The sequence below is a fragment of the Brevibacterium salitolerans genome (assembly GCF_039531405.1).
GTDB classification, from domain to species: Bacteria; Actinomycetota; Actinomycetes; order Actinomycetales; family Brevibacteriaceae; genus Brevibacterium; species Brevibacterium salitolerans.
Map to the genome: position 1 here is coordinate 118,897 of NZ_BAAAPZ010000007.1, position 55,977 is coordinate 174,873.

Sequence of the window (55,977 nt, forward strand, 5' to 3'; positions counted from 1 at the left end):
AGTACCAGATACTGCGGAACGAGATGGCGAACGTGGGCGTGGAGCACGTGGGCGAGCGCGCCGGCCAGCTCCTCGACCTCGACCGGCCCACCCTGGACTGGGTGTCCGTGGCCCGCGGGTTCGGAGTGCCGGCGGAGCGGGCGGAGACCGTGGAGGAGCTCAGCGCAGCCTTCGCCCGGGCGCTCGCCGCACAGGGCCCGGCGCTCGTCGAGGTGGTGCTGTGAGCACCTGCCGCCGCACGCCCGGAGGGGATGGCCGGCTCCTCGCAGGTCGCCGCGTCCTGCCTGCCTTCCCCGGTGGGAACCCGGGCTGAGGGGGCGGCCGCCTCAGCTGCGGAGAGACCCGATGGTGAAGCCCTCCGGCTTCACCCCGGCCCATGCCGGCGGCACGTCCGTGCCCGCCGCCTCGTCCGCCTCCGCCTGCGCCGCCGTGTCCTGCACGATGCCCGCGGCGTGGTGCACGGGGGCATAGATGGAGTAGAGCTTCAGCGGTTCGTCGCCGGTGTTGATGACGTCGTGCCAGGTGCCGGCGGGAACCTGGATGGACCAGCCGTCACTCACCTCCTGCTCGAAGGTGATCTCCTCGGCCGTCGGCCCCATGATGCACCGGCCGGTGCCGCCTTCCACCCGGAGGAACTGGTCCGTGTCCGGGTGCACCTCGAAGCCCACCGTCTCCCCGACCGGGATCGACATGAGGGTGACCTGCAGGAAGCGGCCGGTCCAGGCGACGGTCCGGTAGGCCCCGTTCTCCAGGGTGGCCTGCTCGATGTCGAATGCCTGCGGTGCGGGTCCGATGTCCTCGAATGCCATTGCGCTCCGTCCTTCAGCTTCCACGGCATGCCCCGTGCACGCCGGCTCCCTCCCGAGCCTAGAGGCGCAGCGCCGCGCGCGCCACGGTGCTCCGCCTCGCCTCAGTGAGCACAGGCTGTGCGCAGTGCGGACAGCCTCGGCGCACCGCCCGGAACTCTCAGAGGCGGGGAGAACGGGCTCCCGCGGCCGCCCCGGGGAAGCCGCAGCCCGCCAGGGGCCGCCCTGAGGAAGCTGCAGCCCGACAGGGCCTTGGGAGACTCCGCTCAGTGGAAGACTCCGGTGAAGGAGCCGAACGCCCGCGCCCGCCGGTCCACGAGGTGCTTGTCGTAGGCCGCCACGGTGAAGCTCTCCGGCAGCTCCTCACCCATCGAACCGGAGCGGAACACGTCCGCGGACTCCGTGAAGTGGTCCACGGGACTGCGCTCCGTGATGGCGAGTTCCTCCGCGATCCACCGGTCCACCAGCAGACCGGTGAGCACACGGCCGTTGTCCAGCTGCACGCCCCGCCGGATCCACTGCCAGATCTGGGCACGGGAGATCTCCACACTGGAGACGTCCTCGACGAGGTGGTCCACTTTGAGGGCTCCCTGCCCGGACAGCCAGGCATTGAGGTACGCGAGGCCGGCCCGGATGTTGGTGCGCACACCCTCCTCGCTCACCCGCTTGCTGAGGTCCTCCGTCGTGGGCAGCCCCTCACGGGAGAGGAGGTCCTCCGCCGTGATGGCGCCGTTCTCGCCGGAGCCCGAGGTGGGAGGCACCCAGTCGATCTGGTTGTCGTCGTCGCCGAGGACCTCCTCGAAGGCCTCCCGCGCGACCGGGATGAGGGAGGGGTGCGCCACCCACGTGCCGTCGAATCCCTGCGCGGCCTCGTGCTGCTTGTCCTCGCGGACCCGCCGCTGGGCCTCGGCCGTCTTCTCCGGGTCCTCGCGGTCCGGGAACGCCGTCGCCATGCCGCCGAGCGCGTGGATCCCCCGGCGGTGGCAGACGTCGACGATCCGGGAGGTGTAGGCCTGCAGGAAGGGCAGGTCCATCGTGAGGACCTTGCGGTCGGGCAGGAGGAAGGTGGGGTCGTGGCGGAACGCCTTGATCATGGAGAAGATGTAGTCCCAGCGTCCGGCGTGCAGGCCCACGCAGTGATCGCGCAGCTCCCAGACGATCTCCTCCATCTCGATCGCCGCGCCCAGGGTCTCGATGAGCGCCGTGGTGCGGATGGAGCCGACCGGCAGCCCCTTGAGGCTCTGGCTGAGGAGGAACATGCGGTTCCACCAGCGGGCCTCGGCCGCGCTCTCCATCTTGGGGATGCAGAAGTACGCGCCGCGACCGCTCTCCGCGAGGGCCTCCGCGTTGTGGAAGAAGTACAGGCCGAAGTCCACGATGGACGCCGAGGCCTGGGTCTCCGCGCCCTGTGCGTCCACGTAGCGGAGGTGGGCCTCCGGCAGGTGGAGGCCGCGGGGCCGGACCACGAGGGTGGGCGGGGTGGGATTGCGCTGCTCGTAGAGCTTGCCCACCCGGGTCACGTGGCGCAGGCGGCCGCGCACGGCGTCGATGAGGTTGAGCTGACCCGTGACCACGTTGGACCAGGTGGGCGACATCGCGTCCTCGAAGTCCGCGAGCCACGAGTCCGCATCCGAATTCAGCGCGTTCGCCGCGGTGCGGCCGTCCGGGGCGCCGGTGATCTCGACGCGGCGGCGGGAGAGGCCCTTGGCCCCGCGGCCGCCGATCGCGTGCCAGGAGGCGTCCTCGCGGATCTCCCGGGTGGCCTCCGGGTAGGAGGGGAACTCCCCGCGGAGGAACGCGGCGGAGCGGAACTCGCGCTCGGTCAGCAGCGTGCGGCGCTCGTCGAGGAGCGCTGCGTGCAGCGCGGCGAGGAAGTCCAGGGCCTCCGGGCTGAGGACGGTCTCGTAGCCGCTCTCCATGGGACCGGCGACGAGCATCCGCCCTGCGGCCGGTGCGGTCTGCTGCTGCATGGGGGTCTCCTGGCCGGGGCGAGTCTCCTGCTGCGGTGAAGGGGACTGGGTCGTGAGGGTCATGGCGGGCTCCTGGTGGTGCGGGAAGCGGGCGAGAGGCGGCGAGCGGTGGTGTGTGGCGGGGCCGTGGTGTCCTGCATCGGCAGGCGCAGGTGGAGCAGTGCGGGACGACCGCGCCGGACAGGGAAACCCCAGAAAACCCTGTGCCGGAGCGGCCGCCCCGCGTGCCCGCCGGACCTCGCCCTCTCATGAGGGCGCCGCCGGCGGGACGAGGTCCGGCGGGATGCCGGATCCTCAGTCGGTGGTGCGGCCCGGGGACGCATGGCCCGTGGAGCCGCACTGCGCGTGCAGCCCGCGGGCAGCGGAAGCCGGAACCCGGACCGCGGTCCAGGCAGCGGCCCCCGATGCGCCGCAGGGCCCGCGCAGGCTCAGTTGAACTGAGCGGCCTCGGTGGAGTCCTTCAGCGCGGTGGTGGAGGACTCCGGGTTGATGGCGGTCGAGACGAGGTCGAAGTAGCCGGTGCCCACCTCACGCTGGTGCCTGGTGGCCGTGTAGCCCCGCGACTCGTCGTCGAACTCGCGCTGCTGCAGCTCGACGTACGCCTTCATCTGCTCGCGGGCGTAGCCGTGGGCGAGGTCGAACATCGAGTGGTTGAGCGCGTGGAAGCCGGCCAGGGTGATGAACTGGAACTTGTAGCCCATCGCGCCCAGCTCCCGCTGGAACTTGGCGATCGTCGCGTCGTCCAGGTGCTTCTTCCAGTTGAAGGACGGGGAGCAGTTGTAGGCGAGCAGCTGATCCGGGAACTCCGCGTGGACGGCGTCCGCGAACTGCTTCGCGACCTCGAGATCCGGGGTGGAGGTCTCCATCCAGATGAGATCCGAGTACGGGGCGAACGCCTTGGCACGGGCGATGCAGGGCTCGATCCCGCCGGTGACCTTGTAGAAGCCCTCTGCGGTGCGCTCGCCCGTGATGTAGGGCTGATCGCGCTCGTCGATGTCCGAGGTGATCATGTTCGCGGACTCGGCGTCCGTGCGGGCCACCACGAGCGTGGGGACGTCCTCGACGTCGGCCGCCAGGCGCGCCGCGTTGAGCGTGCGGACGTGCTGCGAGGTGGGCACGAGGACCTTGCCGCCCAGGTGACCGCACTTCTTCTCCGAGCCCAGCTGATCCTCGAAGTGGACGCCGGCGGCGCCCGCGCTGATCATGCCGCGCATGAGCTCGTAGACGTTGATGGAGCCGCCGAACCCGGCCTCCGCGTCGGCCACGATGGGAGCCAGCCAGTCGTCGACCGTGAGGCTGCCCTCGCTGCGCTCGATCTGATCGGCGCGCATGAGCGCGTTGTTGATGCGGCGGACGACCGCCGGCACCGAGTTCGCCGGGTAGATCGACTGGTCCGGGTAGGTCTGCCCGGCGAGGTTGGCATCGGCGGCGACCTGCCAGCCGGAGAGGTAGATGGCCTTGAGCCCGGCGCGCACCTGCTGCACCGCCTGATTGCCGGTGAGCGCACCCAGCGAGTTGACGAAGTCCTCGGTGTGGATGAGATCCCAGAGGCGCTCAGCGCCGCGGCGGGCGAGGGTGTGCTCCTCGATGACGGAACCGCGCAGCCGGACGACGTCAGCAGCGGTGTAGTCACGGGCGATGCCGGCCCAGCGCGGGTTGGTCGCCCAGTCGCTCTGGATCTGCTGTTCGTTGTGGATGTCCTTCTGCGTCATCGTGCTCTCCTCCGAGTCGGTGTCTGCGATGTGACTCAAGTCTTTCGCCTGGTCCACCCTGATTTCACCCCAGATCGCAATGAAGATTCACCGTTCTTCTCCACATGTGAAGAAGTGACATATTTCCGAAAAGAGGGTGCGCTGTGTCATAGTGGGAAGCATGAGCCGTCAGCATGCCGCAGACACCGCGCCGCCGGGCGCGCACCGCACCTCCGGAGCCGCAGGCACCACGCGCACCACGGAGGCCTCCCGCGCCACCGGCGTCCAGGAGGCGGACGCCCTGAGCATCGGCCGCCGCATCCGCCACTTCCGCACGCAGGCCGGACTCACCCTCGGGCAGCTGGGCGAGAAGGTGGGACGCGCACCCTCCCAGATCTCCGTCATGGAGAACGGCAAACGGGAGCCCGGCCTCGGGCAGCTCCGCGCACTGGCAGAGGCGCTGGGCGTCACCGCGGACGACCTCCTCGACCCGGAGCCCGTGGACGCCCGGCAGGCGCTCGAACTGGAGGTGGAGCGCAACCAGCGCTCTCCGCTCTACACCTCGCTGCACCTGCCGCGGGTGAGGGCGAAGTCGCTGCCGCAGGACGCCCTGGCCGCCATCGCGGGGCTCCAGCGGCAGCTCGCGGACGCCATGCGGCGCAGGGCGGCCACCCCCGAGGAGGCGCGCAGGGTCAACCGCAACCTCCGCGAGCGCATGCGCCGGCAGGGCAACCACTTCCCGGAGCTGGAGAAGGTGGCCGGCGAGGTGCTGGCACGGATCGGCTACACCGGCGGGCCCCTCTCCCAGCGGCAGACCGCCGCGGTCGCGGACGACCTCGGGTACTCGCTGCACTACGTCTCGGACCTCCCGGCCAGCACCCGCGCCGTGGCGGACACCGCGCACCGGCGCCTCTACCTCTCCCACGAGGACGTCACCGGGCACGACCCGCGCTCGCACGTGCTGACCGCGCTCGCCTCGCACATCCTGGGGCACGAGACGCCCGCGGACTACGAGGAGTTCCTCACGCAGCGGGTGGAGGCGAACTACCTCGCCGCGGCGCTGCTCATGCCGGAGTCCGCCGCCGTGCCGATGCTGCAGGCGGCGAAGAAGAATCGCTCGATTTCCATCGAGGAGCTCCGAGACCTCTTCGGAGTCTCCTACGAGACCTCCGCGCACCGGTTCACGAACCTCGCCACAGCACATCTGGGGCTGCCCGTCCACTTCATGAAAGTGCATTCTTCCGGAACCATCCACAAGGCCTACTCCAACGACGGCCTGCCGTTCCCCACGGATCCGATGGGCGCGGTGGAGGGGCAGTTCGCCTGCAAGCGCTTCACCTCCCGCACCGTGCACAGGGTGGCGGACAGATTCAGCCCCTACTTCCAGTACACGGACACGCCCAACGGCACGTACTGGTGCACCGCGCGCGTGCTCCCCGGCGGGGAGTTCTCCATCAGCGTGGGCGTCCCCTTCGCCCACGTGGGCTGGTTCGAAGGACGCGAGACCGCGAAGCGCTCACGTTCGGAGTGCCCGGACCCGGACTGCTGCCGCAGGCCGCCCGCCGAGCTCGCGGAGAGATGGGAGGACAGCAGCTGGCCGTCCGCACGCACGCACGCGTCGCTGCTCGCCGCCGTGCCGCCCGGAGTCTTCCCCGGCGTCGACACCACGGAGGTCTACGCCTTCCTCGACCGCCACGCCCCGGAGTGAGCACGCAGGGCCGCCGTCCCCACGAGCGCTCAGAGCCAGTTGGCCTCACCGGCGTCCAGCCAGCTGATCGGATTGACGTTGCGGCCGTTGGACATGGCGACGGAGATGACGTTGGCGAGGTAGCGGTCCTCGGAGACCTCGAGCGGCCGGCCGCTCGCGTCGCGCCCCACACGCATGTGCCGGAGCAGCGGGCGCCCGCGCGAGACGCCCAGGAGCGTCGCGTCCTGATGCCCGCACACGGTGGCGGAGAAGAGGTGGTCCGCACCGGCGAAGACGATGCCGTACTCGTCGGCCAGGAAGCGACTCACCGATTCGAGATCCGGCGGCAGACCCTCGACGATCTCTCCGATGCGCTCCGGGTACCGGGTCCGCTCCACCATCACCCGCTCGCCGTCGAGGGTCCGCACGCGCAGCACCCAGAGGACGCGACTGCGCGGATCCACCTTGAGAGTCCGCGCGGCCTCCTCACCGGCGATCTGCCAGGACTGCTCCACGACCTGCCCGCCGGGCCTGCGCCCGCGCACCAGGGCCCACTGAGCGAAGCTGCGGAACTCCTCCTGCGTGGCGGCCGGCCGCGGTTTGCGCAGCACCGACTTGCGCGCCCCGCGGCGCCCGCTCAGCGTGCCTTCCGCGACCAGCAGGCGCAGAGCTTCGCGCACCGTGCCGGGCGCCACCTCGAACTCCGCGGCGAGCGCCGCCTCGGACCCGAGGCTCTCCCCCACCGCGAGCTCGCCGGACCTGATCGACTCGCGGATCTGCTCGGCGATCCGCTCGTAGCGGGCGGTGCCCACCGCGCCCACCGCGCGCCGCCCCTGAGCGTCCTGCCGGGACTCCATCGCCATCCCACCGCCTGTTCACCAGTGCCCCCGACCGCATCCCTCGCGGCGGCGGGCGTCGAAAGCCTGCTCCTGCGGCGGACATCGCACGGCAGGACCTCTGTTCGCACAGGGTCCCGGCAGCGCGGACACCGCAGTCGGAACTAAACTACCCGGTTCGCCTCCCGCCCACTCGCAGCGCCCGCCGGAAGCGGTCACCACGATCGCTGCCCGCCGACCGCGGCAGGCAGCCCGCGCGCGGCGGGAGCACGCTCCCAGAGTTCACCCCGAGGACCCGCCCCATCCACCTCTGAGTCAATCCTCACTGGTGAACTTTCCCTACTTCCACACACTTCACTAGTAACGAACCTTGGCAATCCGCTCAGACTTCTCTAAGGTGGAAGTGACTCGAGCCACGCACACGACCCTCAGGGCGTCCCCTGGACGCGCACATACGAAAGGCGAGTACGACCATGCTCAAGCACATCCGACTGCTCACTGCGGCGGTCTCCCTGGGCGCCCTCACGGCGCTCTCGGCCTGCGGCTCCGGCGGCGAATCCGAGGAATCCGCCACCTGGCGGGCGGCGACCTCCGTGGAGGACGGCGGGGGCATGGACGCCCTCATCGAGGCAGCGCAGGCAGAGGGCACGCTCAACACCATGGGCCTCTTCGAGGACTGGGCGAACTACGGCGGGCTCCTGGACGCGTTCTCCGAGAAGTACGGCATCGAGATCGAGAACGACACGTCCACCGGTGCCAGCCAGGACCTCATCAATGCGGTGAAGAACCGCCAGGGCCAGGACACCTCGCTGGACTACCTGGACACCGGCGAGTCCTTCGCCGTGGACGCCGCCGCAGAGGGACTGCTCGCCGAGTACCACCCCCAGACCGCCGACGACCTCCCGGACAACATGAAGTCCCCGGACGGCACCTGGTACAACCACCTCGGCGGCACCATGGCGATCGGCTGCGACACGGACGCCGTCGAGACCTGCCCGACCAGCTTCGAGGACCTCCTCGATCCTCAGTACCAGGGCAAGATCGCCATCCGCGGCAACCCGACCACGGGTGAGGCCGGCTTCATGGCCGTCGCCGCGGCCTCGCTGGCCAACGGCGGCAGCCTGGACGACATCCAGCCCGGCATCGACTTCTTCGCCGAACTCTCCGACTCCGGCAACCTGGTCCCGACGGAGGCCGAGGCCGGCACGATCGAGACCGGTGAGACTCCCGTCGTCGTCAACTGGGACTACCTGCTCCTCCAGTGGGCGGACGACCTCTCCGGCGGCGGCACGGACATGGAGATCGTGATCCCCTCCGACGGCACCGTCGCCTCCTACTACGCGGCCTCCATCAACGACGACGCGCCGCACCCCGCGGTCGCGCGCCTGTGGCAGGAGTTCGTCTTCAGCGACGAGGGCCAGAACCTCCTCCTCAAGGGGTACGTCCTCCCCGGTCGCATGGATGCCATGGTCGAGGCCGGCACCGCGGACGAGGACGCACTGGCCGCGCTCCTGCCCGAGGCCGTGGAGCAGACCGCACCGCAGCCCACCCAGGAGCAGCGTGAGTCCCAGCAGGCCGTCCTCGCGGAGAACTGGGCGAAGGCGGTCGGATGACGTCCGCTCCTCCCTCCCCCGCCAGGAGCACCGGTGAGGACCCCCGTGCCGAGGCGGCCCCCGCCCCGGCACGGGCGGGGCGCGGGCTGCGGCCCACTCCCGCCTGGGCCGCGCTCGCGCCCCTGGCGATCGTCCTGCTCCTCTTCTTCGCCGTGCCGCTCGTGGGCATGGTGGTCACCTCCCTCGTACTCCCCGGCGGGCGGGGCGAGGCCGGCACCCTGAGCCTGGACAACTTCGCTGCGCTGGGCTCCGGCTCCCGGTCCATGGCCCTGCGGAACAGCCTCGTCCTCTCCGCGGCGGCGGCGACGATCGCCGCCGTGCTCGGCGGGATCTGCGCGTGGGCCATCTCCACGGTGAAGTCCCGGGTCGTCGACTCGCTCACGGCCGTCGTCTCCAGCGTCCTGGCCAACGACGGCGGCGTGCCGCTGGCCTTCTCCTTCATCGTCGCAGTGGGCAACACCGGCTACTTCGTCGCCCTGCTCACCGCAGTGGACCCCTCCTTCACGCTCTACAGCGTGCAGGGCCTCGTTCTCATGTACCAGTACTTCCTCATCCCCACGATGATCCTGCTGACGCTGCCCAGCTTCACCGCGCTGCGACAGCAGTGGCGGGAGGCCAACACCTCCCTGGGAGGCACGAGCCTCACCTTCTGGCGCCGCGTCGGGATACCCGTCATCACACCGGCTCTCCTGGGCGCCTGGCTGCTGATGTTCGGCTCCGCGTTCGGCACCCACGCCTCGGCCGCGGTGCTGATCGGCACGGGAGGGTTCCCGCTCATCCCGCTGGAGATCGCCGGGCAGCTGGCCGGCTCCGCCGCCACGGGCGGCGAGGGCGTCGCCATGGCGCTCGGCGTGACCACGGGCGTCATCGCCGTGCTGGTCCTCCTCGCCTTCAACGCACTCATGAGAAGGAGCGCCAAGTGGCTGAACACGTGACTCCCGCGGTGCCGTCGTCTCCTCCGGGGCAGATCGCGCCCGAGGCCCGCACCGGCCCCGCACGCTCCGGGCGTCCCGGCCCGCCGCGTTCCGGCCGCACCACGAAGACGCTCGCCTGGCTGCCCCTGATCGCACTGGCGATCTTCATCCTCACACCGCAGCTGAGCTCGCTCACCTACTCCTTCTTCCGCGGCGACGGCAGCTTCACGACCGAGGGCCTCACGGGGCTGGCCGACTCCGGGGCCATCGTCGCCCCGCTCCTCCGCAGCCTCGTGATCGCCTCCCTCACGGTGGTCGTCCTCATCGCGACACTCGTGCCCGCCGTGGTGGCCGTCCACCTGTGGACACCGCGTCTGCGTCCGCTGCTGAGCATCCTCTGCACACTGCCGCTGGTGGTGCCCGCCATCGCGATCGTCGCAGGGCTGACCACGGTGCTGCGCGGCCTCGCCTCGCAGGGCAGGGGCAGCCTCGGCATGCAGGTGAACACGCTCCTGCAGTCGCAGGACCTCCCGCTGGTGCTCGTGGGCACCTATGTGGTCTTGTGCCTGCCGTTCACCTACCGCTCCATCGACGCCGCCCTGTCCACGCTGCCGCTGCGCACGCTCTACGAGTCCTCCTCCGTGCTGGGTGCGGGGATGCGCACCACGCTGTGGCGCGTGGTCGTGCCCAACATCCGCGGCTCCGTGATGTTCTCCGCGTTCTTCACGTTCGCACTGTCCATCGCGGAGTACACCGTGGCCGCGACCCTGTCGATCAACACCCTGCCGGTGTACCTCAACACCCTCTCCAGCACGAACTTCCGCGGCTCCATCACCCTGTCCGTGCTGCTCAACCTCACCACCTGGCTGCTGCTGGCGGCCGCGACGCTGAGCGCCTCCCGGTTCGGGCAGAGGGCGGAGGCGGCACCCGAGGCCGAACCCGGCGCGGACTCCGCCCCCTCGGCCGGCCCGCCCGCAGGCCCCGCCCCCGCAGCCGCGGCGGCCGCTCGGGAGGCGTCTCCCGCCTCGGCGCCGATCGCAGCCCCAGACTCTCCCCGGAAGGAAGCCCAGACACCATGAGCACCACCGCACAGACGAGTGCGCACGCACCGCGCGGCGACCGGGCACCCGCCTCGGACCGCGAGCCCATGTCCGTCCGGTTCCAGGACGTGCGCAAGTCCTACGGCAGCACGGAGGTGCTGAGGGACTTCAGCATCGACATCGAGGCCGGCTCCATGGTGAGCTTCCTGGGCCCCTCCGGCTGCGGCAAGACGACGACGCTGCGGATCCTCGCGGGGTTCGAGGAGGTGAACGGCGGGGACGTCCTGGTGGGCGGCCGGTCCGTCCTCTCCCTGCCGCCGCACCGCCGGGACATGGGCATGGTGTTCCAGAGCTACAGCCTCTTCCCCAACCTCAGCGTCGCGGACAACATCGAGTACGGCCTCCGGATCCGCAAGGTGGACGCCGGTGCCCGCCGCCGTCGCACGGAGGAGCTGCTGGAAGTGTGCGGACTGGCCGGGATGGGCCCGCGCTACCCGCATCAGCTCTCCGGCGGTCAGCAGCAGCGTGTGGCGCTGGCCCGCGCGCTTGCCACGCAGCCCACGGTGCTCCTGCTCGACGAGCCCCTCTCCGCCCTGGACGCCGCGGTCCGTTCCTCACTGCGCGACGAGATCCGACGAGTGCAGCAGGCGCTGGGCACCACCACCGTGTTCATCACCCACGACCAGGGCGAGGCCCTGGCGATCGCGGATCGCGTGGCCGTCATGAACGGCGGCCGGATCGAGCAGCATTCCGCCCCGCACGAGGTCTACTCCCGCCCGCAGACGCCGTTCGTGGCCCGGTTCGTGGGATCGATCAACGAGTTCGCCGTTCCTTCCGGATGGCACCCGGGGTCCCCTCTGCCCTCGGACAGCACCGGGGCGGAGATCGTCTTCGTCCGCCCGGAGGATCTGGCCGTGTCGCCGGAGCCCGAGGGCCTGCTGGAGGTGAAGAGCCAGGTCTACACCGGTGAGCGCACCATGGTGCGGCTGGGGGCGCCGGGCCGGGAGGAGGCGCGCTGGTCCGCCTCCCTGGCCTCGGCCGAGGCAGGTGCGGTGCCGCCGGGCGCCCGCGTGCGCGCCACCGTCACCGCCGAACCGGCCATGCGCCTGCCCCGCGCGCAGGCGGGAGGGGCGTGGACGTGAGCGCCCGGATCGCCGCGACGCCGGGGACGGGTGCCGCAGAGGCGGTCCAGGAGGTCGCCGGCGTCGTCTTCGACTGCGACGGCGTGCTCGTGGACTCGGAGCAGCCGTGGCTGGACATCATGGCCGCACAGCTGCGGCGGCTGGGACTGGCGGACACGAGCCCGGAGACGCTGCGGGGCATGACCGCCGCCGAGGCCGTCGCCGCGCTCGGCTCCCTCCACGCCGAGGCCGTGACGACCGGCGGGGGCAGCGCCGATGTGCGCCCCCCGCACGCACGGGACATCGACCTCGCCTACAGCGCCGCGCTGACGGACCTGTCCGCGCCCATGCCCGGCGCGCCGGAGCTCGTCCGGGCGCTGTCCGGCAGCGTGCCGGTCGCGGTGGCGAGCAACGGCCGGGAGGAGGACGTCCGCGGCCTGCTGGAGCGCGCGGACATGCTGCACCTGTTCGACGTCGTCGTGACGATCGACGACGTGGACCGCGGCAAACCGGCGCCGGACCCCTACCTGCTGGCGGCGGCCCGTCTGGGCGTGGATCCGCGCGCGGCGGTGGCCTTCGAGGACTCGGTGCTGGGTTCGCAGGCCGCGCACACCGCAGGGCTCACGGTGGTGGGGGTGAATGAGGACCTCTCGGTGCCTCTCACAGCGGACCTCCGCCTGCGGAGTCTGCGCGAAATCCGATTCGACCCGCACACCCGCACACTGCGGACATGAGACGGCATCCCGCACTCTGACGAACGGAGAGACAGTGACACGACAGCATCCGCCGCAGGCGGCACGCTCCTTCACCCTGCAGACGTGGAACGTCTGGTACGGCGGCCGCGAAGTGGACTACGGCCAGGAGAAGCAGTACGCGATCTGCGCGCAGTTCCCCGCCGAGGTCCTCGCACTCCAGGAATGCTGGGGCACCGCTGCGGAGAATCTGGCGCCCAAGCTGGGCGCCTCACTCGCGCAGCGCGGCTGGGACACCGCTGTGCTCAGCACGGGCCCGCTCCGGCCCGTGGAGACCTCGACCCTGCCCTATGCACAGGCCGCACTCGTCACCCCGTGCGAGGGCGGGCCCACCGTCCTCGTCTGGTCGGTGCACCTGGCTCCGTACCCCTACGCCGTGTACCGCGCCCTGGCCGGCGACGGGCAGGAGGTCGCGGATGCGGAGGAGGCGCCTCGGCTCGAGCAGATCGAGGAGGTGCTCGCAGAGACCTCGCGCATCTGTGCCGAGGAGGGCGAACCGGACATGCCCGTCGTGGTGTGCGGCGACTTCAACACCCCCGCCACGGGCGACTGGGCCGCACGCCCGGACCGGCCCCCGCTGCGCTGGCGGTCACCGGACGCGCTGCTGGAGGCCGGCTTCGTCGACGCCTTCCGCGCCGTCCACCCGGATCCCGCAGCGGTGCCGGCGGACTCCTGGTCGCCCATCGAACCGCTCGGCCGTGCCGGCCACGCGGAGAAGCCGGAACCGGGCAGGACCGACGGAGCGGAGCCGCGCGACCGCATCGACTTCGTCTTCGCCCGGGGCCTCGACGTGGTGGACGCCGTGATGCGCGGCTGCACGGCGGAGGGTCTCGTGGAGGACGGCTTCGAGGACGTGGGCGGGCTCTGCGCGCACATCCCGCATCAGCGGCAGAACCGCTTCCCGTCCGATCACCAGCTGGTGGAGGCCCGCTTGGCATTCAGGAGCTGAGCTCTCCTCTCCCGGTGTGCCGGAAACCACAGGAGTCGCGCGCAACTGCGTGCGGCTCCTGCCGTTCTGTGCGGCTCCTGCGGTTCTGTGCAGGCGGGCCGTGCGCTCCTCAGCGGACGATCGTGAGGTCGATGCCCCTGCGCTCCGGCAGCCTGTAGGCGGCCCACAGCGCCAGCGCGGCGGCGAAGACGATGAACAGGTTCGAGGCCCACGGCGTCTCCAGGTAGACCGCCAGCTGGTTGACGTACGGCGTGGTCCCCCCGAAGACCGCCGTCGCCAGTGAGTACGCCAGGCCGATGTTGGCGGTGCGGGCGGCGGTGGGGAACGTCTCCGCCATGACGGAGGCGAGCAGGCCCGCGCCGGCGGACAGCACGATGAGAGCCACCGAGGTCGCGGCGAAGAGCGTCCACGGCCGGTCGTCGATGAAGGCCATGAGCGGGAACTGCGTGAGGATCACCCCGCCGGCGAAGACGAAGAGCACCGGCCGGCGCCCCACCCTGTCGGACACCGCGCCCCAGAACGGCAGTGCGGCAAGGCCGATGACGAGGGCCGCCACCAGCGCCCAATAGGCGCCCGAGGCGTCCATCCCCTCCTGGGTGACGGCGTACGTCGAGACGTAGGAGGTCCACGTGTAGTTGCTCGCCGCCACTCCGGAGACCAGGAAGAAGATCAGCACGATGGAGAGCGGGGTGCTCAGCGGTGCGAGGGTGCGAGCGCTGAAGGACGCAGCCCTCAGCCCCGCGTGCGCGGCACTGCCGGGACCCGCAGGCTCACCCGCGCCGGCCTCGGGCACGGCGGCGCCGGCCGGGCCGGAAGCCGCGCCTGCGCCGCCTTCCCCAGCACCCGCACGCGCCCCCGCCGCATTCCCGTCCTCCTGGAAGACCTGCGACTCGACCATGCCCACGCGCAGCCACAGCGCCACCAGGGCGAGCACCGCGCCCAGCAGGAACGCGATGCGCCAGCCCCACGCCTGGACGTCCGCCTCGGAGAGGGTCTCCGTGATGGCTCCGCCCAGCACGAACGCGAGGAAGGCACCGCCGAAGATCGTCATGAAGACGGTGGAGCCCCACAGGCCGCGGCGGCGGGCCGGAGCGATCTCCGCGATGTAGGAGTTCGCCGTGGCGGACTCGCCGCCGTGTGCGAATCCCTGCACCACCCGGGCCAGCAGGAGCAGCACCGAGGCGAAGATGCCGAACGTCTCGAACGTGGGCAGGAGCCCGATGAGCACGGAGGCGCCGGCCATCATGAGCATCGTCGTCACGAGGACGAAGCGCCTGCCGCGCCGGTCCGCGATCCGTCCGAAGACGATCCCGCCCAGCGGACGGAACAGGAAGCCGATCGCGAAGACGCCGAACGTCGACAGCAGCGCGGAGACCTGGTTCTCCGGGTTGAAGAGCGCACCGGCGATGAAGGGGGCGAAGACGGCGTAGGCGCTCCACTCGTACCACTCGAGCAGCTGGCCGGTCACGCTTGCCAGCATGGAGCGGCGGCGGACGGCCGCGCTGGGCGCGGCAGGCGCGGCCCCTCCCTGTGCGGCGACGGAGACCTGACCGGCGGCGGAGGCCTGTGCAGGCGCGGACGTCTGTGCAGGCGCGGAGGCCTCGGGAACGGGGTTCATAGCACGAGGATCCAGGCGGACGCGCTGCAGGTGCGGCGATTGCGTCGCCGGACGCCACAAAGCGTCACAGAACGTCACGGGCGGGAACTCGACAGGGTGCGGGCCGGCAACGGCGCGCGGCGGCGGAACCACCTGGCCGTCACCGGTTTCCGCCACACGTCCGGGGATCAGCCCACGAGGGCCTTCTCCTTCACCCACTCCCCTGCTACGACCTCTGCGGTGGCCTGCTCCTCGACGCTGCGGGTGTTGAGGGCGAGCAGATCCTCCTGCGTGAGCGCACCGGAGACCTCCTCCAGCAGACCGCGAGCGTCCGCGCCCACAGCCTCGGAGACCACCGGCACCACGTTCTCCGGGGGCACCAGCGCCTCAGGGTCCGCGAGCACCACGAAGTCGTTCGCGGCGATGGCGGGGCTGGCGCTGAAGATGTTGGCCGCCGCGTCGATGTCCCCGTCCTCGAGCGCACCCACCGTGAGCGGACCGCCGGAGTCGTCGATCGTCTGCAGCTCCACCTCGACCCCGTAGACGTCCGCGAGCCCCTTCGGGCCGTAGGGACGCGTCTCGAACTCGGGAGTCGCGCCCACGACCAGGTCGTCGATGCCGGCGAGGTCGCCGATCGACTCCAGCCCGTGCTCCTCTGCGAACTCAGCCGTCACCACCATCGCGTTCTGATCCGTGGCGGGAGACTCCTGCAACGCGGTGAGCCCCTCGGGCAGAGCCCCGTCGAGCCCGGTGCGGATCTCCTCGGCGGTGCGGGCCTCGGTCTCCGGATCGAAGTACTGGAGAAGGCTGCCGGCGTACTCCGGGAACACGTCGATGCCGCCGTTCTCCAGCTCCGCCGCGTAGACCTCGCGCTGGCCGATCTCGAACTCGCGCCGGACGTCCAGCCCCGCGTCCTCGAGCACCTGGGCGTAGATCTCCGCGATGATCGTGTTCGAGTAGTACTGCTGCGAACCGATGACCAGCGTGCCGCCGTCTTCGCCGCCGCTCTCGAAGGGATCGGAGCCGGCGCCGCAGCCGGAGACGGTCAGGACGGCCGCGGCCGCGGCTGCGAAGAGGGGCAGGGCTCTGGTTCTCACGATGGGAGTCCTCTCGGAGTGGGACGGGTCCGGTGTGCTGACGTCTCAGGTTCCGCAGGCACCTCAGGTGCCTCCTCGCAGGCCCGGCAGCCGGCGGAGGAGCCGCTGCGCCGTGCCGAACGCCAGATCGAGCACGAGCGCGAGGACGATGACCACGGCGGAGGCCGCGAGCAGCAGCGGATAGTCGTACGTGCGCAGGCCGAGGAAGAGGGGGGCTCCCAGCCCGCCTGCACCCACGTAGGCGGCGAGGATCGCCGTGCCCACGACCTGCAGCGAGGCGAGGCGGATCCCGCCGAGGATGAGGGGCAGCCCGAGCGGGATCTGCACGGTCACGAGCACCTGCCACCGGCTCATCCCCTGCGCACGGGCGGCATCGACGACGTTCTCGTCGACGGATTCCACCCCCGAGTAGGCACCTGCCAGCACGGAAGGCACCGCCAGAACCACGAGGGCGACCATGGGAGCCAGCAGACCGAGGCCGGTGAACAGCGCCACGAGCGTGAGCAGACCCAGCGTGGGCAGCGCCCGCACGGTTCCCGAGGCCGCCACGACGAGGTTCCGGCCTCGGCGGAAGTGACCCACGGCGAAGCCGATGGGCAGCGCGACGCACGCGGCGAGAAGGACCGCGAGGAGCGAGTACTGAAGGTGTTCGAGGACGCGCGCGCCCAGGCCGGCCGGGCCGGACCAGGTGGCCGGATCGAGCAGGAGGTGCAGTGCGGCGGCCGGCTGGTTCACGAGGCGCTCCCCCTTCCGGTGCGCTGCCAGGGCATGAGCGCCCGTCCGAGCGCCATGAGGAGCAGATCGGCCGCGAGTGCAAGGGCGGCCGTGATCACCACACCGCTGACGATCGAGGGGATGATCCCGCGCTGGAACCCGTCCGTGAACAGCGATCCCAGCGACTGCACGCCCAGGACGGCGCTCACGGTCACCAGACTGATCGTGCTCACGCTCACGACGCGCAGGCCCGCCAGGAGCGCCGGACCCGCAAGCGGGAGGTCGACGGTCCAGAAGCGCCCCCAGGCGGAGTGGCCCTGGGCCGTTGCCGCGAGCCGGACCTCGGCAGGCACGGAGTCCAGGGCGTCTGCGACCGAACGCACCATGAGCGCCATGCCGAAGAGGACGAGGGCGACGACCACGTTGACGGCGTCCCGCACGCCGGTGCCCAGGAGGACGGGAAGCACGATGAAGAGGGGAAGGGAGGGCACCGCGTAGAGAAGACCGGTGCCGGAGACGATCACTCCGCGCAGCGGGCGCAGACGATTGGCGAGGACCGCGACGGGCACGGACAGCACGAGCACCGCGGCGATCGCCGGGAGGCTCAGTCCCAGGTGCGAGACGGTGAGGGTGAGGAGGTGCGCACGGTTCTCCAGGATCCAGTCCACGCTCACGCCCCCGGTTCGTCGCCGGACGGCCGGCGCTGGCCGGGTGACCGGCCGTGGCCCGGCTGATTGCTGCCGGGCGGTGCCGCCTCGTGTGCGGGCGGCACCGTGCCCGGGGCCGAGGTCGCGCCCGAGGACAGCGCACCCGCCTCCACGACGCCCAGGGGACGGCCGTTCGGATCCTCGATGGCCCAGCCGCCTGTGGCACGGCGGTGGGCGCTGAGGCTGCGCTCCCCCGTGCCGATGCCGAGGAACCGTGCGACGAAAGCATCGGCGGGCTCCTCGACGAGCTCACGCGGCGTGCCCGTCTGAGCCACCTCACCGCCTTCGCGCAGCACCACGACCTGATCACCCAGGGTGAGCGCCTCCTCCACATCGTGGGTGACGAAGACGACCGTCTTCTCCAACTCTGTGCGGATCCGCATGATCTCCGTCTGGAGCTCGCGCCGGACGAGCGGATCGACCGCGCCGAAGGGCTCGTCCATGAGGAGGATGTGGGGATCGCCGGCGAGCGCCCGGGCCACGCCCACGCGCTGCTGCTGGCCGCCTGAGAGCTGATCCGGATAGCGCCGGCCCAGGGAGGCGTCGAGGCCCACGATCTCGAGCATCTCCTGCGCCCGGGACCGGGCCTCCCGCCGGTCCGCGCCGTTGAGACGGGGGACAGTGGCGACATTGTCGATGACCCGTCGGTGCGGCAGGAGCCCCGCGCTCTGCATGACGTAGCCGATCCGCCGGCGCAGGCCGACGGGCGCGGCCTGCGCGACGTCCTCTCCGTCCACCAGCACTGCGCCCTCGGTGGGGTCCACCATCCGGTTGACCATGCGCAGGAGGGTCGTCTTCCCACAGCCGGACGACCCCAGGAGGACGGCCGTGCTGCGGGAGGGGACGTCGAGGGAGAAGTCGCGGACGGCCGTGGTGCCGTCCGGATAGGTCTTGCCGACGTTCCGGAACTCTATGCCCATGCCGCAGGGCTCCCTCCGTTCGGCTCGGGCCCCGGTGTGCGCCGCAGCGCTGCCGGGTGCAGGACACCAGCCTATACACATCGACAGGGCCCTGAGCAGGCGATTTTGCCCGCGGGACGCACCGGTCGAGCAGCGGGGCGGGGCCCGGAGCCCCCTGGCGCGCACCCGCGACGGGTGGGAGGATCGCAGAGGGAGCGGACGGCCGCGCAGATCGCCCCTCGCGGACACCGCGGCCGCCGGCCCACGCAACCGCGGTCCGCGGTCCCGCCCCGCACGCACCTGGCTCAAGGAGGCACGCACATGGACGCACGCGAGGTGCTCATCGAATTCGCCGGCCGGCCCCTGGCCGCCGCACAGACCCTGCACGGACTCCCCGCGGAGGCCCTCAACCGCCATCCGGCCGGCCACCCCAACTCACCGGCATGGCTGCTGTGGCACGCAGGGAGGGAGATCGACCTCCAGCTCGCGGACCTCTCCGGCGGCGAGCAGGTATGGACGCACGGCGGGTTCGCCCGTCGCTCCGGCCTCGGTGCCGCAGGAGACGACCTCGGCCTGGGGCACACCCCGGAACAGGCGCGTGCGATCGAGGTGGAGGACGCGGGGCCCCTGCTCGAATACCTCGCGGAGGTCACCGACGCTCTGCGCTCCTATGTCCGCTCACTCGCCGAGGAGGACCTGGACGTAGTCGTCGACGACAGCTGGGATCCGCCGACGACCCGCGGTGTGCGCCTCGTGAGCATGATCGACGACGCCGCGCAGCATCTGGGCCAGGCCGCATATGCGGTGGGAGCTCCGGACGCCTCGTAGGAGCGCCGCGCGGCCCACACGCCGGTGCAGCGACGGTCCGGGCTGTGTTCCCGGTCTGCCACACGCGCTCCGATCTGCGCACACGCACGTGCGGCGCGACGCTGAGGACGGTGTGAGGCTGGGACCTGTCAGCTCAGCCCACCTGCCGGGAGAACCCCATGCGCACCCTCCGCACCGCCAAAACCCTGTCCGTCCTGGGCGGCCTCGCCGCCGCGCTCTCGCTCTCCGCCTGCGGGATGACCGTCTCCTTCGACGAGCCGGCCCCGGAGGAGACGGCGGCTCCCAGCGAGGACGGCGCCGCCGACGGCACCACTGACCGGAGCGTTCCCGCGGCGGATCAGCCGACGACAGAATCCGAGGAGGGAGACGGCTCAGGCACGGGCGCGGGCACCGATGACGCGGGAGGATCCGGCGGCGCAGGGTTCTCGCTCGACGAGGACGGCACCGGCGTCATCCCGGCGGACATCCTCGAGGAGGACATCCGTGAGGCGTACGCGAATCAGGGGACCACGATCGAGGCCGTCGAGTGCTCGAACGACATGCACGTCTGGAACGAGACGGGCTCCTCCTCCTGCACCGTGACGGCCGGAGGCGAGGAGCACTACGGGGTCGCGAAGGTGGTCTCCGTCAGCGGCCAGCAGGTCGAGTACGAACTCGAGTTCGCCGGCGTCGACTTCTGAGCGACGGCGCAGCTCCGCGTGCGCCGCACCCTGCACGGGCTCGGCGCCTGCGGAGTCTGTCTCCGCACAGGCCGAACGTCTCCGAGTCCGGCCTCGTGGCCGGTCCGGCCTCACAGCCCGTGCGAGTCAGACCGGCCACGGGGCCCGCACGGCTCAGTCCGCGAGCTTCAGCCGGCGATAGCGCCCCACTGCGGCGAGAAGCTCGTGCCGCCGCGGGCGCGCCAGGCGACCGGGATGCCCGCGGTGGGGCGAGAGCCAGTCCAGGCCCTCGGCGTCGAAGCGCCGTTCGAGGGCGTCGAGGGCCTCGGCGAGGCTCGTCTCCCCGTCGAGCTCGCGGCTGAGCACGTCGAGGGCGCGGGCGATCGCCTCGGTCTGCGAGGGATCGACCAGCTGCACCACGGCCCCCAGCTCGATCGTCTCCGTACCGTACTGGATCTGCCCCAGTCCCCGGGCACGGGCAGGCTTGGGGCCCTTCCCCCGGCCGCTGCCGCCTGCGCCCCGGCCTGCCGGGCCTCTGCCGCCGCGGTGCTGCGCACCCCGGCCGGCCGCGTCCGGCCCCTGCTCCTCACCTCTACCGAGGCCTCCGCGGGCGGGCACGCGCGAGACGGCCGCGGCGAACACAGGACCACCGGCCGCAGCGGCCCCGGCATCGTCCGCCGCCAGCGCCCGCGCCTGTGCGGTGACGTCACGCGGAACGTACTCGTCGAGGGCGATGACGTGGTCGGCGACGTCGAAGAAGGCGCCGGAGCCGCCGGCCACCAGCACGGTGGACACACCGCGCTCCTCGTACAGCGGCCGGATGCGGTCCACGAACGGCGTGATGGGCTCACGGTTCGCGGGGATGAGGCGGCGCATGCGCTCGTCGCGGATCATGAAGTTGGTCGCCGAGGTGTCCTCGTCGATGAGCAGGGCACTCGCGCCGGCTTCCACCGCCTCGACGAGATTGGCCGCCTGCGAGGTGGAGCCGCTGGCGTTCGTGGTCGAGAAGGCTCGTGTGTCCGTGCCGGTGGGCAGATTGGTGATGAAGGGCGAGATGTCCACGCCCGTCACCGCGCGGCCGTCCTCCGCCCGGATGGAGACCGCATCCGGCCGCGTGAGGACCCACTCGCGGCCGTCGCCGGCGATGTGCGGATACACCCCGCGCTCCACGGCGCGCAGCAGAGTGGACTTGCCGTGGTACCCGCCGCCCACGATCACGGTGACGCCCTCGGGGATCCCCATGCCCGTGACGGTCCGCCCGCTGGGCAGCGCGAACTCCGCACGCAGCGACTCCGGGACGGCGAAGGGCACGGCGCCGAGGCGGGTCTCCAGCGGCAGGTCCGAGTCGCCGGAGCGCCGCGGCAGGATCGCGCCCTCGCCCACGAAGGCGATGAGCCCGCGCTCCCGCAGGGAGGCGCGCAGGTGCTCCTGGTCGCGGAGGAGGACGACGTGGGCGCGCAGGGCGTCACGGGTGGGCGCGTCGAACTCCCCGTGGAAGAGCGCGGCGCGTGCGACCTCGGGCAGCAGCTCCGTGAGGATCCGCGCGGCCGCGCGGCCCTTGATGCGGCGGCCGGCGGCGGGCAGCGCCACCTCGAAGCGGACCTCCACGCGGTCGGGTGCGAGGAGGACGCTGCTGCGTGCGAGCACCTGCTGGCCCGGTTCGTCGATGCGGATGTCCCTGTCCGCTCCCGCCGCACGCAGCTGCGCGGCGAACCGGCGCGTGAGGAAATCGCCCACCGCGATCCTGTCGTCAGCTGTCTCGAGGAGATCCTGCGGCAGCGCGGCGTCCTCTGCGTCCACGAGCACGCACACGCGCGAGGGCGGGGCGTAGGGATCGGACTGCACATGGTCGATCGCCACCGCGAGGTCGCCCAGCTCGTGCGTGCCGTGGAGCTGCTTGTAGGACGGGTAGCTGCGCCCGTCCATGCCGATGAGCCTCCGCGCGAGGTCCTGGGCTCGCCTGCCGTTCTGGGGCGGCTTGTGGCTCTGTCCCTGCCTGTCCGATCCGTGCCTGTCCTGCATGGGCCCAGTCAATCAGACGGCACGGACACCGGTGTGGGAGGCCGGCCTCCGAGTCGCAGAGCCTGTACCGCTCCGCCGCACCCCGGCACCTCATCGATCAGGAATCGAGAAGCCCGCCGCCGGCCCGCGCGCCTACTGTGGACGCATGCACAGCGCTCCGCCTCACCGCACGCGTCCGTCCGGCCGCTCCCGGGCGGCCTGAATGCGCACGGACGCGGAGAGACTCGCGGAGCTCGTGCTCCTGCGGCGGGTGCGCGACCGGATCGACCGGGAGCACGCCTCGCCGCTGGATGTGGAGGCCCTCGCCCGAGGCGTCCACATGTCCGCGGGCCACCTCAGCCGCCGCTTCCGGGAGGCCTACGGCGAATCGCCGTACTCCTACCTCATGACGCGGCGGATCGAGAGGGCGATGGCGCTGCTGCGGCGCGGCGACGTGAGCGTCACGGAGGCCTGCTTCGCCGTGGGCTTCTCCTCCCTCGGCACGTTCAGCACGCGCTTCACGGAGCTGGTGGGCACACCGCCCAGCGTCTACCGGAAGCAGGCGGCCGGAGCGACCGCGGGCGCACCCGCATGCAAGGTCCAGCGCGCCACCCGGCCCGTTCGCGTCCGGCGCCCTCCGCAGCCGGCCCAGGGCCCTCACCAGACCGACGACACCCCACAACCCGACCCACACGAAAAAAGAGAACCATGAGTCTGTCAGTCCGCTACGCGTTCCTCCCGCACACCGATCCGGAGGCCTCACTCGCCTTCTACCGCGATGTGCTGGGCTTCACCGTCTCCAACGACGTGGGCTACGAGGACATGCGCTGGATCACCCTGGACCCGCCCAGCACCGCGGAAGGAGCCTCCGTCACCTCACTCGTCCTGGAGCCGCCGGCCTGCGATCCCACCATCTCCGAGGAGGAGAGGCGGACGATCCTCGAGCTCATCGCCAAGGGCAGCTACGCCTCTCTCACACTGGCCGTCGACGACCTGGACGCCTTCTTCGAGAAGGTCGAGGCCGTGGGGGCGGAGGTCGTCCAGGAGCCCATCGACCAGGAGCACGGGGTGCGCGACTGTGCCTTCCGCGATCCTGCCGGCAACCTCCTGCGCGTCAACGAGGCAGGCTGAGGCCTCTCCGCCTCCTCATCGCTCCTCCCTGTAGCCGCTGGGTGTGAGGCCCAGGACGCGGCGGAAGTCCGCCGTCAGGTGGGCGTGGTCGGCGTAGCCCAGCTCCGCCGCGATTCGGGAGACCGTGACGGCGCGGTCCTCGCGCAGGCGCTGCGCGGCCTCCTGCAACCGGTACCGGCGGATGATCGCCAGGGGCGGCAGGCCCACGCACGCCTGTGCCACCCGCTGCACACTGCGCACGGAGACGCCCAGCCGCTCAGCCACCTGTTCGATACGCGTGATCGCACCGTCGCCGGCGATGAGGTCCTCCATCCTGTTGGCGAGGTCGCCGTGCGCGTCCGGCTCCGGAACGCGCGTCTCGATCCACTCGGCGAAGGCCACCGTCGCCGCGGCCCGCGCCGCTGCGTCCGCCTCCGCTTCTCCCATGGCGACGCGCACGCGGCTGCACAGCTCCTCCAGCGCAGGCCCGCCCTCCTCCCGCACGGCAACCGGAACGTCAGCCGCGACCGAGGCCGGCTCGCCTGCCCGCCAGAGGGGCACCTCGGCGTCCCTCAGTACCGCAGGGGCGAATCCCAGCCCACGGACGGCGGCCGGCCGCAGCAGAGCACCCACCACCCAGCCGCACCCCGTGAGGTCACGGTGGGAGACGCGGGTGGTGGGCCCGGCGAGGGTGACCGCATCCGGATAGACCACGAGGTTGGAGGCGGGGAAGGGCAGGACGCTCTGCCGCGAGGTGCGCCCCGGAGCCACCCGCCACTGCGGGATCCAGAACCAGCGGATGCGGTTCTGCAGGTGCGCAGGCGCCGGCACGCGGTGGAAGGTGGGCAGGCGTGCGGGATACAGGATCCCTCGCCCGTCCAGCGGCTGCTCACCCATCGTCCCCGTCCTCCCGCACCGTCCTCCTGCGCTGTCGCAAATATTCAAGCACCGCGTCCGGCGCGATCCTTACAGTCGGAGCATGAGCGAGTCACAGGCCCCGCGCCGGGGCGTCACCGGCGCACACACCACTGACGGAATCCCCCACGGCACCACCAGTCTCACGCCGTTCCTCGCAGTTCCGCGCGCGGCGGAGGCCGTCGAGTTCTACCGCGAGGTGTTCGACGCCCGCGTCGTCGACGTCACGGAGATGGGCGGCATGGTCGTCCACGCCGATCTGGACATGGGCAACGGCCGGCTGCAGCTGGGCGAGCCCAATCCGGACTTCGGCCTCGTACCGCCGCCGGCCGGTGATGCGGACTGCTGCTCGATGGGCCTCTACTGCGCGGACGTCGACGCGGTCGTCGAGCGCGCCGTGGCAGCGGGTGCCACCATCAGGGAACCGGTGAGCGAGTTCGTCTCCGGGGACCGCTTCGCCTCGATCCGCGACCCCTTCGGCATCCGCTGGTCGGTCATGAGCCGCGTCGAGGACCTCTCCGAGGAGGAGAGCGCCCGCCGCGTGGCGCAGTGGGCGGCCGAGCAGGAGGCAGCTGCGCAGGGACAGGGGGCCGGAGAGTAGGCGGAGGCACGCCCGCTGCCCCGCGCGCGGGTACTCCCCTGCACGCCCGCATGCGGGTGCTCCGCCGCGCTCAGCGCAGGGACTCGACCGCCCTGTCCACCACGTACTCGGCGATCGCGAGCGAGCTGGTGGCGCCCGGAGAGGGTGCGTTGCGCACCTGAGTGAGCCGGCCTCGGGAGGTGATGACGAAGTCGTCCACGAGCGAGCCGTCCGGGTTCATCGCCTGCGCGCGCACCCCGCGGGGACCGGGCACCACGGCGGAGGCGTCCAGCTCCGGGACGAACTTCTGCGCCTCCGCGATGAACGCCTGCGGGCTCAGCGCGGTGCGCGCCTCCCGGGCCGCCGCCTTCATGTTCTGCGAGGCGAACTTCCAGAACCCCTTGTAGCCCAGCGTCCTGCCCAGGTCGGAGAGGTCGAGGCCGCCGATGGGCCCCACCTTCCGTTCGTACTTCTCCCGCCCCAGGGAGAGGAAGGCGTTGGGGCCCAGCAGCAGGGAGCCGTCGATGCTCCTGGTGAGATGCACTCCCAGGAACGGGTACGCCGGGTCCGGGACCGGATAGATGAGACCGCGCACGGCCTCGGCGGCCTCTCCGCGGGCCACGAAGTAGTCCCCGTAGAACGGCACGATCCGCGGGTCCTGCTCCAGCCCGCTCGCCACGGCCAGGCGATCCGACTGCAGACCCGCGCAGGTGACGACGAGGTCGAACACACCCGCGTCCTCGGTGACGGAGGATCCCTTGGCACCCGGCAGCGCCAGGCGCACCCGCACCTCACTGGAGAGGGTGTCCAGACGCGCCACCTCCGAGTCGTACCGGATGAGACCGCCCGCGGCCTCGAGATCGCGGCCCAAGGACTCCGTGAGCGCCACATAGTCGATGATCGCGGTGTGCGGCGAGTGGAGGGCGAGCACGCCGCGCACCCCCGGTTCCACCTCGCGCATCTCGTTCCGGTCGAGCAGCTTCACATGCGGGACGCCGTTGGCCTGTGCACGGGCGAAGATCGCCTCCAGGCGGTCCACCTCGTCCGTGTCCTGCGCGACGACCAGCTTGCCGCACTCCTCGTAGGGGATCCCGTTCTCCGCCGTGTAGCGGATGATCTTCTCCACCCCGCTGCGGCACAGTCGGGCCTTGAGCGAGCCCGGCTCGTAGTAGAGACCCGCATGCACCACGCCCGAGTTGTGCCCCGTCTGATGCGCGGCCAGGTGCGACTCCTTCTCGAAGAGGGTGACGGTCGCGTCCTCGAAGCGGAGCGCGAGTTCGCGCGCGACCGCGGTGCCGATGATGCCGCCTCCCACGACGGCGATGCGCTGTGGCTGTGCTCTCATGCCACCAGTCTGCCTGGTGCGGGCGGCGTTGGGGAGGTGTCGGAGAGGACGGGCCCGGCCGCATGAGGCGGGGACCGCACTCCTCGCACCGGTGACACGACCGTACCGCCCACCTGCGGCACGCCCTCACCGTCCGCTTCCGGCACGCCCTCATCGCCCGTTGGCAGTCCGCCTCATCGCCCGCCGGCAGTTCGCCGCGCTGTCCGCCGGCAGTCCGGCAGGCGCGTCCTCCGCACCTCCGCACAGATCACAAGTGAACCTGATCTCCGACGAAGGGGTCGACAGCCGCTCGGCGATGCGTAGACTCGGACCCACGGCATCCGCACACGGCCGGCAGCACCCGCGAAGCAGAGCGATTCGAAGGACGGGAGCGATCATGACCGAGACCCACGACAGCGCATTCGAAGCGGAGGACGCGCGCCTCTCGCCGGAGGCCGAACCCACGCCGGACGAGATCCTCGAGGCCGCCGAGGAGGAAGCCGAGGCCCAGGCCCTCGATGCGGAGTTCCGGGACGGGGAGTTCAGCGGCGGAGAGTCCAGCGCCGGGGACGGACTCGCTCCCGGCATGGAGCCCGGGCCGGACGAGGCCGACGGGGCACCCGAGGTCGCCCCCGAGCACGTGTCGCTCGGCAGCCTGGAGCCCGAGGCCGCGGAGCCCGGCGGCGCGGGCCCGGAAGGCACGGGCGTCGAAGGTGCGGACGACGCGCTCCTCGACGACAGCCCTCCGCGGCAGGAGTTCGGCAGCGAGACCAGCGATCCCCTCGGCGCCGTGGACGCGTTCTCCGCGGAGGAGACGCCCGCGGCGGAACAGGGCAATCGCGTGGGCGACGAGATGGTCTCCGACGGCGGCGACGACGCGGAGACCGCCCAGCTCGACGGCGACGACCTCGACGTCGACGCCGTGGCCGACGATGGGGTCCTGCCGGTGGACACCGTCGACGGCCTGCGGCAGGAAGCCGACGGCTTCGCCGACGAGGGCTGAACCCCACCCCGTACAGCCGCACCGCCCGCCTCCGAGCCTCGGGCACCTCGGGCACCAGCGCCGCTGATCCCCGCAGCTGACCCCTGCACGGCGAGCCTCTGCCGCGCACACCTGCGACGAGGTTCGCCGCTACAGTCGTACTCATGGCAGGAGCGGACCAGCGGGGAACGGCACAGGTGCGAGATGTGCCCCTGTCCCGGCCGGGCCAGGTCTCCTCAGCCGTCGAGGCACCGGCGGCCTCCCCCATCTCCGGAGGCTCCAGCACGTCACGGACCGCCGCGGGACAGGTCGCCCGGACCGTCGCAGAGGCCCGCCACTCCGCGCCGTCTCCGGTCACGACCGGTGACGACCTCGTCATCGAGGGCGACAACCTCGACGCGCTCCGCGCGCTGCTGCCCACGCACCGCGGCACGGTGCGAGTCGTCTACATCGACCCTCCCTACAACACCGGGAACGCACACACGTACCGGGACTCGTTCCGCACCTCGGCCTCCTCCTCGGCCTCCTCCTCGGACGCCTGCCCCACGGAGCCGGCCTCAGCGGGCGGCCCGGACCCCTGCTGCGGGCCCACACACGCGTCCGCCCCCTCAGCCGATCCGGCCTCGGGCGGCGCCCGTTCCCCGTACCGGGACCACGCCGCGTGGCTGGACTTCATGCGCCCCCGCCTCGAGCTCGCCCGCGCGCTCATGCGGGAGGACGGGGTGCTGTTCCTCCACATCGACGACCGGGAGCAGGCCTTCGCACAGATCCTGGGACATGAGGTGTTCGGCGAGGAGAACAGCCTCGGAACGCTCATCCATCAGCGTGCCAAGGGCGGCGGGCAGGCGAAGTTCGTCATCCGCGGGCACGACTACATCCATGCGTGGGCCCGCAGCCTCGATGCGGCCGGACCACTGGTGACGGAGAAGAAGCCGCCCGCCAGGTACGAGGTGATCGACGGCCGGCGGATGCTCGTCGAGGACGACGTGCTGCGCGTGAGCTTCGGGACGTACGTCCGCGGACGGGAGCGCAGACTCATGTACGAGGACATCGAGGCCGTGCGGGGCCCGGCGAAGCTGGCCGAGATCGACAGGCGGCTGGCCTCCGGGGAGCTGGCCCTCCGGCCCTGGGGAGAACCGGATCCGGACACCGGCGAGCGCCGGCACGCCGTCGTCCGCCTCACTCCGGCGGAGCAGGCGACCTCCAAGCTCTACTCGATCCTGCGCGTGATGGGCTCGCAGGGCCGGAGCGACCTCGAGGAGCTGGGGCTCGGCGGGATCTTCGGCTACCCCAAGCCCGTGGAGCTCGTACGCACCCTCGTCGAGGCCGTCACCTGGCACGATCCCTCAGCAGTGGTCCTCGACTTCTTCGCCGGCTCCGGCACCACGGCCCAGGCCGTGATGGAGGCCAATGCCCGCGACGGCGGGGCGCGCCGCTTCGTGCTCGTCCAGAGGGCGGAGCCCATCGCCTCCCGGCTGCGCGCCGGTCGCGGTACGGACACGGGACGGGGCACCGCCTCCGCCGCGGCAGTTCCGTCCGCGTCCGAGGCCGCCCCCGCCTTCGCGACGATCAGCGAGTTCTGCGCGGAGCGGGTGCGCCGAGCGGCTGCGCGCTGGGAATGCTCCGGATCAGTGCGGTACCTCCGCGCCGAGGACCTCTCGTCCGGCGGGTAGGCGGCCTCGGGCTCCGTGGCATATCCGCGCGCTACGACGCTCAGGGTGCCGTCCGCGCCGTCGACCACCTGCTCGCCGCGGCCGACGCCGATCACGTCGACCGGAGGCGTGTGGACTCCTGTGCCAGCGCGCAGCCGAACAGACCGGGCCCCAGAACGGCGACCGCTCCGTGCACCGCCAGACGGCACGCTCGCCCGCCGGCCTTCCTCTCACCCGATCAGGGACACTAGAATTGTGTACATGAGCACTTTGTCAGTAGCGCAGGCACGGGCGCGGTTCTCCCAGCTCGTGGATTCCTCGGCGAGGACCCACGAACGCTTCGAGGTGACGCGCAACGGCGTCCGCACTGCCGTTCTTCTGAGTGCGGACGACTACGACACTCTCGTGGAGACACTCGACGTCCTGGCCGACTCCGAGGAGATGGCGGCGATCAGCGCAGGACTCGCCGATCTGAGAGCGGGTGCCACGCATTCCGCCGAGGAGGTCCGCGCCGCGATGGAGGCTGCCGGCAGGCTGCCCGCGTGACCGAACGCTACACAGTCGTCTTCACCGGAGGCGCGAAGCGAGCCCTGGAGAAGGACCTCCCGGAACGCATCGCAGCGGCGGCTTTCGCATTCATCCTCGGCCCTCTGAGCGAGAACCCCCATCGCGTCGGCAAGCCGCTTCGCGAACCTCTTGCGCCCTTGTACTCCGCCCGTCGAGGCGAATATCGGATCCTCTATCGCATCATCGACAGCGAAGTGGTGATCGAAGTCGTCTCGGTGAGCCCCAGAGGCCGGGCATACAGGAAGCGCTGAGGCAGGCCGCACGTCTGGGCGAGCGGCGAACCCGCTGCTCTCAGGCGAGTCGGTGCTCGTGCACCTGTGAGCTGAGCGTCGTGCCGCCCAGTTCGAGGTAGAGCTCGCCCTCCGTGAGCGACAGGGAGAGCGCATTGCGCCTCGCGAGCAGGGCGACCGCCGCCTCGATGAACCCGGCGTCGAAGCTGCGCAGCACCAGCGCGTCGGCACGGTGGATCGTCTTTCCCGTCCACGCCGCCATGACGAACTCCGGATCACGGTGCGTGTACACCGCTGCACGGCCGGCCAGCTTGCTGCCGGCGTGCAGCCGCGCGGCATCGGGCGCACCCACCTCGATCCACGCCGTGATGCTGCCCGTGAGGTCCCTGACCAGGACCGCCGGCTCGTCCGTCGTCGAGACGCCGGTGCCGAACTCGATCCCCTCCTCGTACTCCAGGCAGTAGGCGAGGACGCGCGTCATCATGTACGCGTCCGTCTCCGAAGGGTGCCGCGCGACTCTGAGGGTGAAGTCCTCATAGACGCCGCGGTCGATGTCGGCCAGCTGGACCGTGAATACGTGGATCGTCGAGCCGATGGCCATAGTGCGTCATCCTAGTCCGCCGGCACCTCCAGCGCCGCGTCCAGGTCCGCGATGAGGTCCTCGGCCGCCTCCAGCCCGATAGACATGCGCACCACGTCGGAGCCCGGGCGGGCCTCGGGCGCCACCGGACGGTGGGTGAGGGCGGCCGGGTGCTGGATGAGCGAATCCACCCCGCCCAGGGAGACCGCATGGGTGAACAGGCGCAGCCGCCCGGTGAGCGCCTCGGCGGCCGCGAAGCCGCCCCGCAGGCGGATCGAAACCATCGCACCCGGGCCCCTCATCTGCCTGCCCAGCACACCGGCCGGGTCCGGCGCGAGACCGGGATAGAACACCTCGGCGACGGCGGGATGCTCGGTGAGCCGCGTCGCGATCTCACAGGCCGTGTCCTGCTGGGCGCGCATCCGCACCGGCAGGGTGGCGAGCCCGCGATGGAAGAGGTAGGCGGCGAGCGGGTGGAGGATCCCGCCGGTGACCGCCCGCACGGAGCGCAGCCGCACGGCCCGCTCCTCCGCGCACGCGAGGATCCCGCCCAGCGCGTCCCCGTGCCCGCCCAGGTACTTGGTGGCGCTGTGGAGCGCGAAGGCGGCTCCGTGATTCAGCGGATTCTGCAGCACCGGCGTGGCGAAGGTGTTGTCCACGAGCACCGGCACCTCGCCAGCCTGCTCCACGGCGGAGGCGATGTCCGTGAGCTCCAAGGTGGGATTGGCGGGAGTCTCCAGCACCACGAGTCCGGTGTCCTCTCGGATCGCCGAGGCGATCTCATCCGGCCCGCAGAAGGTCGCCTCGGTGCCCAGCAGCCCGGAGGCGAGGACATGGTCCGAGCCGCCGTACAGCGGCCGGACGGCCACGACGTGCGGCCGGCCCGCCGAGGTGCAGAAGGCCAGCAGCGCGGCTGCGAACGCGGCCATGCCCGAGGAGAAGGCGACGGCCGCCTCCGCGTGCTCGAGCTCCGCCAGCCCCGCCTCGAAGCGTGCGACCGTGGGGTTCCACAGGCGGGCGTAGACGGCGCTGCCTCCGGCGGGCAGGACGCTCCCGCCGGCGAGCGCCTCATAGGAGTCCCCGCCCGCCTCGATGTCCGGCAGGGGGTTGGTGGTCGAGAGGTCGAGGGGCAGCGCGTGCACGCCCAAAGCGGCGAGATCGTCGCGTCCGGCGTGCACCGCGGACGTGTCCACGGCGGTGCGGGAGGCCTGCGGGGTGCTCCTCGTCGAGTGATCCATACTCGTATGGTTGACGAAGGCACAGAATCATTCCATAGGCATTGTCGAGAGCTGCAGCAACAGGAGCTGGAAATGCACCTTCAGCAAAAATGGACGTTCAAGGAGGACGGATGTCAGCCGCCGAGCAGAACCTCTCCCTCGACAAGGCGGACCACGCGCTCATCCGCGAGCTCTCCGGACAGCCGGAGCTGACGAACAAGGCGTTGGCCGCCCGCCTGGGCATCGCGGAGTCCACGTGCGCCTACCGGCTGCGCCGCCTCCGGCGCGCCGGGGTGGTGGGGCGGGCGCGCCTCGACCTCGACCACACACAGCTGGGATACGCCCTGCAGGCCGTCATCGTCGTGACGATGACCAGCCACTCGCGGGCCGATGTGAACCGCTTCATGGAAGCGCTGGAGCACACCCCGCACGTGCTGCGGATCCTCAACCTCACGGGCCGCTCCGACTTCTTCGTCACGGTCGCGGTGCGGGACAGCAGGCAGCTGCAGGATCTCGTGCTCGACCGCATCACCCGGCACCCGGCGGTCCGCAGCACCGAGACCCACATCGTGTTCGAGGAGCGGAGGGGCACCTGGGTGCCGGGGGGCGAGTGAGGTCCGACCTGCCTCGACAATTCCGTCCGCGCCCGGGGACGCCAGCGCACCTCTCAGTATTTCGGCGTGCGCACCTTCTCCTGTCCTCTATGATCGACCGCAACCCCTTGCAGCGTCACGGAACGGGCATGAAGCCTCTCCGCGCGGAACGGCAGGCTTCGCTGTGAACAACACGCATACGCACGGCTCCTCCGGCTCGGCCAAGGTTCTAGGCTCGCTCGACATCCTGTTCATGAGTTTCGGCGCGATAATCGGCTTCGGCTGGATCCGGCTCACCATCAGGTGGGTCCAGGACGCCGGCACCGTAGGCGCCATACTCGCTTTCGCCGCAGGCGAGATCATCATGATCCTCGTGGGTTTGGTGTACTCCGAGCCGGTCTCAGCGATGCCTTTCTCCAGCGGTGAGCACAACTGCCTCCTGCGCAGCATGGGCCCTGAACAGCGGTTTGCGGCTCCTGGGCGATCACGCGGGCTGTATCTCCGTCATCATGTGCCTCATTCAACGCCCCCGGCATCCGGATGGTCTCGCTCGTGCAGACCTTCGTCGTGAGCTTCCTGCCCCTCGTTGGCGTGTTCCTCGTCCTCGGCCTGGTGGTGGGCGGCGAACCGCAGCATAGGGAACCGCTGGTCATCGCGGACACTCTCAGCCTCATGCTCGGCCACGAGATCTGGGAAGAATCGTCATCGCCGGTGGGCTTGTCGGCATCATCACCTCATGGAGCGCCTTCCTCATCGGCGCCTGGTTCATGCTCCGGCTACCGCGCTGCATCCGCCCCGGCACCGGTACAGCGGAGGCGCCCATCGCCGCGGTGCGCAAGCACCGGGGCGAGTAGACGCCGAGGCCGGGAGGACCCAGTGCCACGGCAGGTGCACGCCGGGGCTTTCACCGCTGCGGGAGGCCGGCGCTGCCATCGCTGCACCGGCCTCCCGCATGGCGAACTATTTCCCCGGCATCCCTATGCCCAGGACGCCGGGGTTCATGATCCCAGCGGGGTCGAGCCTCCCTTTGACCGCTTGCAGACCGGCCGCGTAGAGGTCCGGCCGCTGCTGCGCGTACCACGGTGCGTGGTCTCGCCCCACGGCATGGTGATGCGTGATCGTGCCTCCGGCGCTGATGATGGCCTCGGAGACGGCAGCTTTGATCTCGTCCCACTGTGCCAGCAGACCGTCCCACCGGCCAGGCGCGCGCACACCGTAGTAGGGCGCGGGGCCGTCGGGATACACATGCGTGAACCGACAGGACACGGTGCCCCCGCCGCAGATATCGTTCAGCGCACCCTGCACTGCGGTGGTCACTGCTGCGTGGAACTCCTCGAAAGCATCCCATGTACAGGCGGTCTCGAAGGTCTCGGCTATGATGGACCGCTGCGCGAGAGCATCACGCCAATAGGGCATGCGCAGGAATGCTGACCGCCAGGCTCCCGCCGCGCCACCGGAGGATGCTCCCGCCGCATCGCGGCGTGTCCGATCCTGCACCCGGCCCCCGTGATCACTCACGATCTCCGTCGCGCGCTCGATCCATGCGTCAACCGGATGATCTGCGGATTCGAAGGCAAGAACCAGAATGCCGCCGCCTGACTCCATACCAGCGCTGCCTCGAGCTTCATTGGGGTCGAGCAGACGACAGTTCGTCGGATACAGACCCGCCTGAGCGATCGCCCGAGTGGCTGCGACTGCCTCAGTGTAGGAGTCGAACAGCACGGACGCCGTGGTCTGGTATACAGGCCGGTCCTGCAACCGCATCCACGCCTCGGTGATGATCCCCAGGGAACCTTCTGAGCCGAGGAAGAGGCGATCCGGTGACGGACCTGCACCAGAACCGGGCAGCCGTCGGGATTCGCTGACCCCCTGCGGGGTGACAACCCGCATCGACTCGGTGAGATCGTCGATGTGGGTGTACAGCGTGGCAAAGTGACCGCCGGCCCTGGTCGCCAGCCAGCCCCCCAGGGTGGAATAGGCGAACGACTGCGGATAATGACGCAGCGTCAGCCCGTGAGGCCGCAGCTGGTCCTCCAGGGCGGGGCCATAGACCCCCGCCTGGATTCTGGCCGCACGGCTGGTGCGGTCGATCTCGAGTACCTGGTCGAACAGCTCCATATCGATCGAGATCGCAGGGCCGCTGAAACGTGCTTCGGTACCACCAACGACAGAGCTCCCGCCGCCATAGGGGATCGCGGCTACCTGCTCCTGGGAGCACCAGTCGAGGATGTCGGCAAGATCTGTTTCAGACGTAGGGCGCACTACCCAGTCCGGTGCTGCGGACAGGTCTCCTCTAAGATTTCGCACCACGTCACGGAACGCCTTTCCGTGGGTGTGCCCGGCTCGGTCGACCGGATCAGCGCCGAACAGCGCGCTCAACGCCGCAGGCGGCTGCACACGCGGCGCGGGGAGGTTCAGGTGACGGGGATCAGGTGGTGCGTGGACTCTCGCATCATGCCCCGGGTCGCTGGCTGCGAGGCTTCGCTCAAGCTCTTCCGTCTCCTGTGACGAAAGCGCCTCGCTCACCTTCCCCCACCCCCACCAGGATCGCTCACCAGCAGGTTCGCGTCGTTGTCGAGTCATGACGGAATACTACCGGCGGGCCACCCAGCTGGGAAGAACCCGAAATGCAGGGCCCGCGGGCCCTGCAGTGGCGCGGCCCTTTTCCGCCCTCACCACTTTCCGTCTCCACCACCGAGACCAGGGTGAATGTGCCCTCCGCCACAGGGACAATGGGAACCGGTCCAGCCCCAGAGTCCTGTCGACGAAGAGGAAGTCCATGTCCGCTGCCCCGCACCCGCACACCGCTGAAGAGACCCCGCCCTACGGCTCCGGCCCGCCTGCTGCCGAAGGAGCCGCCGCAGGCACGAGCGCAGGACCGGACGCGCCGTCTCAGCCCGCCCCTACGGACCGGCGGCCCCCGCGGCGGGTGCGGACGCTCGACCTGCTCCAGGCGAAGGCCGAGGGACGCAGATGGGCGATGCTCACGAGCTACGACCAGTACACCGCCGCTCTCTTCGAGCAGTCCGGCGTCGAGGCCCTGCTCGTGGGGGATTCCGCGGCCAACAACGTCTACGGCCATGCCACGACGCTGCCCGTGACCGTCGACGAACTCATCCCGCTGGCCCGCGCCGTCGCGCGGGCGACCGCACGGGCGCTCGTCGTCGCGGACCTCCCCTTCGGCAGCTACGAGATCTCCGACGAGCAGGCCGTCGCCTCGGGCGTGCGGTTCATGAAGGAGGCCGAGGTGCACGCCGTCAAACTCGAGGGCGGCACCACGATGGCCTCCCGCATCCGCGCTCTCACCACTGCGGGCATCCCCGTCATGGCGCACATCGGCTTCACCCCGCAGGCCGAGCACAGCCTCGGCGGCTACCGGGTCCAGGGCCGGGGCGAGGCGGCCGAGGCCCTGCTCGCGGATGCGCGCGCCGTCGCCGAGGCCGGCGCATTCGCCGTGGTCATGGAGATGGTCCCGGCGGAACTGGCCGCCCGGGTGACCGCGGAGCTGCCGATCCCGACGGTGGGGATCGGCGCCGGGGCGGACTGCGATGCGCAGGTCCTCGTGTGGCAGGACATGGCGGGGCTGCGGCCGGGCAGGGCACCGCGCTTCGTCAAGCAGTACGCGGACCTGCACGGAGTGCTCTCCGCGGCGGTGCGCGAGTACGTCGACGAGGTGCGCGAGGGCACCTTCCCCGAAGCCGAGCGGAGCTTCGAGTGAGGAGGACAGGCGGCATCGAGGCGCTGCGCGAGTGGCGTGCCGCCCAGACCGGCGCCGTCGCCCTCGTGCCCACGATGGGCGCGCTGCACTCCGGCCACCGGGCCCTCATGGACCGTGCACGGGAATCGGCGGACGCGGTGGTGACGAGCATCTTCGTGAATCCGCTCCAGTTCGGGCCCGGCGAGGACTTCGACCGCTACCCCCGCCCCTTCGAGGACGACCTGCGGCTGTGCGAGAGCGCCGGGGTCGACTTCGTCTTCGCACCCGCACAGGAGGAGATGTACCCCTCCGCGCCCCAGGTGACGGTCTCATCCGGGCGGATGGGGCAGGTCTTCGAGGGGGCGGCCCGGCCGGGGCACTTCGACGGGGTGCTCACGGTCGTGGCGAAGCTCTTCCACCTCGTCCGGCCGGACTCCGCGGTCTTCGGCCTCAAGGACATCCAGCAGTTCTCACTGGTCAAGCGCATGATCGCGGATCTCGACATGGGCATCGAGCTGATCGGCCTGCCCGTCGTCAGAGATGCCGACGGCCTCGCCATGTCCAGCCGGAACCAGTACCTGAGTGCGGCGGACAGGACGGCCGCCCTCGTCATCCCCCGTGCGCTCGCGGCCGGAGCGGCCCGCGCGGAGGCCGGCCCGGCGGCCGTGGAAGCCGCCGCCCGCGAGGTCGTCGCGGCGGCTGCGGAGACGGGCTCCTTCGAGCTCGACTACCTCAGCCTCGTCGAGGCCGCGACCTTCCGCCCCTGCCCGGCAGACTTCCGGGGCCCGGCACTGCTGCTCCTCTCTGCGACGGTCGGAGGCACCCGGCTCATCGACAACCGCCCTGTGGAGTTCTGAGGGACGGGAGAGCCCCGGGAGCGGAGCCCTGAGCGCGCAGCTCCGCGGGGCCACCTCGACTCCGGCAACCGGCACCCTGCCTCCGGTTTCCCACTCTGCAGAGTGGGAAACCGGAGGCAGGGTGCGCACCTCACCGCTCAGGCAGCACCACGCACCCGCGCACTCATGCGAACCGTGCGGCGAGCTCCCGGCGGCGCACCTTGCCCGCCGGATCGCGCAGCGGCTCCGTGTCCGCCAGCACCCGCGTTGGCCGCTTGATCCGGGACAGCAGACCGTCCAGATGCGCCTCGAGATCGGCCGGAACCGCGCCCGAGGCCGTCTGCACGATGAGCGCCGGCCGCTGACCCAGCTCGTCGTCGGCCAGGCCCACGCAGCCGGAGGAGAGGACCGCGGGATGGGATTCGGCGGCGGCCTCGATCTCCGCGGGGTAGACGTTCACCCAACCAACAGGATCATGTCCGAGCGGCGGTCGGAGAGGTAGACGAAGCCGTCCTCGTCCTTCCATCCCATGTCGCCCACCGTCTCCCAGCCGGTTCCGTCGTCCTCGGCCTCGGCTCCCAGGTAACGGTAGGGCTTGGGCTCCTCCGCGCCGCGGCGGACCCAGACCTCACCCACGGTTCCGGGAGCGGCCTCGGCCCCCGTGCTGTCGCGGATGACCATCTCGCCGGAGATCACCCGGCCCACGGAGCCCGGCCGCTCCAGCCAGTCCGCACCGCTGATGGCAGTGGCGGCCTGCCCCTCCGTGGTGCCGAAGACCTCGTAGACGACGTCGGCGCCCAGCCAGCCGATCCATGCGCGCTTGAGCCAGGCGGGGCAGGGTGCGGCGAGGTGGAGCGCGGTGCGCAGGCTGGAGAGGTCGTACCCGGCCTTCACCTCGTCCTCGAGCTTCCAGATCCTCAGCATCATCGTGGGCACCATGTAGATCCAGGTGGCCCGGTGACGGTCGATGAGGCGCAGCGCCTCCTGAGCGTCGAAGCGGTCCATGAGCACTGCCGTGCTGCCGTGGACCAGCGCGGCCAGCGCATTGCTGAACGAGGCGTTGTGGTAGAGCGCCGCCGTGACGAGGCAGACGCCGTCCGCCGGCACGCGCATCGCCGCACCCAGCAGGTGATAGCCCTCCGGCGCCCCGGGGGACGTGGAGACGATGATCTTGGGCGTGCCGGTGGAGCCGCCGGAGGTGGGCGCCTTGAGCGAGGGGCCCACCACGGCCGGGACCGGGTCCGCGGACAGCTCCCGGGCCTCGGTGAGATCCCGCAGCCGAGGTGCGCTCACCTCACGCGCAGTCGTGTCCACCGCCAGCGCCGGCGAGGCCAGTGCGACGAGCCCGTCGAGCTCCGCCTGCGTGAGGCGGTCCGAGACGGGCATGGGGATCGCGCCGAGCTTGAGCGCGGCCACGCTCGCCTCCAGCATGAGGGCGCAGTCCGGGGTGGAGATGAGGACGAAGTCCCCCTCCGCCACGCCGCGGGCCTCGAACAGACGGACGGACTGGTTGGTGCGCGCATCGAGCTGTGCGAACGTCATCTCCGCCTCCGCCGTGATCACCGCGGCCCGGTCGCCGCAACGCTGCGCGAGGTGCGCGAACTGCTCCGTGAAGGAGGGCGCGAGGAAGGGAACGCCCTGCTCCGGGGCCGTCTCTGCCGTACCGGCCGTCTCTGTCATGATCCGCCTTCCCGACACCGCCGTGGGGTCGTAGCTGAGCCTGCTGATCCCGCCCTGCGGGGTCCTCTGCCGTCAGCATGCCAGATCATCGGGGAACGGCCTGCGCCGTCTCGGTGCGCGCGCCGTCTTCCTGACTGCCGGTCACAGCTCCGCCTGGAATGATCCCACGAGACCGGAACAGCGCGATGTGCGAACGTCGCGGTGCGGAGCCGCAGACCTGGGGAGGACCACGATGCGCAGCAGAGCGATGCGGGTGACAGTGACGGCAGCCTCGGCTCTGGTGGTCCTGTGCGTCCTGGGCACACTCGTCTTCACCGGGGTCGTCTGGCCCAACCGCTGGTTCGTCCCCCGCGACTCCGCGGTGGGCGTGGACGTCTCCGCGCACCAGGGGACCATCGACTGGGAGGAGCTCACCGGCTCCACCGTGCAGGGCCGCGGCGACGCGATCTCCTTCGCCGTGCTCAAGGCCACGGAGGGCTCCTCGCACGTGGATGAGCAGTTCGCGGCCAACTGGGCAGGCGCACAGGAGCAGGGCCTTCCCGTGGGCGCGTATCACTTCATGAGCTTCGAGAGCCCCGGGGAGTCCCAGGCCCAGAACGTCATCGACACGGTGCCCGCGGATCCCGGCACGCTGGTCCCCACCGTGGACCTTGAGTTCTACGGCGACTACTTCGACGACCCGCCCTCCGCAGAACTGGTCCACGGCATCCTCGACCCCCTGCTCGAAGGGCTCGAGGAGCACTACGGCGCCCCACCCATGCTCTACCTCACCCGTGAGGCCTATGACCTCTACGTCGCGGACCTCTACCCGGACAATCCCATCTGGTTCCGCTCCGTCACCCTCCCGCCGCGCGTCTCCGACGGCAGGGAGTGGACGATCTGGCAGTACTCGCACCGCGACCGGCTGGACGGCTACGACGGCCGGGAGAGGTACATCGACCTCAATGTGCTCCGCGGCGGGACCGAGGTGCTCGAGGAGCTCACGCTCCCGGAGTGAGAGCGCTGCGGGCATTCCTGAGGCGATCCCGCAGAACTAGACTCGGCACATGACTGCAGCACTCCTCATCGTCGATGTGCAGAACGACTTCACCGAGGGCGGCGCTCTGGGCGTGGACGGCGGCAGCGCTGCCGCCGCTGCGATCACCCGCCACCTGGCCGCGCATGCGCAGGACTACGCGCTCGTCCTCGCCTCCCGGGACTGGCACGACCCGGACAGCGACAACGGCGGCCACTTCGCCTCCGGCGAACCCGACTACGTGACGACCTGGCCCGTGCACTGCGTGGCCGGCACGCCCGGCGCGGAGTACGATCCCGCGCTCAGCACCTCCGCGGTCACGCACCACATCCGCAAGGGTCAGGGCACTCACGGCTACTCCGCGTTCGAGGGCGTCGCCGAGGACGGCAGCACGCTCGCGCAGATCCTCGACGCCCACGGCATCGATCGGCTGGACATCGTGGGCATCGCCACGGACCACTGCGTGCGTGCCTCCGCCCTCGACGCGCTCGAGCACCGGGACCGCCTCGCCCCTCTCACGGAGGTCCGCGTGCTCACCGACCTCGTCGCAGGCGTGGCTCCCGGTCCGTCACAGGCGGCGCTGGAGGAGATCGCGGCCGCGGGCGGAACGCTGGCCTGAGCTTCCGGCGCCGAGGTGCCGGCGCCCGGGTCCGCCGGCACCGCGCCACCCGCAGACGCGCTGTGCCGCCCACTCATAGGTGGGCGGCACAGCGCGTATCCGGGCCCTGCCGGAAGCCGCCGCTCACCCCAGAGCGCCGGTCTCCTTCAGGGCGGCGATCTCGTCGGCGCCGAATCCCGCCGAGGCCAGCACCTCGTCCGTGTGCTCGCCCACCCGGGGAGCACGCCGGGGGCGGACGTAGGGCTCTCCGCCGCCCAGCACCTCGGGAGCGGTGCCCGTGCCCGAGGCCACCTCCGGCCCGCTCTCACCGCGCGCAGGCTCGCCTGGCGTCTGTGCACCCGGCGTCCGCCCCACCGGGCCCGGAGCGGAACCGCCCGCCCAGGCCGCGCCGCCCAGGTCCGCGAAGCGCGGAGCCGGGGCCGGGTGCCGCACACCGTCCTCGTCGCGGTAGAACAGGCCGCGGGCCCGATTGTGCGGGTCCGCCTCCGCCTCCGCCCAGGAGCGGATCTCCACGGTGCAGGCGTCGGAGCCCGCGAACAGCTCCGCGAGCTCCGCCCGCGTCCGGGAGCCCAGCGCCTCCGTGAAGACCGCGCGCTGCGCGGCCCAGTGCTTGGGGTGCCGGTGCTCGTTGCGGGCCATCGCCGGCAGCCGGTCCGCGATGCCCAGCTTCTCCACGAACTCCGCGAAGAACTGCGGCTCGATGCAGCCCACACTCACATATCCGCCGTCCGCAGTGGTGTAGACGTCGTAGAACGGTGCGCCGGAATCCAGCATGTTCTGCCCGCGGCCCTCCTTCCAGACGCCCTGTGCCTCGAAGCCGAACTGCATGGCCCACAGGAGGTTCGCGCCGTCGGCCATCGCCGCATCCACGACGGAGCCGCTGCCGCTCATCCGCGCGCGCAGCAGCGCGGAGACGATGCCGAGCGCCAGCTGCATCCCGCCTCCGCCGAAGTCGCCGGCGAGATTGGCCGGGAACTGCGGCGCCTCGCCCGCCCTGCCCAGCTGGGCGAGCAGGCCGGAGCCGGCGATGTAGTTCATGTCGTGACCGGCCTTGGAGGCATCCGGCCCCGTCTGTCCCCAGCCCGTGATGCGGCCGTAGACCAGCTCCGGCCGCTCCGCGAGCAGATCGGCCGGTCCCAGCCCCATGCGCTCGGCCACGCCCGGCCGGAAGCCCTCGATGACGGCGTCCAGCGAGGGCAGGAGCCGCAGGACGACCTCTCTGCCCGCCTCGCTCTTGAGGTCGAGGACGAGTGAGCGCTTGCCGCGGTCCAGGACGGGGCTCACGGTGCCGATCGCGGCCGCCGTCTGGCCCGCCGCCTGTGCCCGTGCGGCCGCCTCGGCCTCCTGCGGACGGTGCACCCGGATGACCTCTGCGCCCAGGTCCGCGAGGACCATCGCGGCGAACGGGCCGGGGCCGATGCCGCCCAGGTCGAGTATGCGGATCCCGTCCAGAGGGCGGGGTGGGACGGCGGCTGCGGACACCTCAGGCTCCTTCGTCTGATGGAGGGTTCAGCGCGGCGCTCACACGCTTGCCGAACGATTGCTAAGTTTGAGCCTATGTCCGCAGACCCCGCACCGTCCACCAACGCCGGAGGCCCCATGAGCATCTTCCCCGCATTCGTCGCCCGCCCGCAGATCCGCTGGTCCGACCAGGACATCCTGGGGCATGTGAACAACGCCATGATCGTCACGCTCGTGGAGCAGGCCCGCATCGACTGGCTCAACACCATGCGGGACCGGGACGCGATCAACCGCCCCAAGCTCGTGGCGCGCGTGGAGCTCAACTACCGGGCGCCGGTGCACCACGGCCCGGAGCTGCGGATCGAGCTGGGGATCGGCCGCGTGGGGACGTCCTCGTTCTCCATCACCAACCGCGGCATCCAGAACGGCACGCTCGTGTTCGAGGGTCTCAATGTGCTCGTCGTGCTCGACCGCGAGACGGGGAAGCCGGCACCCATCTCCGAGGCCGACCGCGCGTTCCTCCGCCAGTTCGGCACCTTCGATCCGGAGAACCCCGCCGCCGGCATCGAGTGATGCCTCACCCCACCTGGGGCATGGCGGGGAACGGGAGCAGCTCCTCGATCGCCGCACCCACCCGGAAGACGCTCGCGTCCTCGTACGGGTGACCGACGATCTGCACGCCCACCGGCACCCCCGTGCGCCCCAGCCCGGAGGGCACGGCGAGCACGGGCAGCCGGTTGGCGATGTTGAACGGCAGCGTCATGTGCGCCCGCCAGTAGAAGTCCTCGTGCCCGCTGGGCCGGGCGATCCCGTCGAGGTACATGTTGCCGGCCTCCAGCGCAGCCACGGCGGAGGTGGGTGTGAGCATGACGTCGAGGCCGGACATGGCGTGGGCGATGGCGCGCTGCACCGCGTTCTCGTACATGAGGCCGTCCACGGCCGTGTAGCGCCGCGCCCACTCCGTGGCCCGCTCCACGAACACCCGCGAATACGGTTCGAGGCTGTCGAGGTCTCCGCCGGCCAGCCGGCGCATGTTGCCGGTGAGCAGGTGGCCGAAGTGCACCATCGCGGCGTTGTCGATGTCGTCGAGGCTGAGCCCCGGATCCACCTCGACGATCTCCGCCCCCGCGGAGGCGAGCGCGGACACCACGGCCTCGAACCCCTCGAGCACGTCCTGGTCCACCTCGTAGCAGCCGAGGTCGCGGCTGATGCCCACCGTCAGACCGTGGACCGCCGCCGCGCCCGGCAGGGACGTGGGCACGGGCGACTCACCGGTGGTGAGCGGCACGGTGGAGTGGTCCGCCGGGTGGATGCCTGCGATGAGCGTGGTCGCGAACGCGGAGTCCGCCACCGTCCGGGCGAGCATGTGGTCGCCGCGGAAGGTGTCGAGGTTGAGCGGCGGCACCGCCGGCGTGCGCCCGTAGGGGGTCTTGAAGCCCACGAGGCCGCAGAAGGCGGCGGGGATGCGCGTGGACCCGGCGATGTCCGAGGCCGTCGCCAGCGGTGCGTAGCCGGCGGCGAGCGCAGCTGCGGATCCGCCCGAGGAGCCTCCCGGCGTGTGCGCGCGGCTGTAGGGGTTCCGGGTGATGCCCCATTCCGCGGTCTGGGTGAAGGTGGCGCAGGAGAGCTCCGGTGTGGTGGTCCGGCCGAACAGCGCCGCACCGGCGGCGCGCAGCCGCGCCACGATGGGATGGTCGGCCCCCGCGGAGCTGCCCGCCAGTGCGGCCGAACCTCGGGTGGCGGAGCGTCCCCTCACATCGTGCTGCTCCTTGACGAGCATGGGCAGGCCGAGCGCGGGCGGCAGCTCGGCCAGGGCCTCGGGGTCCCCGTCCGCCCGGTCATAGGCGCGCTCGGCCTCGCGGGCCACCGCGCGGGCCTCCTCCGCGAAGAGATCGACCACGGCGTTGATCGGCCCCTCTCCCACCGCGACGGCGTCCACCGTCTCGACCCGGGCGAGGAGGGCGTCGAGGTGCTCCACCGGCGAGAGCTCGCAGGAGCGGTAGGCGGAGAGGGCGTCCAGGGCGGAGAGGTGAGTCAGGTCACTCATGCCGCCAGTGTGTCATGTTCGCCCGCGCTTGTTGAGCCCGCCGTCCCACCGAGCCCGCCGCCCCACCGCCGGTGAGGTCGCTACCCTGGTAGACGTGGACGAAGCAGAGGACGGAGCGCTCGACCGCCACGCGACGGTCTTCCTCGACGTGGACGGCGTTCTCAACTCGTACCCCGTCCGCGGTCTGCGGTACTACCGGGAGGGCCGCCGCACGGCGCACGCCTGGCGCTTCGCCCTGCACTACCGGCCCGCCATCGTCCGTGCGCTGGAGCGTGTGATGCGCACGCGCGAGGCCACCCTCGTCTGGCTCTCCACCTGGTCGCACCGGTGCACGGAGGAGCTCGAACCGGCCCTGGGCTTCCGCGACACCCATCCCGTCGTCCCCATGCCGGACGACTCCTACAACCGCTACGCGGGAGATCCGCACGCGTGGTGGAAGGCCCGTCACGTCGCCGCTTGGCTGGACGAGGACCCGCGCAGGCGCGCCGTCTGGGTGGACGACGACCTCGCCTCTCCCCGCACGCACGCCTACTTCGCGCAGCGCTATCCGGACCGGCTCCTCATGATCGTCCCGGAGTTCGCCCGCGGCCTCACGGAGAGCCACCTGCGCACCCTCCGCCGCTTCCTCTCACCCCGCCGGCGCAGCAGGAGCCGCACACTCGAAGGCAGGAGGAGACTGCTCACCCGCATGAAGACAGAGAAGAGCACGACAGTGAAGACCTCGGCGCAGGAGAGTTCGGTGCAGGAGAGCGCAGCACGGGCGGACGCGGCCCGCCCGCCGCGGGTGGGCCTGCTCGACTCCGGCCTCGGCCTCGTGGGGTTCGCCGATGCGATCCTCACACAGGCTCCGGACGCCGAGCTGATCCTCGCGATGGATCCCGACAACATGCCCTACGGGAGCCTCACCCCGGAGCGTCTGCGCGAGGTCGCGGAGAACTCCGCGCACCGGCTCGCGGCGTGGGAGCCGGATGCGATCGTAGTGGCCTGCAATACCGCCAGCGTCCACGCCCTCGAACACCTCCGCAGTGTCTTCGAGCCCCGCATCCCCGTCATCGGGACGGTGCCGGCGGTGAAGACGGCCGCCGCACGGCGCGCGCCCTTCGCAGTCTGGGCCACGACCGCGACGACGGGCAGCGAGTACCAGCGCAGGCTCATCGACGCCTTCGCCGGCGGGCTGCCCGTGACCCGGGTGGCCGCGGCAGGCCTGGCGGAGGCCATCGAGTCCGGTGAGGAAGAACGGATCCGGGAGGCCGTCGCCGAGGCTGCGGCGCAGACCCCGGAGGACGTCACCTCGGTGGTGCTGGGATGCACGCACTACGGCCTCGTGGGCGAGCGCATCGCACAGGCCCTGTGCGAGTCCGTGGGACACGAGGTGGAACTGCTCGACTCACCGCAGGCAGTCGCCGCGCAGACGCTGCGCAGAGTGGCCGCCCACCGCCGGCAGCGTGCGGAGGAGAGGGACGCCGCCACAGTGGATGCGGCACACGCGGATGCCGCGACGAACACGGCCGAGGCGGCGGCCGGGATGGCCAGGGCGACCACGGCGGCCGCAGCGGCCGGGAGCACCTCGGAGACCGGCTCCGGCGGGAGGAGCGGCGCGACCCGCTCGAGCGGAACGGCCGGCGGCCGCGTCCTCGCCACGTATCTGTCCGGACGGCGCGCTCCGCTCCCCCGGGTGCTCGGCATGTACGCGGCCGGCAGGAGGCTTCTCGCGCACGAGGTGCAGGACGCCTCGGCAGGGGCCGGCGCCTCAACAGGGGCGGACGCCTCCGCGCATGCGACCGACGAGTGATTCCGCGTTCGCCCGGCGGGAACGAGCCCGGCTCCACGCGCGGACCGCCGTGCCGGTTCGTCACCGCTCACCGGGAGGACGAAGCGAGGCCTGCGTCTCCGGCAAGCGCCTGCGAGGCAGGTGCGAGACAATGGGGGCATGAACTCCACGCCCGCGCACCGCTCCCCCGGCCCTGACGACAACGGCGAGCACCGCATCGGCGGCGAGGACGCCCGCGTCGTGCCCAACCCCTTCGAGGTGCTGCGTTCGCGCGTGCGGACGGGACTCATGATCCAAGGCGGCCTCGCCGTCCTCGCGGGACTGCTGTTCCTCTTCTGGCCCATCGACAGCGCGGTGGTCCTCGTCCGCGTGTTCGCCGCGTGGCTGCTGCTCAGCGCTGCGGCCTCTGCGGTGCTCGCCCTCGTCCGGAGGCGCAGGGGCGTGGCCGGCGCGCTCCTCCCGGCGCTCCTGGGCCTTGCGCTGTTCCTGGTGCCCGAGGCCGCGGGCGCGGTCGTGGTCTTCGTCGTCGCCTTCGTCTCCCTGCTGGTGGGGAGCACGGCGATCGCCGCGTCCTTCGGCCTCCGGCGCGCAGGCGTGTCCGCATGGTGGGCGGGCGTGCTGGCCGGAGCCGCCGCTGTGGTCTACGGCTTCCTGCTGCTGCTCAATCCGACCGCCGGGCTCACGGGGCTGCTGTGGGTGCTGGGCATCGTGCTCGTGGTGATCGGCGGGGCCATGCTGGTGCTGGGGTGGAAGATCGGCCGCATGGAGGTGCGGTCAGCAGGGTTCGGCGGCGGCTACCCCGGCTTCGGCGCGGGCGGCTTCCCCGGCCCGAGCGCAACTGGCGGTCCCGGCGGCGGGTGGCCGGGCGGACCACGTGCGCCAGGGACTCCGGGCGGACCGAGCGCAGCCGGCGAACCGGGAAGCAGTGGAGGCACGCACGGACGCCGCGGGGATGACGACGACGTCATCCCCGGCGAGGAGGTCTGAGCGCCTCCCCACACACCGCCCGGCGGCTTTGCCACCCACGTACATGTGGGTGGGAAGGACATTTACTGGGCACCGCTGCACAGCGGGTTCGCGAAAGCGCTCGGGCGCCGAATGCATGTGGGCGGCCAAGCGGACATTCGGGCCCCGCACGTGGTCACCGGGGCCCGCACGTGGAGGGCTCTGCACGGCCGAGCAACGTGTTCCACCAGACACGCATCACCCCCTGTCGCACGCCCCGGATCGGAGTAGCGTGGAGGCCACAGGAACTTCCCACGGAGAGGGCACCATGATGTCGACACCATCGGATCAGCAGGCACAGACCCCGGGCTTCGACTGGGACAGGCTGCGCAGCGGCGCCCGTACGGCCCTCATCGTCCAGGGGGTGCTCAGCCTCCTCATGGGCCTGGCCTTCCTGTTCATGCCGTTCGCCTCCGTCTGGGCGTTCGGCATCGTCTTCGGAGCATGGACGCTCGTCACCGGCGCCGCCACGATCGTCAGCTGGTTCACCCGCGACAAGGAGCACCGCAGCGGCTGGGCGCTGTTCTCCGGGATCGTCTCCGTGCTCGCCGGCAGCGCCGTCATGGTGATGCCGCAGGCCGCCGCCATCGCCGTCGTGTACATCATGGCGTTCTGGGCGATCCTGCTGGGCATCCTCTACGCCGTGAACTCCTTCGAGCTCCGGAAACTGGGCGCCCGCTTCTGGTGGGGCGTCCTCCTCTCCGGCATCCTCGCCGTCGTGCTGGGCTTCATCATGCTGTTCAACACGGGTGCGGCCGTCCTCGGACTCATCTGGCTGATCGGCATCTACGCGATCGTCGACGGCATCGCGGAGATCGTGATCGGCGTGCGCATGCGGCGCCGCTGAGGCGCCCCCGCACACCGGAAAACGGCTTTGCCGCCCACGTACAGGTGGGCGGCAAAGCCGTCTTCCGGGTTCTGCGCCGCAGGCTCAGCTGCCCACACCTTCGCCGTCCATGACGCGCAGCGCCTGGTCGAAGAGGGACACCGTGCGTGCATGCAGCCGCTCGCCCACGGACTCCGGCACGAGACCGGCGCTCGCACGCGCCTGCGAACCCTCGAGGATCGCGCCGAACCGGAAGCACGCGAGCACGTGGAAGTAGTCCACCGCCTCCACATCGTGACGGCTGACCTCCGCATACGCCTCGACCATCTCCGCGTTCGTGGGTGCGCCGGACGGTGTGAGGCCGTCCCGCGAGGCGAGCAGGTGCCCAAGATCCAGCAGCGGATCGCCCAGGGTGCTCAGCTCCCAGTCCACGAGCGCCGCGACCTCCGGCACCTCGTGCGAGAAGAGCACATTGCCGGCATGGCAGTCACCGTGGACGATGCCCGCGCGCTCGGCGGACGGCAGGCGCTCTGCGAGCCATCGCGGGATCTCCTCCACGCCGGGATGGTCCAGACCGGGCCAGGTCTCGAAGGAGCGGTAGCTCTCCAGCTGTCCCGTCCACCGCCCGGGCTGGCGGGCGAGCCAGCCCTCAGGCTTCCCGAAGCCCTCGAGGCCCACCGCGAACGGATCGACGTCGCCCAGCCGGGCCACCGCCCGCGCATGGGAGAGTCCCATGGCGTGCTGCCATGCCTCGTCCGCGGCGACGGCCTCGGGCACCTCGGAGACGCCGTTGAACCCGTCGACGGCCTCCATGACGAAGAACGCATTGCCCAGCACGTCCAGGTCCTCACACGCCGCGACGAAGCCGGGGTGCGGCACCCCGGAGCCGGTGAGCGCGGCGAGCACCCTCGCCTCCCGCAGCATCACCGCGTCCGAGTTCTTCCGCTTGTTCACGGGCGGGCCTCGGTAGATGAGGCGCCGCGCGGACTCCCCGGACGCGGGCTCCCAGGTGAAGCCGAGCAGCACGTTCTGCGTCCCGCCCGTGAGGAACCGCTCCTCACGGATGGCGCCCGGCCCCAGACGACCGCTCAGCCACTCCTGGAGAGCAGCGGTGTCCAGCCCCGCGGCACGGGCATGTGCGGCAGCGGCCCCGGCATCGGTGTGCGCTCCTTCGACGCTCATCCCTCCGAGGCCTCCAGCAGTGCGGCGAACTTCCGTGCGGCGGCCTCACGGCGCGTGGGAATGTGCTCCGTGGGCACCTCGACCGGCGTGAAGTCCCGCAGTGTGCGGCGCGCGACCGTGACCTTGTGGACCTCGTCCGGCCCGTCGTAGATGCGTGCGGCGCGGGCGTCCCGGTACATCTCCTCCAGCGGCAGGTCTCCGGTGATGCCCAGGGAGCCGTGCACCTGGATGGCCCGATCGATGACGTTGTAGAGCACCTGCGCGCCCCAGAACTTGATGAGTGCGATGTCCGTCAGCGCCGCCTTCGTCCCGCCCTGGTCCATCTTCCACGCCGCCTGCAGAGTGAGGAGGCGTGCGGCCTCCATCTCCGCCTTGGAGGTGGCGATGAAGTCCTGCATCATCTGCTTGTCCGCGAGCACGCCGTCCTTCACGTGACGGGAGACGACGCGCTCGCACATGATGTCGAACGCACGCTGCGCCTGCCCCAGCCAGCGCATGGCGTGATGGATGCGGCCGGGCCCGAGGCGCTTCTGGGCGAGCACGAACCCGTCGCCCTCCCGGCCGATGAGGTGGCTGGCCGGCACCCGCACGTCCTCGTACAGGATCTCCGCGTGGCCCTTGTCCCCGGCCGAGTGCGCGCCTCCCATCACGGGGATGTCGCGCAGGACGTTGACGCCCGGGGTGTCCCTGTCCACGAGGATCATGGAGGCCCGCTTGTGCGGCTCCGCCTCCGGGTCCGTCACGACCATGACGATGAAGAAGTCCGCGTGGGAGCCGTTCGAGGAGAACCACTTGTGGCCGTTGATGACGTATTCGTCGCCGTCGCGCACGGCGCGGGTGGTGAGCCGGGTGGGGTCCGCACCGGCACCGGGCTCCGTCATCGAGAAGCAGCTGCGGAGCTCGCCTGCCAGCAGCGGCTTCATCCAGCGCTCCTTCTGGAACTCGTTTCCGCCGATCGCCAGCAGCTCCGCGTTCCCGGAGTCCGGTGCGTTGTTGCCGAAGATGGGCGGGGCGAGGCGGGAGCGGCCCAGGATCTCGTGCATGAGGCCCAGCTTGAGCTGGCCGAACCCTCCGCCGCCGAGCTCGGGCGGGAGGTGTGCGGCCCACAGACCCTGCTCCTTCACCTGCGCCTTGAGCCCTGCGGTCACCGTGGCGGACGCCTCCGGGTCCAGGTCCGCCACCTCGAGCGGGAGGATCTCCTCGCGCACGAAGTCGCGCATCCACTGCAGCTTCGCTTCGAATTCCGGTTCCGTGCTGAAGTCCCAGGCCATCGTTCTCCCCTTCGAGAATCAGGTGTGAGCGCACACGCTTCCGGCGCCTGCCGCCGTGCGCGCGTCTGAGCAATCGTTCGTTCGACGCTAGCACGGAGGGACCGGAGCAGGAAGCAGGACCGGCACGAGAAGCGGAGCCGCTGCAGGAGGCAGGACCGGCGCAGGAGGCAGGACCGCTGCTACGCCAGCTGCGCGCTGAGCGACTCCGCCGCCCGGCGGACGGCTGCGGCGATCTGCGCGGTCCCAGTGGGAGCGGTCGCCTCTGCAGCCCCCGCACCACCCGCGTTGGAAGCCCTCGCCCCGGAACCGTCCGCGGGAGCCTCCTCCTCCGCCATCGCCACGCTCACGCCCAGCGCGGCGATGGGCCGCTCCATCACGTCGAAGACCGGCGCGGCGACCGTCCGCACGCCCGGTGTGACCTCCCCGGTCTCCTCCGCCCAGCCGCGGCGGCGTGTGAGGGAGAGCTCAGCGCTCAGCTGCGAGTACGTGCGCGGCCCGCGCCCGGTCCGGTTCACGAAGGTGGTCTCCGCCTGCAGGATCGCCAGCAGATCGCGTTTGGGCAGGTGCGCCATGATGGCCCGCCCCGTCGCGGTGAGGTACCCCGGCATGGTGATGCCCGAGGCGGTGATGACGGCGACGGACTCCACCGCCTGCTCCTTGAGCAGGTACACCGTCTCCCAGCCGCGCAGCACTGCGAGCTGGGCGGTCGCACCGGTCTGCTCCGCGAGCGCGCGCACGAGCGGTGCCGCGAGCCGCTGCAGGGGGTTGGTCCGCAGGTAGGACGCGCTGAGCTCCTGCACACCCGCGCCCAGCACGTAGCCGGAATCGGCGTGGTAGACCATGCCCAGCTCCTCGAGCACGCCCAGCAGGTCGTAGACGGTGGAGCGCGGCAGGCCCAGGGTGCGGACGAGTGCGCCTGCGCTCACAGGACGGTTCGACCCGGACAGGTGGCGGAGGATCGCCACGCCGCGCCGCAGTGCGGGCACCTCAGCCATCCGCGCTGCCCCTTCCCCTCGTCGTCACACCGTCTGCCGCCCCCGCCGGGGCCGTCCGCTCTGAGCCGCATGCGGCCGCAGCGAGCTGCGGCTCAGAGATCCAGCGCCGCATATGCCTCGCGGTACAGTTCGCCGATGTCCCCCAGCTGCGCATGCACACCGTCGCGCACGCGCACCTGCCCCGCGGTGACGACGGTGCGGACATCCGCCGAGGTGCCGGTGAGCACCATCTGCTCGTCCACCGAGCCGTACGTCCGGGGACTGTGCGGGTCCACCGCGATGAGGTCGCACACGCTGCCCACTGCGAGCGTACCCGCCGGGAGCCCGAGGCTGCGGGCACCGCCCGTCGTCATCGCCGCGAGCAGCTGCTCCGGGGAGAAGCGCCCGCGCTGCCCGGAGCGCAGCCGCTCACCGGCCTCCAGCGCCTGGAGCTCGCGCAGGGCGTCGAGCACCACGTGCTGATCGGAGCCGAGGGCGAGTGTCGCACCCGCCTCCGCGAGTTCAAGCGCGGGCCCGATCCCGTCCGCGAGGTCCGCCTCCGTGCACGGGCACATGACCACGGTGGTCCCCGCCTCCCCGAGCAGGGCGATGTCCTCCGGCGTGAGGTGCGTGGCGTGGACGGGCGAGAGGCGCGCATCCACCACTCCCGCGTCCGCGAGCACTCCCGTGGGAGTGCGGCCGTAGGCGGCCAGGCTCGCGGCGTTCTCCGCGGGCTGCTCGGAGAGGTGCACGTGCACGGGACCGTCGAGCTCCGCGAAGCGGGGGATGTCTGCGGCAGGCACGGCGCGCACGGAGTGGATCGCCGCACCCAGAGTGACGAGGCCGGAGGCACCGCCACCGGGAGCACCGCCCGCAGGTGAGCCGGCAGAGGCTTCACCAGCGCTGATACCCTCACCGGACGAGGCAGCACCCCCCGCAGGCCCGCTGGACAGCACGCGTGCGAGGTCCGCATGACGGCGCAGGTACCCGTCGATGTCGCCGTCGCCGAACCGCGCCTGCTCCTCGCTCAGCGGCGTGCCGATGCTGCCGGTGAGGTAGCAGGTGTCGAGCAGGCGCATGCGGATGCCCGCGTCCTCGGCCGCCGCCGCGAGCGCGAGCTCCATGGCATGCGGCTGCTCACCCGGTTCGCCGGCCGGTCCGTCCACTCCCGCACCGGCTGGTGCCGCCCCCACCTGCCGCTCGGCATGCGCCGCACCGTAGGGCTCACCGCCGGGAGCGTGGTGGACGTAGTGGAACTCGCCCACGGAGGTCCAGCCGCCCAGGAGCATCTCCGCGAACACCGCGCGGGCGGCGATCCGGTAGGTCTCCGGGGTGAGCCTGCCGGCGATCCGGTACATCACCTCGCGCCACGTCCAGAACGTGCCGCCGTCGCCGTGCGTGCGCCCGCGCAGCAGGCGGTGGAAGGCGTGTGAGTGCGCGTTCACCCCGCCGGGGAGCACGATGCCGGGCAGGTGCTGGGCCTCGGCCGGAGCCTCGGCGGCGGGGACGTCCGCGCGCACCCGGGTGAGCACGCCCGCGGCATCCGCCTCCAGCAGCACGCCGGCGCGCATCGCGCCGTCCACCCAGGCGCGCTCGCACCAGAAGGCGGACGCTGCAGAGGCCCCACCACCTCCGGCATGCACGCCGGAGGAGTCCGCAGCACCCATCGCTCTCGTTGTGACGGCTGCGGGCCCGGCGGCCTCCGTGGCCGAGGTGGAAGCACCCACCTCCGCGGCTCCGCCCGTTTCTCCTGTCACACCGGGGACCCGCGCGCTCATCGTGCGAGCTCCATCGCCAGGGCGTCGGCGAGCGCCGTGACGCCTGCGCGCGCGTCCTCGTCCTCGCAGGCCTCCTCCGGCGCGTGCGAGACGCCCGTGGGGTTGCGGACGTAGAGCATGGCGGAGGGGACGTGGCCCGCGAGGATGCCCGCATCGTGACCGGCACCGGACGGCAGCAGCGGCGCGCCCGGCAGCAGCCCGCCCAGACGGGCGTTGAACTCGGAGTGGAACTCCGTCGTGGCGGAGTAGGACTCCTGATCGACGGTGGCGGTGACGGCGCGCCCGGCGTATCCGGCCTCGGCGGCGCGCTCGTGGGCGCGGCGGGTGATGTCCGCGAGCACGGCGGCCACCACGTCGTCGTCCGGGTGGCGGATGTCCAGCCAGAAGTCCATCGAGGAGGCGATGACGTTGGTGCCGCCGGGGTGGAGGAGCGTGCGCCCCACCGTCGCCACGGCGCCTGCGTGCCGTGCGGCGATCTCCGGGATGTCGCCGATCAGCCGGGAGGCGGCCACCACCGGGTCCGCGCGATGGGTGAGCGGGGTGGTGCCCGCGTGGTTGCCCTGCCCGGTGAACCGGAAGTGCCAGCGGCCGTGGCCGATGATCGAGGAGCCGATCGCCACCGCGTGCTCCGTGCCCGCGAGTCCCACACCCTGCTCCACGTGGAGCTCGAGGAAGGAGCCGATCCGCCCCAGCCGCGCCTCGTCCCGGCCGGCCCGCGCAGGATCGAGGCCGTAGGCGGAGAGCGCATCCGCGAGAGTGGTCCCCTCCGCGTCCTGGAGCGCGAGCGCCTTCTCCGCGCTCACCGCGCCCGTGAGCAGCCGGGAGCCCAGGCAGGCGAGGCCGAACCGCGAACCCTCCTCCTCCGGGAACACCGCCAGGGCCAGGGGGCGCCGGGCCTGCGCCAGGCGGCCGTCCGCCCGCAGCGCGTCCACGGCGGCCAGGGCCGAGGCGACGCCCAGCGGGCCGTCGAAGGCCCCGCCGCCGGGCACGGAGTCCAGGTGGGAACCGGTGACCACGGCGTTCTCGCCGGGGTCCGTCACCCACGCCCAGGTGATGCCGTTGCCGTCCACCTCCGTGTCCAGTCCGCGGGCGTCCGCCTCCGCGAGGAACCACTCGCGCAGCGTCCGCTCCTCCGGCGAGAAGCCGGGACGGAGGTAGCCGGGGCCGCGAGGGTCACGGCCGATGTCCTCGATCTGGCCGAGGAGGGAGACGACGTCGCTCATGGGAGCGTCCTTTCCGTGGGCGGGTGGGGTGCGTGCGGGTGCTGCTGTGCCGGGCCGGCGGTGCGGAACCGCCGGCCCGGTCTCATGGGTGGGCCGGTGGGCCGGCTCTGCTCAGTGGATCAGCCCTGTGCGGAGGCCGCGCCGGGGGCGGCTCCCCGTGGGGCGTCCGCGCCCGAGGCGAACTCGGGGAGCACGTGCACCAGCGGGCCGGCGGCCTCGGCGGCGGCGAGCACCTGCCCGGAGGCGACCAGGCCGATCGTCTCCTCGAGCTCCGGCGTGAGGAAGCGGTCCGGTCCGGGGCCGGGGACCGTCTGCCGCAGCTGTGCGATGACCGCACCGGTGATGGGCGCCGGGGCGTCCTGGCGGAGATCGATGCCCCGAGCGGCGGTGTAGAGCTCGATGCCGATGACGCGGGCGAAGTTCGCCACCGCAGTGCGCAGCTTGCGGGCCGCACCCCAGCCCATCGAGACATGGTCCTCCTGCATGGCCGAGGATGGGATCGAGTCCACGCTCGCCGGTGCAGCCAGGCGCTTCATCTCCGAGACCAGTCCGGCCTGCGTGTAGTGGGCGATCATGAGACCGGAGTCCACGCCCGCGTCGTCCGCGAGGAACGGCGGGAGGTCCTGGTTGCGCGAGCGGTCGAGGAAGCGGTCCGTGCGGCGCTCCGCCATCGAGGCCACGTCCGCCAGCACGATGGCGAGGAAGTCCAGCGCGTGCGCCAGGGGCGCGCCGTGGAAGTTGCCGTTCGAGGAGACGCTGCCGTCCGGGAGGACGACGGGGTTGTCGATCGCGGCGCGCAGCTCACGGGCGGCGGTCTGCGCGGCGAAGGCCACAGCATCGCGCGCGGCGCCGTGGACCTGCGGGGCGCAGCGCAACGAGTAGGCGTCCTGGACGAGGTGCGTGGAATCGCGGTGGCCGGCGACGATCGCGGAGTCCGCGAGGGCTGAGAGCATGTTCGCGGCGGACTCCGCCTGGCCCGGGTGCGGACGCAGCGGGTGGTGCAGGTCCGGCTGGAAGACGCGGTCCGTGCCCAGCTGGCCCTCGACGCTCATCGCCGCGGACAGATCCGCCGTGGTGAGGATGACGTCGATGTCCGCCAGCGCCATGATGAGCATGCCCAGCATGCCGTCCGTGCCGTTGACCAGCGCCAGCCCCTCCTTCTCGCGCAGCTGGACGGGGGTGATGCCGGCCTCGGCGAGGGCCTGGGCGGCGGGGACGGGCGCGGACGGCGTGCCGTCGGCACCCACCGGGCCGTGCACCTCGCCCTCGCCCATGAGCACGAGCGCGCAGGCGCTCAGCGGGGCGAGGTCGCCGGAGCAGCCCAGCGAGCCGTACTCGCGGACCACCGGGGTGATGCCGGCGTTGAGCAGGGCCACATAGGTCTCGAAGGTCTCAGGCCGCGCGCCCGTGCGACCGGTGGCCAGGGTGCGGGCGCGCAGGAGCATGAGCGCACGCACCACCTCGCGCTCCACCGGCTCGCCCACGCCGGCGGCGTGCGAGCGGATGAGCGACTTCTGCAGCTGGGCGCGCAGATCGTGCGGGATGTGGCGCTGCGCGAGCGCACCGAACCCGGTGGAGACGCCGTAGACGGGCTTCTCCGCGTTGGCCAGCGCGTCGACGGCCTCGCGGGAGGCGGCGACGGAGGCGGCGACGTGGGCGGGGACGGTCACCTGCGCATCGTGGCGGGCGACGGCGACGACGTCGGCGAAGCTCAGCGCCTCCGGGTCGAGGGCGACGGTCTGCTGTGCTGCGGTCATGTGGGACTCCTTCGGGTGCGTGGACGGATGTGGGTGCGGGGCTCCGCGTGGCCGGGGCCGTGCAGGCACTGGCGGCCTCGGCGGGCCCGGCAGGAATGCGGGACGAGACGGGCTAGAGGATGAGGTGGGCGAGCGGGGCGGTGAGGAGGACGCTCAGCACCACCCTCTCGAACCAGATGACGATCATGTGCCACAGCTTGACGGGGATGTCCGTGGCGAGGACGGAGGGCACCATGGCGGAGAAGAAGATGATCGCGGAGACGCAGACCACCGCCACGGTGAAGCGGGTGGCGAGGTCCCCGTCCGCGCCGATCTCCGCCGCCGGCAGGAACATCTCGACGAGCCCCAGCGACAGGGCCTTGCCGGTGCCCAGCGGATCCTCCAGCCCGGTGATCCAGGTGAAGGGGAAGAGGATCCATCCCGCCCAGTCGAAGATCGGGGTGTGCTTGGCCAGCAGCAGACCGCCGAGGCCCACGGACATGATCGAGGGCAGGATCGAGGAGACCATGAGGAAGCCGTCGCGGAGCCCCTGCCAGATGACGACGGGGATCCCCGGCAGTTCCGCGAGTGCCTCACGGGCCTGCTCCCACGCCGCGGCGAAGCGACGCTGCGTGATCGTGGGCTCCGGCTGCGGGACGGCCCCCGGGAAGTACTCGTCCGGGATGCGCGAGAGCGGCGGGATGCGGACGGTGATCGCCGTGACGAGGAAGGTGACGACGAGGGAGACGAAGAAGTACGTGAGCCAGCGGTCCATGAGGTCGGTCGCGGTGGCGACCACGATCATGAAGGTGACGGACACGGTGGAGAAGCCCACGGCGATGATCGCGGACTCCTTGGCGGTGTACCCGCCGCTGCGGTAGACGCGGTTGGTGATGAGCAGGCCGAGGGAGTAGGAGCCCACGAAGCTCGCCACCGCATCCACCGCGGAGCGGCCGGGGGTCTTCCACACCGGTCTCATGATGGGGCGGACGAACACGCCCACGAACTCCATGAGGCCGAAGCTCACGAGGAACGCGAGGAAGATCCCGCCGATCGGGATGAGCAGGCCCACCGGGGTGACGAGCGAGTCCCACAGGAACGGGCCGATGTCCTCCGCCGCCAGCCATCCCGGCGGTGCGGGCATGAACGTGAGCGCGGCCGCCGCCGCGAGTCCGGCGATGTTGAGGAAGGAGAAGACCGTCCGGGTGGGCGAGGCGTTCCACGT

General features: G+C 71.5%; 52 protein-coding genes (2 of these 52 cut by a window edge). 26 read left to right on the plus strand and 26 right to left on the minus strand.

What is annotated here, in order from left to right; all coding sequences use genetic code 11:
* Positions 1-224, plus strand: partial view of an acetolactate synthase large subunit gene (locus ABD240_RS09645; protein WP_344337002.1) — the final stretch only. The gene continues 1,339 nt to the left of window position 1, outside the view; 224 of the gene's 1,563 nt are visible here — the last part of the coding sequence; the start codon falls outside the window, past its left edge; its stop codon occupies positions 222-224.
* Between the two features lie 102 nt (positions 225-326).
* Here the strand turns inward: ABD240_RS09645 and ABD240_RS09650 are convergent, their stop codons facing one another.
* From ABD240_RS09650 to aceA, 3 genes are all read right to left on the minus strand, one after another.
* On the minus strand, positions 327-809 hold the full coding sequence (locus ABD240_RS09650; RefSeq protein WP_291794736.1) for a cupin domain-containing protein: 483 nt from the start codon (positions 807-809) through the stop codon (positions 327-329).
* 263 nt (positions 810-1,072) lie between these two features.
* Entirely contained in the window at positions 1,073-2,839 is a 1,767-nt protein-coding gene (locus ABD240_RS09655; protein WP_344337003.1) for a malate synthase, read from the minus strand.
* 365 nt (positions 2,840-3,204) lie between these two features.
* Positions 3,205-4,488, minus strand: coding sequence for an isocitrate lyase (aceA, locus tag ABD240_RS09660; RefSeq protein WP_291798109.1), 1,284 nt, complete (start codon positions 4,486-4,488; stop codon positions 3,205-3,207).
* 160 nt (positions 4,489-4,648) lie between these two features.
* Here aceA and ABD240_RS09665 point away from each other — a divergent pair, with 160 nt between their 5' ends.
* Positions 4,649-6,175 carry a helix-turn-helix domain-containing protein gene (locus tag ABD240_RS09665; protein WP_344337004.1) on the plus strand — a complete coding sequence of 509 codons (1,527 nt, stop codon included), beginning with the start codon at positions 4,649-4,651 and terminating at the stop codon, positions 6,173-6,175.
* 29 nt (positions 6,176-6,204) lie between these two features.
* Here ABD240_RS09665 and ABD240_RS09670 read toward each other — a convergent pair whose 3' ends face one another.
* Complete coding sequence (locus ABD240_RS09670) at positions 6,205-7,017, minus strand: GntR family transcriptional regulator (protein WP_291798105.1); 813 nt, start codon at positions 7,015-7,017, stop codon at positions 6,205-6,207.
* Positions 7,018-7,463: 446 nt separating this feature from the next.
* Here ABD240_RS09670 and ABD240_RS09675 point away from each other — a divergent pair, with 446 nt between their 5' ends.
* From ABD240_RS09675 to ABD240_RS09700, 6 genes are read left to right on the plus strand one after another with little or no spacing between them, the layout of a single operon-like run.
* Complete coding sequence (locus tag ABD240_RS09675; protein ID WP_291798103.1) at positions 7,464-8,603, plus strand: extracellular solute-binding protein; 1,140 nt, start codon at positions 7,464-7,466, stop codon at positions 8,601-8,603.
* A complete protein-coding gene (locus ABD240_RS09680; RefSeq protein WP_344337005.1) occupies positions 8,600-9,538 on the plus strand; it encodes an ABC transporter permease in 939 nt (312 codons plus the stop codon). Before ABD240_RS09675 ends, ABD240_RS09680 begins: the two co-directional genes overlap by 4 nt.
* Entirely contained in the window at positions 9,523-10,596 is a 1,074-nt protein-coding gene (locus ABD240_RS09685) for an ABC transporter permease (protein ID WP_344337006.1), read from the plus strand. The genes ABD240_RS09680 and ABD240_RS09685 overlap by 16 nt, the downstream gene beginning before the upstream one ends.
* Positions 10,593-11,699 (plus strand): ABC transporter ATP-binding protein, encoded by a 1,107-nt coding sequence (locus tag ABD240_RS09690; RefSeq protein WP_344337007.1) that lies wholly within the window; start codon positions 10,593-10,595, stop codon positions 11,697-11,699. The genes ABD240_RS09685 and ABD240_RS09690 overlap by 4 nt, the downstream gene beginning before the upstream one ends.
* Entirely contained in the window at positions 11,696-12,412 is a 717-nt protein-coding gene (locus ABD240_RS09695; protein ID WP_344337008.1) for an HAD family hydrolase, read from the plus strand. The genes ABD240_RS09690 and ABD240_RS09695 overlap by 4 nt, the downstream gene beginning before the upstream one ends.
* A 34-nt stretch (positions 12,413-12,446) precedes the next feature.
* Positions 12,447-13,379: an endonuclease/exonuclease/phosphatase family protein gene (locus ABD240_RS09700; RefSeq protein ID WP_291792789.1), complete on the plus strand. Its 933-nt coding sequence runs from the start codon at positions 12,447-12,449 to the stop codon at positions 13,377-13,379.
* A 109-nt stretch (positions 13,380-13,488) separates the two neighbouring features.
* On the opposite strand, the gene ABD240_RS09705 is transcribed toward ABD240_RS09700, so the two are convergent.
* From ABD240_RS09705 to ABD240_RS09725, 5 genes are all read right to left on the minus strand, one after another.
* Positions 13,489-14,997, minus strand: a complete 1,509-nt coding sequence (locus ABD240_RS09705) for an MFS transporter (RefSeq protein ID WP_344337009.1) — start codon at positions 14,995-14,997, stop codon at positions 13,489-13,491.
* 167 nt (positions 14,998-15,164) lie between these two features.
* Positions 15,165-16,073 carry an ABC transporter substrate-binding protein gene (locus ABD240_RS09710; protein ID WP_344337010.1) on the minus strand — a complete coding sequence of 303 codons (909 nt, stop codon included), beginning with the start codon at positions 16,071-16,073 and terminating at the stop codon, positions 15,165-15,167.
* A 63-nt stretch (positions 16,074-16,136) separates the two neighbouring features.
* Positions 16,137-16,808, minus strand: coding sequence for an ABC transporter permease (locus tag ABD240_RS09715; protein WP_291792778.1), 672 nt, complete (start codon positions 16,806-16,808; stop codon positions 16,137-16,139).
* A complete protein-coding gene (locus tag ABD240_RS09720; protein ID WP_344337011.1) occupies positions 16,805-17,461 on the minus strand; it encodes an ABC transporter permease in 657 nt (218 codons plus the stop codon). The genes ABD240_RS09715 and ABD240_RS09720 overlap by 4 nt, the downstream gene beginning before the upstream one ends.
* Positions 17,458-18,414 (minus strand): ABC transporter ATP-binding protein, encoded by a 957-nt coding sequence (locus ABD240_RS09725; RefSeq protein WP_344337012.1) that lies wholly within the window; start codon positions 18,412-18,414, stop codon positions 17,458-17,460. The genes ABD240_RS09720 and ABD240_RS09725 overlap by 4 nt, the downstream gene beginning before the upstream one ends.
* Positions 18,415-18,714: 300 nt before the next feature.
* On the opposite strand from ABD240_RS09725, the gene ABD240_RS09730 reads away from it, so the two are divergent.
* Positions 18,715-19,221, plus strand: a complete 507-nt coding sequence (locus ABD240_RS09730) for a mycothiol transferase (protein WP_344337013.1) — start codon at positions 18,715-18,717, stop codon at positions 19,219-19,221.
* Positions 19,222-19,379: 158 nt separating this feature from the next.
* Positions 19,380-19,901: a hypothetical protein gene (locus ABD240_RS09735; protein ID WP_344337014.1), complete on the plus strand. Its 522-nt coding sequence runs from the start codon at positions 19,380-19,382 to the stop codon at positions 19,899-19,901.
* Positions 19,902-20,054: 153 nt separating this feature from the next.
* On the opposite strand, the gene ABD240_RS09740 is transcribed toward ABD240_RS09735, so the two are convergent.
* Positions 20,055-21,902, minus strand: coding sequence for an ABC-ATPase domain-containing protein (locus tag ABD240_RS09740; protein ID WP_344337015.1), 1,848 nt, complete (start codon positions 21,900-21,902; stop codon positions 20,055-20,057).
* A 202-nt stretch (positions 21,903-22,104) separates the two neighbouring features.
* On the opposite strand from ABD240_RS09740, the gene ABD240_RS09745 reads away from it, so the two are divergent.
* Both ABD240_RS09745 and ABD240_RS09750 read left to right on the plus strand, forming a co-directional pair.
* The gene (locus ABD240_RS09745) at positions 22,105-22,593 is read left to right on the plus strand and encodes a helix-turn-helix transcriptional regulator (protein WP_291792759.1); all 489 of its coding nucleotides are present in this window, start codon (positions 22,105-22,107) and stop codon (positions 22,591-22,593) included.
* Entirely contained in the window at positions 22,590-23,012 is a 423-nt protein-coding gene (locus ABD240_RS09750; protein ID WP_344337016.1) for a VOC family protein, read from the plus strand. Before ABD240_RS09745 ends, ABD240_RS09750 begins: the two co-directional genes overlap by 4 nt.
* Before the next feature lie 15 nt (positions 23,013-23,027).
* Here ABD240_RS09750 and ABD240_RS09755 read toward each other — a convergent pair whose 3' ends face one another.
* The gene (locus tag ABD240_RS09755) at positions 23,028-23,888 is read right to left on the minus strand and encodes an AraC family transcriptional regulator (RefSeq protein ID WP_344337017.1); all 861 of its coding nucleotides are present in this window, start codon (positions 23,886-23,888) and stop codon (positions 23,028-23,030) included.
* An 82-nt stretch (positions 23,889-23,970) separates the two neighbouring features.
* Here ABD240_RS09755 and ABD240_RS09760 point away from each other — a divergent pair, with 82 nt between their 5' ends.
* Positions 23,971-24,507, plus strand: coding sequence for a VOC family protein (locus tag ABD240_RS09760; protein WP_291792750.1), 537 nt, complete (start codon positions 23,971-23,973; stop codon positions 24,505-24,507).
* Between the two features lie 70 nt (positions 24,508-24,577).
* On the opposite strand, the gene lhgO is transcribed toward ABD240_RS09760, so the two are convergent.
* Positions 24,578-25,831, minus strand: coding sequence for an L-2-hydroxyglutarate oxidase (gene lhgO, locus ABD240_RS09765; protein WP_291792747.1), 1,254 nt, complete (start codon positions 25,829-25,831; stop codon positions 24,578-24,580).
* Between the two features lie 376 nt (positions 25,832-26,207).
* Between lhgO and ABD240_RS09770 the strand changes: the two genes are divergently transcribed.
* The 4 genes from ABD240_RS09770 (at position 26,208) to ABD240_RS09785 (ending at position 29,262) form a co-directional block, all read left to right on the plus strand.
* Positions 26,208-26,813, plus strand: a complete 606-nt coding sequence (locus ABD240_RS09770; RefSeq protein ID WP_344337018.1) for a hypothetical protein — start codon at positions 26,208-26,210, stop codon at positions 26,811-26,813.
* 143 nt (positions 26,814-26,956) lie between these two features.
* Positions 26,957-28,465: a site-specific DNA-methyltransferase gene (locus ABD240_RS09775; protein WP_344337019.1), complete on the plus strand. Its 1,509-nt coding sequence runs from the start codon at positions 26,957-26,959 to the stop codon at positions 28,463-28,465.
* A gap of 240 nt (positions 28,466-28,705) precedes the next feature.
* A complete protein-coding gene (locus ABD240_RS09780; RefSeq protein WP_291792737.1) occupies positions 28,706-28,990 on the plus strand; it encodes a type II toxin-antitoxin system Phd/YefM family antitoxin in 285 nt (94 codons plus the stop codon).
* On the plus strand, positions 28,987-29,262 hold the full coding sequence (locus tag ABD240_RS09785) for a type II toxin-antitoxin system RelE family toxin (protein ID WP_291792734.1): 276 nt from the start codon (positions 28,987-28,989) through the stop codon (positions 29,260-29,262). Before ABD240_RS09780 ends, ABD240_RS09785 begins: the two co-directional genes overlap by 4 nt.
* A 40-nt stretch (positions 29,263-29,302) precedes the next feature.
* Here ABD240_RS09785 and ABD240_RS09790 read toward each other — a convergent pair whose 3' ends face one another.
* Both ABD240_RS09790 and ABD240_RS09795 read right to left on the minus strand, forming a co-directional pair.
* Positions 29,303-29,842: a YaeQ family protein gene (locus ABD240_RS09790; protein ID WP_344337020.1), complete on the minus strand. Its 540-nt coding sequence runs from the start codon at positions 29,840-29,842 to the stop codon at positions 29,303-29,305.
* Between the two features lie 11 nt (positions 29,843-29,853).
* Positions 29,854-31,059: a trans-sulfuration enzyme family protein gene (locus tag ABD240_RS09795; RefSeq protein WP_344337021.1), complete on the minus strand. Its 1,206-nt coding sequence runs from the start codon at positions 31,057-31,059 to the stop codon at positions 29,854-29,856.
* Positions 31,060-31,169: 110 nt separating this feature from the next.
* Here ABD240_RS09795 and ABD240_RS09800 point away from each other — a divergent pair, with 110 nt between their 5' ends.
* On the plus strand, positions 31,170-31,652 hold the full coding sequence (locus ABD240_RS09800) for an Lrp/AsnC family transcriptional regulator (protein WP_291792724.1): 483 nt from the start codon (positions 31,170-31,172) through the stop codon (positions 31,650-31,652).
* A gap of 939 nt (positions 31,653-32,591) precedes the next feature.
* Here ABD240_RS09800 and ABD240_RS09805 read toward each other — a convergent pair.
* Complete coding sequence (locus ABD240_RS09805) at positions 32,592-34,010, minus strand: FAD-binding oxidoreductase (RefSeq protein WP_291792718.1); 1,419 nt, start codon at positions 34,008-34,010, stop codon at positions 32,592-32,594.
* A gap of 400 nt (positions 34,011-34,410) precedes the next feature.
* Between ABD240_RS09805 and panB the strand changes: the two genes are divergently transcribed.
* Together panB and panC are read left to right on the plus strand one after the other, a co-directional pair.
* Positions 34,411-35,349, plus strand: coding sequence for a 3-methyl-2-oxobutanoate hydroxymethyltransferase (gene panB, locus ABD240_RS09810; RefSeq protein ID WP_291792715.1), 939 nt, complete (start codon positions 34,411-34,413; stop codon positions 35,347-35,349).
* A complete protein-coding gene (gene panC / locus ABD240_RS09815; RefSeq protein WP_291792712.1) occupies positions 35,346-36,185 on the plus strand; it encodes a pantoate--beta-alanine ligase in 840 nt (279 codons plus the stop codon). The genes panB and panC overlap by 4 nt, the downstream gene beginning before the upstream one ends.
* A 163-nt stretch (positions 36,186-36,348) precedes the next feature.
* Here panC and ABD240_RS09820 read toward each other — a convergent pair whose 3' ends face one another.
* Positions 36,349-36,624, minus strand: a complete 276-nt coding sequence (locus tag ABD240_RS09820; RefSeq protein WP_344337022.1) for an AMP-binding enzyme — start codon at positions 36,622-36,624, stop codon at positions 36,349-36,351.
* The gene (locus ABD240_RS09825; RefSeq protein ID WP_344337023.1) at positions 36,621-37,844 is read right to left on the minus strand and encodes an AMP-binding protein; all 1,224 of its coding nucleotides are present in this window, start codon (positions 37,842-37,844) and stop codon (positions 36,621-36,623) included. The genes ABD240_RS09820 and ABD240_RS09825 overlap by 4 nt, the downstream gene beginning before the upstream one ends.
* 232 nt (positions 37,845-38,076) lie before the next feature.
* Here ABD240_RS09825 and ABD240_RS09830 point away from each other — a divergent pair, with 232 nt between their 5' ends.
* The gene (locus ABD240_RS09830; RefSeq protein WP_344337024.1) at positions 38,077-38,841 is read left to right on the plus strand and encodes a GH25 family lysozyme; all 765 of its coding nucleotides are present in this window, start codon (positions 38,077-38,079) and stop codon (positions 38,839-38,841) included.
* A 49-nt stretch (positions 38,842-38,890) separates the two neighbouring features.
* Complete coding sequence (locus ABD240_RS09835) at positions 38,891-39,478, plus strand: isochorismatase family protein (RefSeq protein ID WP_344337025.1); 588 nt, start codon at positions 38,891-38,893, stop codon at positions 39,476-39,478.
* A gap of 123 nt (positions 39,479-39,601) precedes the next feature.
* On the opposite strand, the gene ABD240_RS09840 is transcribed toward ABD240_RS09835, so the two are convergent.
* Positions 39,602-40,960: a CaiB/BaiF CoA transferase family protein gene (locus tag ABD240_RS09840; protein WP_344337026.1), complete on the minus strand. Its 1,359-nt coding sequence runs from the start codon at positions 40,958-40,960 to the stop codon at positions 39,602-39,604.
* Positions 40,961-41,035: 75 nt separating this feature from the next.
* Here ABD240_RS09840 and ABD240_RS09845 point away from each other — a divergent pair, with 75 nt between their 5' ends.
* The gene (locus ABD240_RS09845; protein WP_291792696.1) at positions 41,036-41,512 is read left to right on the plus strand and encodes an acyl-CoA thioesterase; all 477 of its coding nucleotides are present in this window, start codon (positions 41,036-41,038) and stop codon (positions 41,510-41,512) included.
* A 4-nt stretch (positions 41,513-41,516) separates the two neighbouring features.
* On the opposite strand, the gene ABD240_RS09850 is transcribed toward ABD240_RS09845, so the two are convergent.
* Positions 41,517-42,986, minus strand: coding sequence for an amidase (locus ABD240_RS09850; RefSeq protein ID WP_291792693.1), 1,470 nt, complete (start codon positions 42,984-42,986; stop codon positions 41,517-41,519).
* Positions 42,987-43,080: 94 nt separating this feature from the next.
* On the opposite strand from ABD240_RS09850, the gene ABD240_RS09855 reads away from it, so the two are divergent.
* The 3 genes from ABD240_RS09855 to ABD240_RS09865 all read left to right on the plus strand — a co-directional run bounded on the left by ABD240_RS09855 (position 43,081) and on the right by ABD240_RS09865 (position 46,609).
* Positions 43,081-44,778 (plus strand): HAD domain-containing protein, encoded by a 1,698-nt coding sequence (locus tag ABD240_RS09855; protein WP_291792690.1) that lies wholly within the window; start codon positions 43,081-43,083, stop codon positions 44,776-44,778.
* A gap of 138 nt (positions 44,779-44,916) precedes the next feature.
* Positions 44,917-45,744, plus strand: coding sequence for a DUF308 domain-containing protein (locus ABD240_RS09860; RefSeq protein WP_344337027.1), 828 nt, complete (start codon positions 44,917-44,919; stop codon positions 45,742-45,744).
* 286 nt (positions 45,745-46,030) lie between these two features.
* On the plus strand, positions 46,031-46,609 hold the full coding sequence (locus ABD240_RS09865) for an HdeD family acid-resistance protein (RefSeq protein ID WP_344337028.1): 579 nt from the start codon (positions 46,031-46,033) through the stop codon (positions 46,607-46,609).
* 84 nt (positions 46,610-46,693) lie between these two features.
* On the opposite strand, the gene ABD240_RS09870 is transcribed toward ABD240_RS09865, so the two are convergent.
* From ABD240_RS09870 to ABD240_RS09900, 7 genes are all read right to left on the minus strand, one after another.
* Positions 46,694-47,770: a phosphotransferase family protein gene (locus ABD240_RS09870; RefSeq protein WP_344337029.1), complete on the minus strand. Its 1,077-nt coding sequence runs from the start codon at positions 47,768-47,770 to the stop codon at positions 46,694-46,696.
* Positions 47,767-49,041, minus strand: coding sequence for an acyl-CoA dehydrogenase family protein (locus ABD240_RS09875; RefSeq protein WP_344337030.1), 1,275 nt, complete (start codon positions 49,039-49,041; stop codon positions 47,767-47,769). The genes ABD240_RS09870 and ABD240_RS09875 overlap by 4 nt, the downstream gene beginning before the upstream one ends.
* Before the next feature lie 179 nt (positions 49,042-49,220).
* Positions 49,221-50,036, minus strand: a complete 816-nt coding sequence (locus ABD240_RS09880) for an IclR family transcriptional regulator (protein WP_291792675.1) — start codon at positions 50,034-50,036, stop codon at positions 49,221-49,223.
* Between the two features lie 92 nt (positions 50,037-50,128).
* Positions 50,129-51,793, minus strand: coding sequence for an amidohydrolase family protein (locus ABD240_RS09885; protein ID WP_344337031.1), 1,665 nt, complete (start codon positions 51,791-51,793; stop codon positions 50,129-50,131).
* A complete protein-coding gene (locus ABD240_RS09890; RefSeq protein WP_344337032.1) occupies positions 51,790-53,016 on the minus strand; it encodes an allantoate amidohydrolase in 1,227 nt (408 codons plus the stop codon). Before ABD240_RS09890 ends, ABD240_RS09885 begins: the two co-directional genes overlap by 4 nt.
* Before the next feature lie 119 nt (positions 53,017-53,135).
* Positions 53,136-54,773 (minus strand): histidine ammonia-lyase, encoded by a 1,638-nt coding sequence (gene hutH / locus ABD240_RS09895; RefSeq protein ID WP_344337033.1) that lies wholly within the window; start codon positions 54,771-54,773, stop codon positions 53,136-53,138.
* A 112-nt stretch (positions 54,774-54,885) separates the two neighbouring features.
* Positions 54,886-55,977: the 3' portion of a YjiH family protein gene (locus ABD240_RS09900; RefSeq protein ID WP_291792663.1), read on the minus strand. The gene runs 318 nt beyond the window's last position; the window shows 1,092 of its 1,410 coding nt (coding positions 319-1,410); its start codon lies beyond the right edge, outside the window; the stop codon is at positions 54,886-54,888.

Bases quoted from the DNA above. Each gene is read 5' to 3' on its own strand.
- ABD240_RS09650 (WP_291794736.1), bottom strand. From the start codon at position 809: ATGGCATTCGAGGACATCGGACCCGCACCGCAGGCATTCGACATCGAG.
- ABD240_RS09655 (WP_344337003.1), bottom strand. From the start codon at position 2,839: ATGACCCTCACGACCCAGTCCCCTTCACCGCAGCAGGAGACTCGCCCC.
- aceA (WP_291798109.1), bottom strand. From the start codon at position 4,488: ATGACGCAGAAGGACATCCACAACGAACAGCAGATCCAGAGCGACTGG.
- ABD240_RS09665 (WP_344337004.1), top strand. From the start codon at position 4,649: ATGAGCCGTCAGCATGCCGCAGACACCGCGCCGCCGGGCGCGCACCGC.
- ABD240_RS09670 (WP_291798105.1), bottom strand. From the start codon at position 7,017: ATGGCGATGGAGTCCCGGCAGGACGCTCAGGGGCGGCGCGCGGTGGGC.
- ABD240_RS09675 (WP_291798103.1), top strand. From the start codon at position 7,464: ATGCTCAAGCACATCCGACTGCTCACTGCGGCGGTCTCCCTGGGCGCC.
- ABD240_RS09680 (WP_344337005.1), top strand. From the start codon at position 8,600: ATGACGTCCGCTCCTCCCTCCCCCGCCAGGAGCACCGGTGAGGACCCC.
- ABD240_RS09690 (WP_344337007.1), top strand. From the start codon at position 10,593: ATGAGCACCACCGCACAGACGAGTGCGCACGCACCGCGCGGCGACCGG.
- ABD240_RS09705 (WP_344337009.1), bottom strand. From the start codon at position 14,997: ATGAACCCCGTTCCCGAGGCCTCCGCGCCTGCACAGACGTCCGCGCCT.
- ABD240_RS09725 (WP_344337012.1), bottom strand. From the start codon at position 18,414: ATGGGCATAGAGTTCCGGAACGTCGGCAAGACCTATCCGGACGGCACC.
- ABD240_RS09730 (WP_344337013.1), top strand. From the start codon at position 18,715: ATGGACGCACGCGAGGTGCTCATCGAATTCGCCGGCCGGCCCCTGGCC.
- ABD240_RS09735 (WP_344337014.1), top strand. From the start codon at position 19,380: ATGCGCACCCTCCGCACCGCCAAAACCCTGTCCGTCCTGGGCGGCCTC.
- ABD240_RS09740 (WP_344337015.1), bottom strand. From the start codon at position 21,902: ATGCAGGACAGGCACGGATCGGACAGGCAGGGACAGAGCCACAAGCCG.
- ABD240_RS09745 (WP_291792759.1), top strand. From the start codon at position 22,105: ATGCGCACGGACGCGGAGAGACTCGCGGAGCTCGTGCTCCTGCGGCGG.
- ABD240_RS09750 (WP_344337016.1), top strand. From the start codon at position 22,590: ATGAGTCTGTCAGTCCGCTACGCGTTCCTCCCGCACACCGATCCGGAG.
- ABD240_RS09755 (WP_344337017.1), bottom strand. From the start codon at position 23,888: ATGGGTGAGCAGCCGCTGGACGGGCGAGGGATCCTGTATCCCGCACGC.
- ABD240_RS09760 (WP_291792750.1), top strand. From the start codon at position 23,971: ATGAGCGAGTCACAGGCCCCGCGCCGGGGCGTCACCGGCGCACACACC.
- lhgO (WP_291792747.1), bottom strand. From the start codon at position 25,831: ATGAGAGCACAGCCACAGCGCATCGCCGTCGTGGGAGGCGGCATCATC.
- ABD240_RS09770 (WP_344337018.1), top strand. From the start codon at position 26,208: ATGACCGAGACCCACGACAGCGCATTCGAAGCGGAGGACGCGCGCCTC.
- ABD240_RS09775 (WP_344337019.1), top strand. From the start codon at position 26,957: ATGGCAGGAGCGGACCAGCGGGGAACGGCACAGGTGCGAGATGTGCCC.
- ABD240_RS09780 (WP_291792737.1), top strand. From the start codon at position 28,706: ATGAGCACTTTGTCAGTAGCGCAGGCACGGGCGCGGTTCTCCCAGCTC.
- ABD240_RS09790 (WP_344337020.1), bottom strand. From the start codon at position 29,842: ATGGCCATCGGCTCGACGATCCACGTATTCACGGTCCAGCTGGCCGAC.
- ABD240_RS09795 (WP_344337021.1), bottom strand. From the start codon at position 31,059: ATGGATCACTCGACGAGGAGCACCCCGCAGGCCTCCCGCACCGCCGTG.
- ABD240_RS09800 (WP_291792724.1), top strand. From the start codon at position 31,170: ATGTCAGCCGCCGAGCAGAACCTCTCCCTCGACAAGGCGGACCACGCG.
- panB (WP_291792715.1), top strand. From the start codon at position 34,411: ATGTCCGCTGCCCCGCACCCGCACACCGCTGAAGAGACCCCGCCCTAC.
- ABD240_RS09825 (WP_344337023.1), bottom strand. From the start codon at position 37,844: ATGACAGAGACGGCCGGTACGGCAGAGACGGCCCCGGAGCAGGGCGTT.
- ABD240_RS09830 (WP_344337024.1), top strand. From the start codon at position 38,077: ATGCGCAGCAGAGCGATGCGGGTGACAGTGACGGCAGCCTCGGCTCTG.
- ABD240_RS09835 (WP_344337025.1), top strand. From the start codon at position 38,891: ATGACTGCAGCACTCCTCATCGTCGATGTGCAGAACGACTTCACCGAG.
- ABD240_RS09845 (WP_291792696.1), top strand. From the start codon at position 41,036: ATGTCCGCAGACCCCGCACCGTCCACCAACGCCGGAGGCCCCATGAGC.
- ABD240_RS09850 (WP_291792693.1), bottom strand. From the start codon at position 42,986: ATGAGTGACCTGACTCACCTCTCCGCCCTGGACGCCCTCTCCGCCTAC.
- ABD240_RS09860 (WP_344337027.1), top strand. From the start codon at position 44,917: ATGAACTCCACGCCCGCGCACCGCTCCCCCGGCCCTGACGACAACGGC.
- ABD240_RS09865 (WP_344337028.1), top strand. From the start codon at position 46,031: ATGATGTCGACACCATCGGATCAGCAGGCACAGACCCCGGGCTTCGAC.
- ABD240_RS09870 (WP_344337029.1), bottom strand. From the start codon at position 47,770: ATGAGCGTCGAAGGAGCGCACACCGATGCCGGGGCCGCTGCCGCACAT.
- ABD240_RS09875 (WP_344337030.1), bottom strand. From the start codon at position 49,041: ATGGCCTGGGACTTCAGCACGGAACCGGAATTCGAAGCGAAGCTGCAG.
- ABD240_RS09880 (WP_291792675.1), bottom strand. From the start codon at position 50,036: ATGGCTGAGGTGCCCGCACTGCGGCGCGGCGTGGCGATCCTCCGCCAC.
- ABD240_RS09885 (WP_344337031.1), bottom strand. From the start codon at position 51,793: ATGAGCGCGCGGGTCCCCGGTGTGACAGGAGAAACGGGCGGAGCCGCG.
- ABD240_RS09890 (WP_344337032.1), bottom strand. From the start codon at position 53,016: ATGAGCGACGTCGTCTCCCTCCTCGGCCAGATCGAGGACATCGGCCGT.
- hutH (WP_344337033.1), bottom strand. From the start codon at position 54,773: ATGACCGCAGCACAGCAGACCGTCGCCCTCGACCCGGAGGCGCTGAGC.